This is a genomic window from Bacillus sp. AFS031507, from assembly GCF_002584635.1.
In the GTDB taxonomy this organism is placed as follows: Bacteria; Bacillota; Bacilli; order Bacillales; family Cytobacillaceae; genus Neobacillus.
In genome coordinates, this window is the sequence record NZ_NUOW01000031.1 from 1 (window position 1) to 57,671 (window position 57,671).

At 38.0% G+C, this 57,671-nt stretch carries 47 protein-coding genes and 10 pseudogenes (1 of these 57 running past the window's edge); 45 read left to right on the forward strand and 12 right to left on the reverse strand.

Annotated features, from left to right (window positions below):
* A partial coding sequence (locus tag COE25_RS24250) for a fructose-1,6-bisphosphatase (RefSeq protein ID WP_098934447.1) occupies window positions 1-1,634 on the reverse strand: 1,634 nt, incomplete at its 3' end.
* Window positions 1,635-2,163: 529 nt separating this feature from the next.
* Here COE25_RS24250 and COE25_RS24255 point away from each other — a divergent pair.
* The 4 genes and pseudogenes from COE25_RS24255 to COE25_RS24270 all read left to right on the forward strand — a co-directional run.
* Window positions 2,164-2,472: pseudogene (locus tag COE25_RS24255) on the forward strand (glutamate racemase); the annotation flags it as partial.
* Between the two features lie 23 nt (window positions 2,473-2,495).
* Window positions 2,496-2,627, forward strand: a pseudogene (locus COE25_RS24260) (glycine betaine ABC transporter substrate-binding protein); the annotation flags it as partial.
* Window positions 2,628-2,885: 258 nt separating this feature from the next.
* Window positions 2,886-3,071, forward strand: coding sequence for a hypothetical protein (locus tag COE25_RS24265; protein ID WP_098934449.1), 186 nt, complete (start codon window positions 2,886-2,888; stop codon window positions 3,069-3,071).
* On the forward strand, window positions 3,065-4,033 hold the full coding sequence (locus COE25_RS24270; RefSeq protein ID WP_098934450.1) for a cytochrome P450: 969 nt from the start codon (window positions 3,065-3,067) through the stop codon (window positions 4,031-4,033). The genes COE25_RS24265 and COE25_RS24270 overlap by 7 nt, the downstream gene beginning before the upstream one ends.
* Window positions 4,034-4,249: 216 nt before the next feature.
* On the opposite strand, the gene COE25_RS24275 is transcribed toward COE25_RS24270, so the two are convergent.
* The gene (locus tag COE25_RS24275) at window positions 4,250-4,840 is read right to left on the reverse strand and encodes a sensor histidine kinase (protein ID WP_098934451.1); all 591 of its coding nucleotides are present in this window, start codon (window positions 4,838-4,840) and stop codon (window positions 4,250-4,252) included.
* Between the two features lie 826 nt (window positions 4,841-5,666).
* On the opposite strand from COE25_RS24275, the pseudogene COE25_RS31840 reads away from it, so the two are divergent.
* From COE25_RS31840 to COE25_RS24335, 11 genes and pseudogenes are all read left to right on the forward strand, one after another.
* Window positions 5,667-6,415 (forward strand): annotated as a pseudogene (locus COE25_RS31840) (hypothetical protein); the annotation flags it as partial.
* 262 nt (window positions 6,416-6,677) lie between these two features.
* Window positions 6,678-7,769 carry a HupE/UreJ family protein gene (locus COE25_RS24290; RefSeq protein ID WP_098934452.1) on the forward strand — a complete coding sequence of 364 codons (1,092 nt, stop codon included), beginning with the start codon at window positions 6,678-6,680 and terminating at the stop codon, window positions 7,767-7,769.
* A 117-nt stretch (window positions 7,770-7,886) separates the two neighbouring features.
* Entirely contained in the window at window positions 7,887-10,451 is a 2,565-nt protein-coding gene (locus COE25_RS24295; RefSeq protein ID WP_098934453.1) for an outer membrane protein assembly factor BamB family protein, read from the forward strand.
* Between the two features lie 666 nt (window positions 10,452-11,117).
* Window positions 11,118-12,050, forward strand: a complete 933-nt coding sequence (locus COE25_RS24300) for a spore coat protein (protein WP_098934454.1) — start codon at window positions 11,118-11,120, stop codon at window positions 12,048-12,050.
* 676 nt (window positions 12,051-12,726) lie between these two features.
* Entirely contained in the window at window positions 12,727-12,861 is a 135-nt protein-coding gene (locus tag COE25_RS24305) for a BA3454 family stress response protein (protein ID WP_098934455.1), read from the forward strand.
* Window positions 12,862-12,913: 52 nt separating this feature from the next.
* The gene (gene rpiA, locus COE25_RS24310) at window positions 12,914-13,585 is read left to right on the forward strand and encodes a ribose-5-phosphate isomerase RpiA (protein ID WP_098934456.1); all 672 of its coding nucleotides are present in this window, start codon (window positions 12,914-12,916) and stop codon (window positions 13,583-13,585) included.
* 103 nt (window positions 13,586-13,688) lie between these two features.
* A complete protein-coding gene (gene zwf / locus COE25_RS24315) occupies window positions 13,689-15,227 on the forward strand; it encodes a glucose-6-phosphate dehydrogenase (protein WP_098934457.1) in 1,539 nt (512 codons plus the stop codon).
* A 3-nt stretch (window positions 15,228-15,230) separates the two neighbouring features.
* The gene (tkt, locus tag COE25_RS24320; protein ID WP_098934458.1) at window positions 15,231-17,228 is read left to right on the forward strand and encodes a transketolase; all 1,998 of its coding nucleotides are present in this window, start codon (window positions 15,231-15,233) and stop codon (window positions 17,226-17,228) included.
* Window positions 17,229-17,288: 60 nt separating this feature from the next.
* The gene (gene gnd, locus COE25_RS24325; protein WP_098934459.1) at window positions 17,289-18,185 is read left to right on the forward strand and encodes a phosphogluconate dehydrogenase (NAD(+)-dependent, decarboxylating); all 897 of its coding nucleotides are present in this window, start codon (window positions 17,289-17,291) and stop codon (window positions 18,183-18,185) included.
* Window positions 18,186-18,222: 37 nt separating this feature from the next.
* Complete coding sequence (gene fsa / locus COE25_RS24330; protein WP_098934460.1) at window positions 18,223-18,885, forward strand: fructose-6-phosphate aldolase; 663 nt, start codon at window positions 18,223-18,225, stop codon at window positions 18,883-18,885.
* A 97-nt stretch (window positions 18,886-18,982) separates the two neighbouring features.
* Complete coding sequence (locus tag COE25_RS24335) at window positions 18,983-20,320, forward strand: glucose-6-phosphate isomerase (RefSeq protein WP_098934461.1); 1,338 nt, start codon at window positions 18,983-18,985, stop codon at window positions 20,318-20,320.
* Between the two features lie 71 nt (window positions 20,321-20,391).
* On the opposite strand, the gene COE25_RS24340 is transcribed toward COE25_RS24335, so the two are convergent.
* The 3 genes from COE25_RS24340 to COE25_RS24350 all read right to left on the reverse strand — a co-directional run bounded on the left by COE25_RS24340 (window position 20,392) and on the right by COE25_RS24350 (window position 22,196).
* Complete coding sequence (locus COE25_RS24340) at window positions 20,392-21,027, reverse strand: FMN-dependent NADH-azoreductase (protein ID WP_098934497.1); 636 nt, start codon at window positions 21,025-21,027, stop codon at window positions 20,392-20,394.
* A 69-nt stretch (window positions 21,028-21,096) separates the two neighbouring features.
* The gene (locus COE25_RS24345) at window positions 21,097-21,420 is read right to left on the reverse strand and encodes a winged helix-turn-helix transcriptional regulator (protein ID WP_098934462.1); all 324 of its coding nucleotides are present in this window, start codon (window positions 21,418-21,420) and stop codon (window positions 21,097-21,099) included.
* Window positions 21,421-21,701: 281 nt separating this feature from the next.
* Window positions 21,702-22,196 (reverse strand): hypothetical protein, encoded by a 495-nt coding sequence (locus tag COE25_RS24350; RefSeq protein WP_098934463.1) that lies wholly within the window; start codon window positions 22,194-22,196, stop codon window positions 21,702-21,704.
* 255 nt (window positions 22,197-22,451) lie between these two features.
* On the opposite strand from COE25_RS24350, the pseudogene COE25_RS24355 reads away from it, so the two are divergent.
* The 16 genes and pseudogenes from COE25_RS24355 to COE25_RS24430 form a co-directional block, all read left to right on the forward strand.
* Window positions 22,452-22,669: pseudogene (locus COE25_RS24355) on the forward strand (FMN-dependent NADH-azoreductase); the annotation flags it as partial.
* 408 nt (window positions 22,670-23,077) lie between these two features.
* Window positions 23,078-23,653, forward strand: a pseudogene (locus COE25_RS24360) (VOC family protein); the annotation flags it as partial.
* A 22-nt stretch (window positions 23,654-23,675) separates the two neighbouring features.
* Window positions 23,676-24,284, forward strand: a complete 609-nt coding sequence (locus COE25_RS24365; protein ID WP_098934464.1) for a flavin reductase family protein — start codon at window positions 23,676-23,678, stop codon at window positions 24,282-24,284.
* Window positions 24,285-24,505: 221 nt separating this feature from the next.
* Window positions 24,506-24,736 (forward strand): annotated as a pseudogene (locus COE25_RS24370) (nitroreductase family protein); the annotation flags it as partial.
* Window positions 24,737-25,199: 463 nt separating this feature from the next.
* Window positions 25,200-25,823 (forward strand): NAD(P)H:quinone oxidoreductase, encoded by a 624-nt coding sequence (gene wrbA, locus COE25_RS24375; RefSeq protein WP_098934465.1) that lies wholly within the window; start codon window positions 25,200-25,202, stop codon window positions 25,821-25,823.
* Between the two features lie 367 nt (window positions 25,824-26,190).
* A complete protein-coding gene (locus COE25_RS30290) occupies window positions 26,191-26,409 on the forward strand; it encodes a hypothetical protein (RefSeq protein ID WP_142354504.1) in 219 nt (72 codons plus the stop codon).
* A gap of 37 nt (window positions 26,410-26,446) precedes the next feature.
* Complete coding sequence (cdaS, locus tag COE25_RS24385; protein WP_098934467.1) at window positions 26,447-27,073, forward strand: sporulation-specific diadenylate cyclase CdaS; 627 nt, start codon at window positions 26,447-26,449, stop codon at window positions 27,071-27,073.
* 80 nt (window positions 27,074-27,153) lie between these two features.
* A complete protein-coding gene (locus tag COE25_RS24390) occupies window positions 27,154-28,479 on the forward strand; it encodes a glycoside hydrolase family 18 protein (protein ID WP_098934468.1) in 1,326 nt (441 codons plus the stop codon).
* A gap of 255 nt (window positions 28,480-28,734) precedes the next feature.
* Window positions 28,735-29,151, forward strand: a complete 417-nt coding sequence (locus tag COE25_RS24395; RefSeq protein ID WP_098934469.1) for a nucleoside 2-deoxyribosyltransferase — start codon at window positions 28,735-28,737, stop codon at window positions 29,149-29,151.
* Window positions 29,152-29,401: 250 nt separating this feature from the next.
* Entirely contained in the window at window positions 29,402-29,797 is a 396-nt protein-coding gene (spxA, locus tag COE25_RS24400; protein WP_098934470.1) for a transcriptional regulator SpxA, read from the forward strand.
* A gap of 125 nt (window positions 29,798-29,922) precedes the next feature.
* Entirely contained in the window at window positions 29,923-30,351 is a 429-nt protein-coding gene (locus COE25_RS24405) for a MarR family winged helix-turn-helix transcriptional regulator (RefSeq protein WP_098934471.1), read from the forward strand.
* 187 nt (window positions 30,352-30,538) lie between these two features.
* A complete protein-coding gene (locus tag COE25_RS24410) occupies window positions 30,539-31,477 on the forward strand; it encodes a ring-cleaving dioxygenase (RefSeq protein WP_098934472.1) in 939 nt (312 codons plus the stop codon).
* 101 nt (window positions 31,478-31,578) lie between these two features.
* On the forward strand, window positions 31,579-32,523 hold the full coding sequence (locus COE25_RS24415) for a ring-cleaving dioxygenase (protein ID WP_098934473.1): 945 nt from the start codon (window positions 31,579-31,581) through the stop codon (window positions 32,521-32,523).
* Entirely contained in the window at window positions 32,523-33,131 is a 609-nt protein-coding gene (locus COE25_RS24420; protein ID WP_142354505.1) for an alpha/beta hydrolase, read from the forward strand. Before COE25_RS24415 ends, COE25_RS24420 begins: the two co-directional genes overlap by 1 nt.
* A 180-nt stretch (window positions 33,132-33,311) precedes the next feature.
* Window positions 33,312-33,923, forward strand: a complete 612-nt coding sequence (gene wrbA / locus COE25_RS24425; protein ID WP_257208945.1) for an NAD(P)H:quinone oxidoreductase — start codon at window positions 33,312-33,314, stop codon at window positions 33,921-33,923.
* Between the two features lie 136 nt (window positions 33,924-34,059).
* On the forward strand, window positions 34,060-34,488 hold the full coding sequence (locus COE25_RS24430; RefSeq protein WP_098934476.1) for an organic hydroperoxide resistance protein: 429 nt from the start codon (window positions 34,060-34,062) through the stop codon (window positions 34,486-34,488).
* Between the two features lie 206 nt (window positions 34,489-34,694).
* Here COE25_RS24430 and COE25_RS24435 read toward each other — a convergent pair.
* Window positions 34,695-35,679: pseudogene (locus COE25_RS24435) on the reverse strand (acrylyl-CoA reductase family protein).
* A 126-nt stretch (window positions 35,680-35,805) separates the two neighbouring features.
* A complete protein-coding gene (locus COE25_RS24440) occupies window positions 35,806-36,777 on the reverse strand; it encodes a 3-hydroxyacyl-CoA dehydrogenase NAD-binding domain-containing protein (protein ID WP_257208946.1) in 972 nt (323 codons plus the stop codon).
* Between the two features lie 617 nt (window positions 36,778-37,394).
* Here COE25_RS24440 and COE25_RS24445 point away from each other — a divergent pair.
* The 4 genes and pseudogenes from COE25_RS24445 to COE25_RS24460 all read left to right on the forward strand — a co-directional run bounded on the left by COE25_RS24445 (window position 37,395) and on the right by COE25_RS24460 (window position 40,059).
* Window positions 37,395-37,529 carry a BA3454 family stress response protein gene (locus tag COE25_RS24445; RefSeq protein WP_098934477.1) on the forward strand — a complete coding sequence of 45 codons (135 nt, stop codon included), beginning with the start codon at window positions 37,395-37,397 and terminating at the stop codon, window positions 37,527-37,529.
* A 27-nt stretch (window positions 37,530-37,556) separates the two neighbouring features.
* A pseudogene (locus COE25_RS24450) lies at window positions 37,557-37,670 on the forward strand (fructose-bisphosphatase class II); the annotation flags it as partial.
* Window positions 37,671-37,739: 69 nt separating this feature from the next.
* The gene (gene gnd / locus COE25_RS24455) at window positions 37,740-38,633 is read left to right on the forward strand and encodes a phosphogluconate dehydrogenase (NAD(+)-dependent, decarboxylating) (RefSeq protein WP_098934478.1); all 894 of its coding nucleotides are present in this window, start codon (window positions 37,740-37,742) and stop codon (window positions 38,631-38,633) included.
* Between the two features lie 100 nt (window positions 38,634-38,733).
* A complete protein-coding gene (locus COE25_RS24460) occupies window positions 38,734-40,059 on the forward strand; it encodes a GntP family permease (protein WP_098934479.1) in 1,326 nt (441 codons plus the stop codon).
* Window positions 40,060-40,272: 213 nt separating this feature from the next.
* On the opposite strand, the gene COE25_RS24465 is transcribed toward COE25_RS24460, so the two are convergent.
* Entirely contained in the window at window positions 40,273-40,713 is a 441-nt protein-coding gene (locus COE25_RS24465) for a PaaI family thioesterase (RefSeq protein ID WP_098934480.1), read from the reverse strand.
* A gap of 187 nt (window positions 40,714-40,900) precedes the next feature.
* Here COE25_RS24465 and COE25_RS24470 point away from each other — a divergent pair, with 187 nt between their 5' ends.
* The 7 genes and pseudogenes from COE25_RS24470 (at window position 40,901) to gntK (ending at window position 46,892) form a co-directional block, all read left to right on the forward strand.
* Window positions 40,901-41,506, forward strand: a complete 606-nt coding sequence (locus COE25_RS24470; RefSeq protein ID WP_098934481.1) for a TetR/AcrR family transcriptional regulator — start codon at window positions 40,901-40,903, stop codon at window positions 41,504-41,506.
* 250 nt (window positions 41,507-41,756) lie between these two features.
* Window positions 41,757-42,461 (forward strand): SDR family oxidoreductase, encoded by a 705-nt coding sequence (locus tag COE25_RS24475; RefSeq protein WP_098934482.1) that lies wholly within the window; start codon window positions 41,757-41,759, stop codon window positions 42,459-42,461.
* Window positions 42,462-42,695: 234 nt separating this feature from the next.
* Window positions 42,696-42,902 (forward strand): annotated as a pseudogene (locus tag COE25_RS24480) (GAF domain-containing protein); the annotation flags it as partial.
* A 17-nt stretch (window positions 42,903-42,919) separates the two neighbouring features.
* Window positions 42,920-43,438 (forward strand): peptide-methionine (S)-S-oxide reductase MsrA, encoded by a 519-nt coding sequence (gene msrA / locus COE25_RS24485; RefSeq protein WP_098934483.1) that lies wholly within the window; start codon window positions 42,920-42,922, stop codon window positions 43,436-43,438.
* 212 nt (window positions 43,439-43,650) lie between these two features.
* Window positions 43,651-44,886: a beta-ketoacyl-ACP synthase II gene (gene fabF, locus COE25_RS24490; RefSeq protein ID WP_098934484.1), complete on the forward strand. Its 1,236-nt coding sequence runs from the start codon at window positions 43,651-43,653 to the stop codon at window positions 44,884-44,886.
* A gap of 122 nt (window positions 44,887-45,008) precedes the next feature.
* Window positions 45,009-45,212, forward strand: a pseudogene (locus tag COE25_RS24495) (GntT/GntP/DsdX family permease); the annotation flags it as partial.
* Between the two features lie 156 nt (window positions 45,213-45,368).
* A complete protein-coding gene (gene gntK / locus COE25_RS24500; protein WP_142354506.1) occupies window positions 45,369-46,892 on the forward strand; it encodes a gluconokinase in 1,524 nt (507 codons plus the stop codon).
* Between the two features lie 84 nt (window positions 46,893-46,976).
* On the opposite strand, the gene COE25_RS24505 is transcribed toward gntK, so the two are convergent.
* On the reverse strand, window positions 46,977-47,297 hold the full coding sequence (locus tag COE25_RS24505) for a winged helix-turn-helix transcriptional regulator (protein WP_098934486.1): 321 nt from the start codon (window positions 47,295-47,297) through the stop codon (window positions 46,977-46,979).
* 744 nt (window positions 47,298-48,041) lie between these two features.
* Here COE25_RS24505 and COE25_RS24510 point away from each other — a divergent pair.
* From COE25_RS24510 to COE25_RS24520, 3 genes are all read left to right on the forward strand, one after another.
* Window positions 48,042-48,641, forward strand: coding sequence for a hydrolase (locus COE25_RS24510; RefSeq protein ID WP_256358513.1), 600 nt, complete (start codon window positions 48,042-48,044; stop codon window positions 48,639-48,641).
* A gap of 306 nt (window positions 48,642-48,947) precedes the next feature.
* Window positions 48,948-49,547 (forward strand): hydrolase, encoded by a 600-nt coding sequence (locus tag COE25_RS24515; protein WP_257208948.1) that lies wholly within the window; start codon window positions 48,948-48,950, stop codon window positions 49,545-49,547.
* Window positions 49,548-49,834: 287 nt separating this feature from the next.
* Window positions 49,835-50,761, forward strand: a complete 927-nt coding sequence (locus COE25_RS24520; protein ID WP_098934487.1) for a LysR family transcriptional regulator — start codon at window positions 49,835-49,837, stop codon at window positions 50,759-50,761.
* A gap of 88 nt (window positions 50,762-50,849) precedes the next feature.
* Here COE25_RS24520 and COE25_RS24525 read toward each other — a convergent pair whose 3' ends face one another.
* From COE25_RS24525 to COE25_RS24535, 3 genes are all read right to left on the reverse strand, one after another.
* Window positions 50,850-55,238, reverse strand: coding sequence for a S8 family serine peptidase (locus COE25_RS24525; protein ID WP_098934488.1), 4,389 nt, complete (start codon window positions 55,236-55,238; stop codon window positions 50,850-50,852).
* A 352-nt stretch (window positions 55,239-55,590) separates the two neighbouring features.
* Window positions 55,591-56,754, reverse strand: coding sequence for a Ger(x)C family spore germination protein (locus COE25_RS24530; protein WP_098934489.1), 1,164 nt, complete (start codon window positions 56,752-56,754; stop codon window positions 55,591-55,593).
* A protein-coding gene (locus tag COE25_RS24535; RefSeq protein ID WP_098934490.1) for a spore germination protein crosses the window boundary here: on the reverse strand, window positions 56,751-57,671 show its 3' portion. 510 nt of this gene lie beyond the right edge of the window; the window shows 921 of its 1,431 coding nt (coding positions 511-1,431); its start codon lies beyond the right edge, outside the window; the stop codon is at window positions 56,751-56,753. The genes COE25_RS24530 and COE25_RS24535 overlap by 4 nt, the downstream gene beginning before the upstream one ends.

A 57,671-nucleotide genomic window follows, 5' to 3' on the forward strand; every position in this document is an offset into this window, starting at 1 on the left:
ATTGGATTCTCTCCTTTAATTTCTCTAACGGGTGTGTGGCCATTTATGATATGACCTTCATCAGGATTAAGATTAAATTCTGCTAAAATTTTACGGCAGATTTCCTCTTTTTCACGTAAATGGAAGTATGGGTTCTTAATCTCCTCATGGGTTTCTTTGTCCTTAATGAAATACCTTTCAAAGGTCGTCATGGCTCTTTTCCCAAATAATGATGAATATTCTCCTGTCCATAAATACCAGACCATATCTGTTGCGAGATCATCTATCTCTTCAGGATGTGCAAAAGAATGTCGTAAATAATGTTCAAAAATATCAAGTAATTCACGACCTGAATAGGTATTATTTTCAATAACCATTTTTTCCATATTTCCGTTTTCATCAAGTGGAATGCAGCCATGTATTAATAAGTTCCCATTATATTTCAAATAAAGACTGCCTTTCTTCATAAGAAAATTCATATGTCTGGCCAACTTTTCCGAATGCTGGACAGAAAACAATAGTCTGTTCATAACTTGCTCTTCTTCATCCAATAATTCACCAGGTTGTTCCGGATTAATGGTTGCAAAGCAAGTATTTTCCAGTTGGTAAGTTTTCCCATTCAGTGTTATTTCGTTTTTGTCATAATCAATTTTCTCAAGTAAAAGTCTTTCTGACATTTTAAAATACGGGCGTCTCTTTATGATTGGCATTTCAAGCTTAAACTGAATCATTGCTATCGCTTGATGCATTTTTGTAATTTGTAATAGTTCTTGATCAGACTTTTTTTTATCTGAAAGGCTCTTGGGTCTAAATGCTGGATTGTCCTCATAGTTCTTTTCCGCAAGATTAAGAAGTGGTATAAGATTGATTCCATACACATCTTCAATAATACTTAAATTGTCGTACCTGGCACAGATACGAATAATATTAGCTAGACAAACCTTTGATCCAGCAAAGGCACCGATCCATAGAACATCATGATTTCCCCATTGAATATCAACAGAATGATAATGAATGAGTGTATCCATAATTTTATCAGGATCAGGTCCGCGATCATAAATATCTCCCACCACATGAAGATGGTCGACTACCAACCTCTGAGTCGTATAAGCCAGACCTGTAATGAGCTTATCTGCCTGACCAAGAGAAATAATTTGCTGAACAATTTTTGTATAATATTGTTTCTTATTTGTGGATTCATCCGTTTTGTATAGTAGCTCTTCTATAATATAAACAAACTGCTCAGGCAATGCTTTACGTAATTTTGTGCGTGTATATTTAGAAGAGGCATAGGAAATGAGCTTAATCATATGGTCAATGGTTTCTGTGTACCATTGGAGTAATTCTTGTTTATTGCCACACTTATCTCTAATTAACTTTAATTTTTCTTCAGGATAATAAACTAACGTCGCAAATTCATTAAGTTCTGTATCAGATAGTTCATCTTGAAAAAGGTCTTTAATTTTCTCTTTTACTCTACCCGAACCATTCCTTAGCACATGTTGAAAAGCATGATACTCCCCGTGTAAATCACTGACAAAATGCTCAGTCCCCTTTGGCAGATTGAGGATGGCTTCAAGATTAATAATCTCAGTTACCACTTTTTCTTCACTATCATAATTATGAGCCAGTAAATCTAAGAATTTTGTGTTCAACTTTATGGTATCTCCTTTATAATTTCTTCATTTATTTTTATCTTGAAGATTGCGTTTAATACTTACATGTTATAAGAAAACTCAATTGAAAAGAAATTATTTAACACAGGCCCTTTTTTTGATGGTTATTTACTATCAACGATACCCTAAGTAGCCCACTCATGAAATTATATTTAGGTTGTAGAGGTTAAAGTCAATAAAATCAGAGGCAGGGACATATTTGATATGTAAAATATGTCTCTGCCTTTTGTGGCTTTGAAAGAAAGTTGCACCGTGGTCGTTGGAGTCAGACTAACGGATGGGCTCTAACACACCATAGTCCATCGACCTTCCTCTCCAGCCGTAGAATCAGTATTGACGGTTTAAAAACATTTTCATTCTCTGTGGTGAAGAGCTGTTTTTAGCGAATCCTGGATGGCTAACGGGGCAGTTTGTTCAATAAGAAATAAGGATAACTAACAATAAAATTTTAAAAAATGGTATATTAATAAGTGGTTAATAGCATTAATTTAGGAAAAGAGTGAAAGTAGTGAGAATAGGTTTTTTTGATTCTGGAATAGGTGGAATGACTGTACTTCATCAAGCATTGAAGTTTTTACCGAATGAAGATTACATATTTTATGCAGATACCTTACACGTTCCATATGGTGAAAAACCAAAAGAAGAGGTAAGGGAATATATTTTTAATGCAGTTGACTTTATGGCTAATCAAGGAATTAAAGCATTAGTCCTTGCTTGTAATACTGCAACCAGTATCGCAGTGGATGACCTTCGCCAAAAGTATGATTTCCCTATTTTGGGTATTGAACCAGCCGTAAAACCTGCTGTTCAAAGCTGTGAGGGAAACGAATCAAAACAGCCTTAAATCAGCTTTCTGGAAAAATAACAGATGACCAAATGCGAGAAATGAACTATCAAGTAAATGTAAATGGCAACAGTGCCTTAGAAGTTGCCACGCAGTTCTTACAGATAGAAGGATTATTGGAAAAATAAAATATTACATCAGTCTGATAAAAATAAGAGCGAATGTTACAATCCATTTATTTGGAAGGTTACATTTTAGGTAAAATAGATAAGAGATGTTAGTGTCAGGCCCTTTCAGTTAATAGGATGGTGCCTGGCACTTTTTTCTCATAAGAAATATGTAAACCGCATAAATTGTATGGTTACCTAAACGATTCAGTAGTAGACCAACATTTTATTGACTGGATGAATGGACAGTAAGTTACAATAATATAGGAGGGAATCAAGATGGAGGAACAACAAAAGAGCTATGGACTGCTAGTGCGCCCAAGAGGGTGGGATGAAACAATCTCACCCTACGATTGGTATAAAAAGATGCGAAAAAACTCTCCGGTTTCTTTTGATCCAGAACGGAATTGCTGGGACGTATTTTGCTATGAGGATGTCCAAATGGTCTTGTTCCAACTTTGCTAGATTTGGATCCTCCAACCCACCGAAGATACCGCAATATTGTAAGTCAGGCATTTACCCCGAGAGCCATTCAAGAACTTGCACCGAGAATTACAGCTCTTACACACGAATTATTAGAATCGCTACAAGGAAAATGCAAGATAGATATTGTAGAGGATATCGCTTATCCCCTTCCGGTTATCGTGATTTCTGAAATGCTCGGAGTACCGAGCGAAGACCGAGACCTATTTAAAGAATGGTCTAATATTTTAGTATCGGGAACACAATCCCTATCACCTGATGAAATGAACAATTTATTTGCTAAGCAAGGAAAAGCAATGCATGACCTACAAACATACTTTCAGCAAATAGTTGCAAAACGGCGGCTTGACCCCAAAAACGATATAGTATCTACATTAATTACTGCAGAAGTAGATGGAGAAAAATTAAGTATTGAAGAATTATTAAGTTTCTGCCTTCTCCTACTTGTTGCAGGGAATGAAACCACTACAAATCTTATTACAAACACAATGCTTACTTTGTTTGAGCATTCAGATATACTTAAACAATTATATAAAGACAATTCCGTTATACCAGCAGCCATTGACGAAGCCCTGCGCTATCGTTCTCCTGTTCACAGCATGAATCGCTTTATCACTGAAGATATGAATTTAAAAGGGATGAATCTGAAAAAAGGGCAAGAAGTCATGGCCTGGATCGGTTCTGCAAATCGAGACGAAATCGTATTTAACAAACCAGATGTATTTGACATCAATCGCTCTCCAAACAATTATCTATCGTTTGGAACTGGTGTTCACTTTTGTCTGGGGTCACAGCTTGCAAAATTAGAAGCCAAAATATGCATTACAGAGATGCTAAAGGCGTTACCGGATATGAAATTGGAGACAACCAAAAAACTTCGTATTATACCTAGTACGTTTGTGTACGGATATAAAGAGCTTCCTGTCATTGTGGGATTAGAATAAAAAGTGAAATAATTGAGGAAAAAGCTGCATACATTATTAGACGTTTGTAGTCCGATGATTAAAAGAAGGTGTCTCAAAGAAACTTTTGGGACACCCTCTTCCTTTGCCACGAAATTGCTAGCTATTTCTATACCACGATTTGGTGGGGCGTAAAAATCACCTCCGTAATTAATTTCAAGACAAAAAATATATATGACCAAAGATTTTTTTTTTGAGTCATTTTTTGCCCTTTATTTTGTTAGGTAAAGTAACGACAAATGTATTTATATTATTTTCACTGGTAACATGAGTTCGACCCTTGTGCAATTCCACAAATCTCTTGACAACAGATAAGCCCAATCCAGTACCAACATAATCTTTTTGTTCAGCTTTTGCTCGATAAGAATGTTCAAAGATCTTATCAATTTCATCCTCTGGTATTTCCACACCTCTATTTCTTACAGTAATTTGAATACTTGTTTCATTTGAAGACAATCCAATATAAATTTTTTTTGGTTTAAACGAATACTTCACAGCATTTTCCATAAGGGAATCCAATATTTGAAGGATATTCTCATACGGAATAAATGTGAAGATACCCTCATGTATGTTTTGTTCAAAGATAATTTTTTCGTTATCCGTCCTTTTTCTAGCAATGTAATGATCCATATGACCAGACAAATCATAACTTTCCCCATTTTCTGTTTGTATTTCTTCTAACTTTGCCAATGTAATAATCTTATTTATCATAGAAGCGATTCGCTCAACTTGTGTTTCGATAATATCGAGCCGTTCTTCTCTCTTTTTTTCATTTTTAAATCCGAACATGCGGAAATAATCAACGGATTGCGTATTGACGTTAGAGGTGTTCGTATTTGATGTGTAATTTCACGTGCACTTTGCTGTTGAGATAGAACTCCTTTTTCCAGTGAACTTTTCCATCCCGGGGTAGGTTTACTTGTGTTACTCCTGATCGTAATACTGTCGGTGTACAAGCCGAGTGGAATGACCCGGTACGGTTGGCGTAAACAGCAAGAGCAGCGTAAGAGGTAGAAGTTGTAGACATGAAGCAATCCTCCAAGACTCTCCGGCGTAATCGAGTTGAAAAAATTACCATTAAGCGGGTAAAAAGCTTTGTCTCAGTTTGGTGTGAAAACAACCTTTTTATTTGAAAAACAGCCGCATTTAACGTAGAAATGCGGCCTCATTTTGTTCAATTGGAGTTAACACTTTATTTAGGGAATGAACAAAATGACAATAAATACTTCCGATATACAACGATAACAATAGGACTTCCAAATTGGGATGTCCTTTTTTTTATAAACATTTTCTAATAATTTTGCTGAACTAGACAATTTGCCCGTTATTAATGGAATCAACAAACCGAATTAATTGGCAAAAATGACCAAATCGTTTAGCTTATAATCTAGAATTTGCCACAACTGTCGGTCAATTTCCCGCTTACAATTTTTTAAAGTAGTATTCATGTAAATAGAGGGACGAAGCCTCCCAATTTTTATAATGCTTTTATGATATAGCTCTGCTATTTAAGGATTTGGTTAACTTTTAAAGATACTAGCCTTGGGATCGTGTCTTTCTTTGTGAGCAAATGATTATTTCAAAAAGTATAATCCTGGAGACTTATTGTTAAAAAAGAAGAAAGATGGATTTAGCCACTACTGGTCTTCCTTCTGGATATCCTGTCCTTGATGATGCCGAGGGACGGGGAAGGCTTAATCTCTTTGCCGCTGCGGATGGGTTTGGTACGTTTGTCAATGACGTTACAGTGAAAATGGATGCATCCAAAGGAGGTTTCATGCATTGGATCGCAGGCGCAACGATATGTCCGGTACCGGAATGTTGACCAAAAAGGGGACAGGTACCTTAAGCTAGAGGGTAACAATACCTACTCCGACGGTACATAGATGATCAAGGAACACTTAAGGGTAATTCGGAGACAGCTTTCGGGAGAGGCGATGTTACGAACTAGGGAGGCACCCTTAGTGAAAATGTTTCTGGAAAGCTGATGACCGGCAGAGATTACACACAATCTGCCAATGGCATACTTGAGCTCAACATTGGAAGCAAAGATGATTTGCTAGAAATTAAGGGCGACGCAATACTTAAAGGGAAATTGCGTCTGAATTTTACAGACAATTATGTACCGGCTTACGGCGTCACTCTCATAACCTATGATAAGCGTCAACGGAATGAAGTATTTTCTTCTATTGAGACCACGGGTTTACCAGGCAGTACAAAGTGAAGTTTATCTATAAGTCCGACAGTGTCCAGTTATTAATATTATTACAAGCTGTTGCTAACTGCTGCCAGCTTGTTTTCATTTCTACAGAAGCATATGTACTTCCAAAGGAAGTATCCAATTTTTACAGGGTCAATTTTTAATGAAAAATTTACAATTATTAAACTATTAAATAACAATCTTTATTTAAACTATTTGAGTAGCCTGTTATCTAAGCTGAAAAACTAGTACCGTAAATCGAAGCAGTAGTAAGCACTGTACATAGGTAACAAAAGGGAACAACTGAAAAAAAAACTATTTCCGCGGTTAAGATGCATAGACAGTGATTGAATTCACATTTGATAACTATTAAAAAATAATAGTTACTACTAGTATCTGAATATCATCCAGAAAAGGAGAAACAACATGAGATCATCCGTAACAACCTGGTTTTCTGCAATCTTTTTCATCATATTTAGCTTAAGCCAGATTCCAAGTACCGTTTATGCCCATACAGATAACAGTAATGGTAAGTCAAAAATAATGGCAGAGGCCGGAGTCCTTCACTATGAACTATCAGTAGACATTTTTGAATTGGGGAGGGTAGTAGACCTGGGGAATCTTCCGGAAATGAAGGAGGTTGAGCTGTCGGAAGCCCTAAGCAGGAACAAAACGTTAATCGAAGACTACTTGTCTCGGAATCTTGAAGTTTTTGCAGACGGAGTCAAAACATACGGGAAAATTTCTGATATTGGACTCAAAAAGGAAGGAGAGTTGAGCTACGCAAGGATTGGAATCGACTTTCCTATCCAGGATGTGTCCAAGAAAACAGTTGAAATTCATTACAATATTTTCTTCGATGACAATGATCGCTTGCACCGAAACATTGCTCATTATGATCTCGGAACTGAAACGGGCGAATTTATTTTTACAGCTAAGGAAAGGACATTCCAATTGGGTAACGGGACTCTTTGGGGACAAGTAAAAAGCTTTGTACAGCTGGGCTTCCACCATATACTTATCGGCTTAGACCATATCTTGTTTGTGATTGCATTGCTGTTATGTTCCAAAACGTTAAAAGATGTAATGAAAGTGGTTACCGTCTTTACCTTGTCACACAGTGTAAGTCTTGGGCTTAGTGCCTTGAATATAGTTTCGGTCTCTCCTGACATCGTGGAGCCTTTGATTGCTCTCAGTATTGTTTTCGTAGCCTTTGAATATCTATTTTTCCCTTCCGGTCGTTACAGGCTGTGGATTGTATTTGGCTTCGGACTCATTCATGGTTTGGGATTTTCAGGAGCACTGGAATTAACGGGAGAACTTTCACTTCAAACATTGTTATCGATCCTCTTTTTTAACCTGGGAGTAGAGGGTGGACAAGCAATGATTCTTCTAATCATGTTCCCTATCATTCTGCTGGTTCGCAGAAACAGGTGGGGCAGCATGATACAGGGTACGGCGTCGGGCGTTATCAGTTTAATTGGCTTTGTTTGGTACGTACAGCGTTTCCTTGGATGAGAACTTTGTGGACGAATTACTGAAAGGGGGAATGCATAAAGGCCAAACAGATTATAAGAGAAACCACCATACATAGGTGTAACTTATGAGAGAAAACAGATAAAGGAGAAATGAAAAATGCAACAGAAGCATTCGAAATTAAGAAAGAAATTGCAGCCGTTCGTCGCTGTTGGCATGGCTGGATTGGCTTTATCCGTATTCATGAAGCCCGCCTTAGCAGATAATGGATACGCCAACGTTACTGGAACGGTGTATGTGGACAAAAACGGCAATGGAGTTCAGGATCGAGAGGAAAAAGGGCTACCGAATGTTAGTGTTTCTGACGGGTCTCAAATAGTCAGGACAGATGAAAACGGAGATTATTCTTTGGACATCAATCCTGAAAGAAGGTTGTCCGATATCGTTTTCATCACTGTCCCAAGCGGGTACAAGGTTCCAACAGACGCTAACATGACACCAATGTTTTACAGGGACTTGAAAGACCTGAAAGCCGATGAAAAAAGGGTCCAGGATTTCAACTTAATCGCTTCCCCGGAAACGGGCAAAGAGAAATTCACCTTTGCCAACTTAGCCGATGTACATGTTAAAGACAGCACTATCAACAATCGCGAAAAATTTATGAATGAAGTGGCGCAACTGAACAAACTGAAAGGTTCCGCTGATTTCGTGCTGGTTAACGGTGATTTGACTTACTATGCAACCGATGAAGAATTTAAGGACTACACCGCTGCTACGGCCACTTCTGAATTGCCGTTTTATCCAGCGCCAGGGAACCATGACATCACGTCAGGCCCGGATTACAAATCACGCGTTGAACGGTATCGTCAATACATGGGACCTGAGTGGTATTCCTTTGATTATGGCAACAAGCATTTTATCATTCTGGAAAACCATCTGGGCTTCTCTCAGCCCGAGCAGCTGGAATGGCTAAAGCAGGATCTGGAGATGAATGCCAAAGAAAAACAAGTGGTAGCGGTAGCGCATATCCAACTAAATGCGCCTGATACTCCTATTGATGGAACGAAGGATTTCCTGGATGTTCTCGCCAAGTACAACACGAAGCTGTTGTTGAGCGGACATACGCATATCAACGACGTGTCCGGGGAAGTAATCCCTGGTGCCAAAAATATCGTCACCAGCTCCACCAATTCCAACACAAACGATTTTACACCATCGGGTTATCGTCTTATCCATATGAAGGAAGACAAAATCGATACGCAATTTAAAATGTTCGGGATTGAAGACTCCCTGGCAGTTATTCATCCAGCTCCAGGAAGCGAGATTCCGATGAGTAAGACAAAAGTACAGTTCAATATATTCAATTCAACAAGTGCGGTCGAAAAAGCGGAATTCCGAATTGATAACGGTCCATGGAAAAAGGCGAAGCAAAGCAGCGATTACACTTGGTCCTCCAATTGGGATGCCGCCAAAGAACAACCGGGTCAGCATCAAATGGAAGTTCGTGCCACAGACTCAAATGGTCATACATGGGAACAGAAGTCAACATTCAAGATTTCCGGGCAAAACACGCCTGTGATCCCTAAGGGCGGTGCTGATTGGTTCACGTTTAAAGGCAACGCAAAACATACTGGTGAGTCACCAGATGAACTTTCGCCAAATTTAAATCTGGCATGGAGCTATCAAACGCAAGGTTCGATTATCACCTCATCTCCGTCTATCGTGGGCGGCTCTGTGTATATAGGAACAAGGGATGAGAACGATGTGGAAGAGAACAGCATTTTGGCGATTGATCTGGCTACCGGTTCTAAACGTTGGCAGTTCAAGACAAATGCACAGGTTCAGGCTTCCCCTGCTGTCTCAAATGGTATTGTCTATGCTTCATCCGTAAGGGGAAACATCTATGCAGTAAATGACAAAACCGGAACACTATTATGGGAGAAAAAGATCGGAATGGAACAGGACGGCATTCAGCGTGGCCGCATGTACTCTTCCCCAACGGTTGCTGATGGTATTGTATACCAGGGATATAGCACTCGGAAAGGCAGTTTCATGCTTGCCCTGAATGGGGAAACAGGGGAAACGTTATGGGAAAAGCCGCTGGAAAACGACCAGTTCATTGCCGCTACGCCGGTTGTGGATAACGGGACCATCTATACGATTGCCGGCAGCAGTTATCTTTATGCGATGGATGCGAAAACAGGAAACCTCATCTGGAAAAAACGTCCGAGCTTGTCCAGCTGGTCTCACTCGGTGGTAGCATTGGACAATGGTAATATATATGTAGGGTTCAGAACAGGGATCCTGGCTTCCGTAAAGGCAATCAATGGTAGTACGAATTGGACATACCAAAGCCCTGATTCACTTGAAGGCGTCGGAAAATATATGCCTCGCCAGGTGACCCCTTCTTCACCAGCCCTTTCAAAAGGGGTTGTGTATATGGGATTCCCTGACGGTCAAGTCGCTGCATTCGACGCTAATACGGGCGAAAAGAAGTGGAAATTTGAAACACAAGGTGGAATCGTTTCTTCTGCTGCAGTAAGCGGGAATACGGTCTATATTGGTTCCAATGATGGTTTCATTTATGGTTTGAATCGGAATACCGGAGAAGCAACATGGAAATTTAAGATCGGCGCACCCGTGGCTTCCTCTCCGGCCATTTCGGGTAATACGCTCGTAGTGGGAGCGTTTGATGGAAATTTATATGCTTTTACTTCAAAATAAAAAAGATAATGAAATACATTAATCCCAGTAATAAGTGATAACTGACTAAACATTTCACTGGAATAGTGAAGGTGATATTTCTCATGGAAAACTCTTATTTACAAGAGTTTTCTTTTTTTTGCAAAAAATGATCTTGGTGATGTCGGTTCTGACCCATATACAATTTCAAGTAAAACGATTATCCCTGCTAACGGATACTTTGTCTGGGAAACAAGTAACTACTAAAATAAAACAGGAGATGAAATCCATTTTCTGCCTTTAGATACTTCAATGATGAGACCATTTTCGTCGCCAATCGTACTGAATGTTTCAGTAGGGGGATTTTCATATCGATTTCCTTTTCCTACATTTAAATCTTTATATTTTAAATATTATTATAAAAAGCAGGAGTAATCCCCCAGAATTTGATGTAATTTATTTCAGACATTAGGCTGACTTATGATAAGTTCAAATACAATTCTAATAGTTCAGTAATTAATGGAGGTTTAGTCTTTTATTAAAACATATTTCTAAAAATAGCAGGTAGCGGGCTGGAATTAGCTCAGTTACCTGCTTTTTTATATAAGTCATAGAATGAACCTATGGGACAGTAACCGTCCATGTAATGCCTCTGTGAATTCGTACATATAAATCTATATGGAGAATTATAAGACAGGTGGGATGCAGATGGACACGAATGATTTCAATAAAGCGCTCCATCACTATTACACAAAAATACGTGAAACGAATCATCCTTATTATTGGTATTGTCTGGCTGATACGCAGGCAAGATCCGGATTAACAAATGAAGCATTGCAAACGATTGATATGGCTTTGTCCTTTCCAAATCCTTATCCTTCAAAGCACAAACTTTTAGAAATACAGGCTGGACTGCAATCAGCTGATCCAAGAGAAATGCGCACCCACAGTCCCTCCGTAATAACGGTAAAGTGGGGCGATATCGACGGAGACGGGATAAAGGATAATGTTTTTCTAACTGCGTATAAAACCCCTGATAGTCCATTTTGGAAAGATATCACTTTGGTTGCCCAAAATGGGAGAACGCATCATTATGATCACATCACTTTTAAAAATAACGCTGGATACAACCCGACCCTTTTCCTTGGTGATTTCACAGGCAAAAAAGGCAATGATATTTTAGTGGTCATTGATACCGGAGGAAGCGCCGGTGCTATTTATGCGTATATTTTTTCTTCTATTAACGGTCAAATAAGGGGAATTTTTGATTCGGATACATTTAATGAATCATTTAAGTACGATGTGACCTATGAGAATCAATACAAAGCAGCAGTGATTAGTTATCATCTTAAAGAAAAGTATATTCTTGACCTAACGTATAAGGGAAAGGAATATCTATCGGAAATATATAACCCACAAGGTATTTTGAAGGCTTCAATTAATGGCTGGGTTAATCCTTTGGCAAGTTTATATCCGATTGATTTAAACAGGGACGGTATATATGAGCTAGCAGCGCATCAAAGGATAGCCGGCAGGTACAATGCTGACAATCTGGGAGATGTGCAAACCGTGTTGAAATGGAACGGTCAGGTGTTTGCTCCTGAAAGGCAGACAGTGGCCACCTTTGGCGGGGAAATGTAACAATTGGAAGAATGAATTTGAAAGAAAGTACGTCTTTATAAGTTTATAAAACAAAAGAACATCTGTATAAAGGATTTGTATTATAATAATTCCGAATATTTACAAAAGGAGGGAAAGCATGCAAATATCTAAGAAGTGGAAATTCAGAGAAAAGCAGGTACGTTGCTGATAATCGCTCCGTCACCTGCTTTTTTTATATTGCTATATCTTTCTAGGTCTTTTCAAAATTTCCCATTGGAATAAAAATCATAAAAATAGTGTTTCTTGGATTACTAATTAGTTAATTGAAGTTTTACGTGGTTAATAAATTCAACTTCAATCTTTGATAAAACGTTTGCGGTATTATGTATGCACCTACAATCAGCAGAATCACTATATTATAAACAGAAAAAATGGATGAAGTATATGCATGAAAAACGAAAAAAATAGGACATCATTCAGATAAGTTGAAGTCAACAGTATTTCTGTTGGCTTTTTTTTGTGATGAACTGGACAACATTGCAAAAAGAAAAAAAATAAAAATCTCGATTCTGAGATATTTTTGCTTGACGAAAATTATTCGAGGAAGTAATATGGTTACGTAAAGTAACTTAATGAATTAAAAATAACTTAAGAACTAAAAGTTATCTACTCTTATTTATTTAAATCACATTAAAGTTTGAAGGAAGTGAAAGATATGGTAGAAGTGACTGTTAAACTTCAATTGAAAGGTAAAAATTATCTGACGAATGTAATCGTTAAAAATGATACACCTGAAGAACAAATTTTGCGTATTGCACAGGAACAAATCGAGAAACAATGGTTAATTTAAAACAAATGAATTTCGAAATCATCTAGTCCTTAAATGAAAGGAGCAAAAGTCCTTGAATGAAAAAAAAGAAGTAGGTGAAAGAGCCGCAGAGTATGTGAAGGATGGAATGATAGTTGGACTGGGAACGGGGTCCACTGTATTTTTTACCATTTCTAAGCTTGGAGAATTAGTTCAACAAGGACTTTCTATTAAAGGAATCCCTACTTCCAAACAAACGGAAAAATTGGCAACACAAGTAGGAATCCCACTTGTTTCATTTAAAGAAATTGATCAAATTGATGTCGCCATAGATGGTGCCGATGAAGTAAATCGTGACTTATCTCTCATTAAAGGAGGCGGTGGTGCCCTTTTAAGAGAGAAAATAATCGCGAAGGTAGCAAATACTTTTATTGTAGTAGCGGACTCACACAAAATGGTGGATAAATTAGGAGGTTTCCCACTGCCAGTAGAAGTCGTTCCTTTTGGTCATGAAATGACAAAGAAATATATCCGAGAGCTTGGATGCAGTCCGCATTTACGGCAAAAAGATGGGATCCCATTTCGAACAGATAATGGTAATTATATTTTTGATTGCGGCTTCCCAGATATTACGCATCCTGGAGATCTTGAAAGAAACCTAAATATGATACCTGGCGTGGTTGAAAATGGACTGTTTGTTGGAATGGCGGATATCGTCATTACCTTGAATAGAAGTAAGGAAATTGTCATTAATTTACGAAAATAGATTGGGGCGGGAAGAGAAAAAATAAATTAGGTTGTCTCTATGGCATTCTCTTCTAAGTCTTTAGTTTCAATGAAGTATTTCACAATTATAAGGAGAAGTAATAATGGAATCAATGACCTTTGTCTTATTTGGAGCAACTGGGGATTTAGCTAAGAGGAAAATATTCCCTGCCCTTTACAATTTGTATATAGATAAAAAATTACCTCAACCAATATCGATAATTGGACTTGGAAGAGGCGAACAATCACATGTTGATTTTCAAGAAAAAGTAAAAGAATCGATTTTAACCTTTTCGCGCCGCCTCGAGCATGATGTGACGGAAATGGGGGAATTTGTTGAGGCTTTTCGATATAGCAGGTTTGATGCAAACAAAATAGAGGATTATCAAAAATTGCTGCAGTTGGTAAAGCAAAGAGAAGAGGAACTGCAAATTGCGGAAAATCGTCTGTTTTACCTTTCCGTTGCACCTGAATTTTTCGACCTCATAGCATTAAACATAAAAAATAGCGGACTTGGTGCAACAAGTGGATGGAAACGTTTAATCATCGAAAAACCATTTGGACATGACCTCCAATCCGCTCTTGAGCTTAATGCAAAACTTAGCCAAGCATTTGAAGAAGAGGAAATTTATCGAATTGACCATTACTTGGGTAAACCAATGGTTCAGAACCTTGAGGCTCTGGAATTTGCGAACCCGATTCTCCAATCCATTTGGAACAAAGATCATATTGCGAATATCCAAATCACCGCAAGTGAGACGGTTGGCGTTGAAAAAAGAGCCGGTTATTACGATCATGCAGGTGCGATACGTGATATGGTGCAAAATCATATGTTGCAATTGCTCATGATGACCGCCATGGATTTGCCTTATAAGATAAACGCGACTGAAATCCGAAATGAGAAACGGAAGGTAATGGAAGCCCTACGCCCTATAGAAAAAGAGGATATTCAAGCCCATATTGTTCGTGGCCAGTATATTTCCGGAGAGATGGATGGTAAGCCAGTGATCGGTTATAAAGAGGAACCGGGAGTAGATCCTTCTTCTCAAACTGACACATTTGTGGCAGCTCGTATATGGATTGATAATCCGTTTTGGAGCGGGGTCCCTTTCTATATCCGGACAGGAAAACGAATGAAGGATAAATCGACTCGGATCGTCATCGAATTTAAAAATACTTTAAAACTACTGTATAAACATAATCAGCAAAATGTGGAGCCTAATTTATTGATAATTGAAATCAGCCCGCAAGAAAATGTGTCTCTGCAATTAAATAGCAAAAATCCATTGAATAACGGGAAAATCGAACCTGTTAGAATTAATTTTTCTTGTGAAGATGTAGAAAACTTTAGCTCAGGAGTCCCAGAGGCCTATGAAAGGCTGATTTACGATGCTTTAATCGGAGATTCCACATTCTTTGCTCATTGGAAAGAAGTTGAATTGTCTTGGGAGTGGGTACAGCCAATTCTGAATGCTTTTGAGGAAAATATGTTACCGCTTCATGAATATCGTTCAGGATCATATGGGCCAGATGCCGCTGATACCCTATTATCAGAAAATGGCTTCAAATGGTGGCCGGATGAAAAAATTCAACAAAACAGAGAACCAGCACATTTGAAATCACAAATGTCCAGGAGGATATAGACTATGTCACAAAATATTGAGAACTTAGCAGTTACAGCAATTCGAACTTTATCAATCGATGCCATCAATGCGGCAAATTCCGGGCACCCAGGTCTCCCAATGGGGGCAGCACCAATGGCATATGCATTATGGGCGAACCATTTGAATCACAATCCTGAAAATCCAAAATGGTTTAACCGTGACCGATTTGTTTTATCTGCTGGACATGGGTCTAGTTTATTGTACAGCTTGCTTCATTTGTCCGGTTATAATGTCACAATGGATGATTTAAAGAATTTCAGAAAATTGAACAGCAGAACGCCAGGGCATCCTGAATTTGGCCACACATCAGGTGTTGAAGCGACAACAGGTCCCTTAGGCCAAGGTATTGCCAACGCAGTAGGGATGGCAATGGCGGAAGCTCATTTAGCGGCAAAGTTTAATAAAGAAGGGCACCCTGTTATTGATCACTATACGTATGCATTAGTCGGCGACGGTGACCTAATGGAAGGTATTTCTTATGAGGCGATGTCAATGGCCGGGCATATGAAACTTGATAAGTTGATTGTCTTGTACGATTCAAATGATATCTCCCTTGATGGGGAATTGAATGTTTCCTTTTCTGAAGATATCAAGAAAAGAGCGGAATCTGCACACTGGAACTATTTAAGAGTGGATGACGGTAATGACATTGAAGCCATTTCAAAGGCAATCGAAATGGCAAAACAAAATACCGGTCAACCTAGTCTGATTGAAATCAGAACGATTATCGGTTATGGAAGCCCTAAGGTTGCCGGAACAAATAAAGCACACGGTGCACCACTTGGAGCAGAAGAAGGAAAGGTAACAAAAAAGGCCTATAACTGGCTGTATGAAGAAGATTTCTATGTACCTGATGAAGTCAAAGCACATTTTGAACAATTAAAGGGTAAGGGAATCGATACTGAACAAAGCTGGAATAACTTATTCCAGTCTTATAAGCAAGCATATCCAGAATTAGCAGAGCAATTATCCCATGCCATTGATGGAAAAGTGCTGATCGATGCGAAAGATATCTTAACCTTTGATACAGGAAAGGCCGTGTCAACTCGTGTTGCCAGCGGGGAAGCAATCAACCATTTTGTAAATAAAGTTCCAGCTATTTTTGGCGGCAGTGCTGACCTATCCCATTCTACAATGACCGAAATTAAAGGAGAGCAAATTTACGCAGTTGAGTCTTATAGTGCTCGCAATGTTTACTTTGGTGTACGTGAACATGCGATGGGTGCTGCAGCAAACGGGATGGCTTATCATGGAGGATTAAAGCCTTTTGTAAGTACATTCTTTGTATTCAACGATTATCTTCGTCCGTCGATCCGTTTGGCAGCATTATCAAAGCTTCCTGTCATCTATGTATTTACACATGATTCGATTGCCGTAGGGGAAGATGGTCCTACGCATGAGCCAATTGAACAATTGGCAGCCTTACGCGCGATACCTGGATTAACTGTCATAAGACCGTCTGACGCAAATGAAACGGCAAGCGCCTGGGCATATGCACTTCAGCAAACAGAAGGCCCAGTGGCATTGATTTTAAGCCGCCAAAACCTGCCGGTATATAACAAAACAAAAGCGAATCTGGATAATATTTCTAAAGGAGCTTATATACTGACTGAAACAACTTCGACACCAAATGTAATATTATTGGCTACAGGTTCCGAAGTCTCATTGGCTGTAAACGCAAAAACGGAACTCGAAAAGGAAAATATATCTGTTCGGATTGTTGCAATTCCAAGCTGGGAATTGTTCAACCAACAATCCTCAGAATATAAAGAATTTGTACTGCCTTCTTCTATTACTAAACGCGTCGCCATTGAAATGGGAATCTCCCTAGGATGGGAACGCTTCGTTGGCTTCGAAGGAAAAATACTATCCATTGAAACCTTCGGTGCATCAGGAGAGGGTAATGCAGTTATGAAACAGTTTGGATTTACTACTGAAAATGTCGTTCAAATAACGAAAAGTGTTCTAAATCAATCGTAAGTAGCAATGGAAAGTGCAAAATAATCAATAAAATTGTTACCGTTATTGGAGGAAAATAATATGAAGGTTGGATTAATAGGGTTAGGTAAAATGGGTTTAAATTTAGGAAAAAATTTAATGGATCATCATCACGATGTCGTTGCATTCGATGTAAATTCTAAAGCTGTAGAAGAAATAAAAAGTTATGGAGCTGCAGGTGTATCAAGTTATGAGGAACTTATTCAATCATTAGAAAAACCAAGAATTCTTTGGATAATGGTTCCACATGGCGTGGTTGATTCTGTTATTGGTGAAATCAGGCCGTTCCTAGAAAAAGGGGATATTGTCATTGAAGCCGGTAACTCCCATTATAAAGAATCAATTCGCCGTCACAACGAATTGAAAGAACTAGGCATGAGCTTTATGGATGCAGGCACTTCAGGCGGAATGGAAGGCGCCCGTAATGGGGCATGTTATATGGTTGGCGGCGATCCTGAAGCATGGGAAGTCGTTGAACCGATCTTTCGGGACACAGCAGTTGAAAATGGGTACCTATATGCAGGCAAAGCAGGAAGCGGTCACTTCTTAAAGATGGTTCATAATGGAATTGAATATGGAATGATGGCTGCCATTGGTGAAGGATTTGAAGTGCTTGAAAAAAGTGAATTTGATTACGATTACGAAAAGGTAGCAAAAGTATGGAATAATGGCTCCGTCATTCGTTCTTGGCTGATGGAATTGACAGAAAATGCTTTTTCTAAGGATACAAAATTGGATGAAATTAAAGGAATCATGCATTCTTCCGGTGAAGGAAAATGGACTATCGAAGCTGCCCTGGATCTTCAAGCTGCCATTCCAGTCATTGCTATGTCTCTATTGATGCGATATCGGTCACAAGAAAATGATACCTTTACAGGAAAGGTCGTAGCTGCATTAAGAAATGAATTTGGCGGACATGCAGTTGAAAAAAATAAATAAGGAAACTTTATTCATTTAAATTGGAGGAAAAAACATCATGAAATTTTTTATTGATACTGCAAATTTAGACGATATCAAAAAAGCGTACAAAATCGGAGTTCTATCCGGTGTTACGACTAACCCATCACTAGTGGCAAAAGAAGGCGTAAAATTTGAAGACCGTATTGCAGAAATCTTAAATGCCGTTCCTGAAGTGGAATCCGTATCTGCCGAAGTGACTCCCAACGCTTTAACAGCTGAACAAATGATCGCAGAGGCAAATGAACTCATTAAAATTAATGGCGGGGATAAAAATATTACAATAAAACTTCCAATGACATTAGATGGATTGGAAGCATGCAGATATCTTACAAAAAAAGGTGTAAAAACGAATGTTACCCTTATATTCACCGTAAACCAGGCACTTTTGGCGGCACGCGCAGGAGCAACCTATGTTTCACCATTCTTGGGCCGGTTGGATGATATTAGTGAAGATGGTGTACAACTCGTAACACGGATTGCAGAATTGTTCCGTGTGCAAAATTTAGGTTCACAAATTATCGCCGCTTCTGTCCGCCACCCGGACCATGTAACGCGTGTGGCATTGGCTGGAGCACATATTTCAACGATACCATTCAACGTAATTGAGCAATTGTCTAAACACCCATTGACAGATCAAGGAATTGAAAAATTTGCAGCTGACTGGAAAAATGCACTATAAAAATTAGTGAGCCCAGAGAGCGTTAAAATTTTCAAAAATACATGATGAATTTTCTAACGCTCTTAAAATGACATTTAAGATAAGGGAGAAAAATAAAATGACGATTTCTTTTGATTATACCAACGCACTCTCATTTATGCAGCAGAATGAAGTCGACAACCTTAGCGAATTTGTAAAAACCGCCCATCATATGCTTCACGAGAAGAAAGGCCCCGGTTCTGATTTTCTAGGCTGGGTCAATCTGCCGAATGACTATGATAAAGAAGAATTTGCAAGAATTAAAACAGCAGCAGAGAGAATTCGCAGTAATTCTGATGCATTAATCGTTATCGGAATTGGCGGTTCTTATCTTGGGGCAAGAGCAGCAATTGAAGCCCTTTCCCATACCTTCCATAACCAAATGGGCAACACGACACAAATTTATTTTGCCGGTCAAAATATTAGTGCTACGTATATTTCCCATTTGCTAGATGTAATAAAAGACAAAGATATTTCCGTAAATGTGATCTCAAAATCAGGAACTACAACAGAGCCAGCGATTGCTTTCCGCATCTTCCGAGACTATATGGAGAAAAAGTATGGGAAAGAAGAGGCTCGAAAACGGATTTATGCAACAACCGATCGCTCAAAAGGGGCTTTAAAAACGCTTGCTGATGGAGAGGGATATGAATCTTTTGTCATTCCTGATGATGTAGGGGGAAGATACTCAGTATTAACCGCAGTGGGTCTACTACCTATAGCTGTGTCCGGTCTCAATATTGACAAAATGATGGAAGGGGCGGCTGCTGCTGCAGACAAGTATAATAATCCGGACTTGGCTACAAACCAAAGCTATCAATACGCGGCTGTGAGAAATGCACTATACCGGAAGGGAAAATCCATAGAACTTCTTGTAAACTTTGAACCATCCCTTCATTTTGTGTCTGAATGGTGGAAGCAGCTCTTCGGAGAAAGTGAAGGGAAGGATCAAAAAGGGCTCTATCCTGCTTCTGTCGATTTTACAACGGATCTTCATTCTATGGGGCAATATGTACAGGAAGGTCGTCGCGATTTAATTGAAACAGTTTTGTCGGTTCATAAGCCTAAAATCGATATAACCATTGAAGAAGAGGAATCTAACCTCGATGGATTGAATTATCTAACCGGAAAAACAATGGACTATGTCAACAAAAATGCTTCCCAAGGAACCGTATTGGCTCATGTGGATGGAGGAGTGCCAAACTTTTCTGTCGAGCTGGATGAATTAAACGAATTTACTTTTGGAGAAATGGTTTACTTCTTCGAAAAAGCATGTGGAATTAGTGGTTTATTAATGGGAGTAAACCCATTTGATCAACCAGGAGTGGAAGCATATAAAAAGAATATGTTTGCACTGCTTGGCAAACCGGGATATGAAGCAGAAAAAGAGAAATTGTTAAAAAGGATTTCTAAATAATTTCATCAAACAAACACCCTTATCTTACTGTTTTATCAGTCAAGTTAAGGGTGTGATTTCATTAAAGAGCACTAAAAAATATGTGCTGCTTCCTTTGCGGTAATAATGGCTTTATCTTTGATTTCTTGCGCTCTTTCTGGAAATCGAAGGTGTCCTTCTATGATAATTTTTTCCAAGTTTTGCACTCCAAAAAAATTCATCATGACTTCAAGATATCGATGCCCCATTTCCAATTCCGCTTCCAGCCCCTCAGAATATACATCTCCCCGAGCTTGAATATGTATAGCCTTCTTTCCAATTAATAGGCCCTTAGATCCTTGTTTGGAATATTTAAAAGTTTTACCTGATACTGCTACAGCATCAAGATAGGTCTTCATGATGGCTGGGACAGAAAAATTCCACATTGGGGTAACAAATACATATTTATCTGATAATATGAATTGTCCACCGAGTTCGGCTAATCGTCCAACCTTAGACCTTTCCATGGATGATAATTGCTCAAATGATTTACCAGTTTGAAGTTTTTCCCAGCCATTAAATACATCTGTATCAAGATAGGGGATGTCAGCTTTATATAAATCAAGGTGGACAATTTCATCCTGAGGATGAAACTCCTTATAAGAATCGATAAATGCGTTTCCAACTGTTAAGCTAAATGACCGTTCGGGGTCAAGAGGATGTGCAGTAATATAAAGAACATTTGCCAAAAATCTCATCCTGCCTTTCCTAAATTAACCGGTAATCGTTATGTGAGTAAATAACCTTATGAAATCTTATTAGTTATTTTCTTTCATCCAGTTCGTTGCCCACTGACTAATAGGGCCAAGAATTTTCCCTAACTCGTGTCCTTTTTTTGTTAATAAATACTCTGTTCTTACAGGGCGCTCAGGTATAACATGACGTAATACAATTCCATGCTCTTCTAGTTCTTTCATTCTTTCTGTCAACACTCGTTTACTTAAGTCAGGTATAATGGAGTGAATTTCACTAAATCGCTTTGGGCCGCTTGATAATACATATATAATTAACCCTGTCCATCTTTTTCCTATTAATTCAAAGGATTTTTCAACCTCTGGTTGAAGGTTTTCCTGTTCTTCCACTAAATATTTTACCCTCCTTAATGAATACACATATTTTATTTCTTATGAACTTATTGTAACCAATTAAGGTTGATTAAAAAGCTTATTAATCGAATTTTTGTAATGTTAATAAGGGAAGTTTACATAATATCAAAGATTTTAGTATAGAAGATGAGGAAAATCTAAAGGAAATTTATAATGAAGTTAAGAGGAATAATCAATGGGGAAAAGCACTTTTATTATTTTAGCTTTTCCCCAAACTAATCTTTATTAAATAATAAATGATTTAACTCAAGATAAACTCAAGCTATTATTTTCCTTTGTATTGCAAATTTAACATCTTCATAAGTGACTTTTAATAATTTTTCTAGTATTGCTTCTTTTTCTTTTAATTTACTTATTTCTTTTTCAAAAATTCCATTTTCCGTTTTGAGATTACGGATCATTGTCATAACTAACTGTTTAAAGTTAAGCGATTCAATTAATAAATAATTAATTAATTCTTTTGCAGCATCCTTTTCCTCATCATTTTTAGAGGCAAAAATACTTTGTTGATCGGGTCCAAATATGATCATTGATTGTAAATTCTCTGTAATTCGTATACCAAAGTATGCTTTTTTAGTTCCATAATATTCATTAGCCCTTATCCGAATTAATTCTAAGCCAACCATAAATTCATAATAAGGATAGGTTTTATCAGGATATTGGATACCGCTTATTTCAATGTTTGTATTTTGATCGATGTATATTTCTTTTTCTGACTTAGTTTGGATAACTTTGGATTCTAATAAGTTCACTTTAATTACCTCACTTTTTATCTTTATTATATAACATAGCAAATAACTAAAAATAACATGTGTATAAAAAGTAACTTAGTTACATTTATATTGTAGTTGAATTGGGTCATAAAATCAATATGTAAATTTTAGAGTCATAATTATCATAATCTGCCAACAAGCAATAGGATGATATGAAAAAATTCTTTTTAAACATAAACAAAATTGTTGAATTAACTTCTAAATTATATTATTATTTCGAATTAAAATTATCTAAAAGCGCTACATATTCAAGCTCGTGGCGGTTTTTATTGAGAAGGTCCTGCGGCTCAAATGGAAATGGGACATCGTATCCTATTGTCATGATGCAATTCTTCGGAGTTCCTTCTTTTGAAGGTTTATTTGTTGAAGGACTTAACGCAATGCCAGATAAAGCACAAGAAATTAAAGAAAATGCAATTGCAAGAGCAAAAGATTTAGCTCATAATTTTTAATTGTTTGGCAAATTATTAGCATAGCAAATTTATTAAAGAGTCAACAAAATTGTTGACTCTTATTTTTTTGATTGAATATTAAGATAGGGCTTAATTATGGCATTAGCTAAAGTGTGTGAAATTTATTTTCAGTCCGATTCAAAAATTGACTGGATAAAAGGACTATCGAGTTAATCTTAACCGGTACCTATTAGCTAACTGTGCCTAACATAAGGTTGCAAGTCCGCGTTCTCTTAATTCTCCTCGGTACCAAAAATATAACGTAGATGATGTAGTAGTAATAGTCCCATTAGGTCAAGCTAAATAGCAAAATGGAATAATACATAACCTGAATAGATAAAGTGACATTCAGATGAGAAAGGAAGAAGTGATAAAGCAATTTACAACTCCTTTGGATGCAGGGGCGTTCATGGACTTCACTTAGAAATTGTGGAAAGAGAAGAAGGGGAACTCAATACATGGACTTTCGGAGGGGTAACTCCTGAAGTTGCTATCAAAGGGTTCGGCGGCGCAACTCTTTTATCTGCACAACCTAACAAAACCTGGGAATTTTTAGAAAAAGTAATGGGACTTGATTTTATCGGAAAAGAAGAAGATTTCGCTCGTTATCGTTCCTCAGCTGATATCGGAAATATTATTGACCTAAAATTAACCCCTATTGGACGCGGTCAAATGGGTGTAGGAACCGTACACCACATTGCATGGCGGGCTAAAGATGACCAGGATCAAATGGATTGGAAGAGATTTGTAGAGAGAAATGGATATGGAGTAACCCCGGTAAGGGACAGAAACTACTTTAATGCGATTTACTTTAGAGAACATGGGGAAATTCTATTTGAAATTGTAACTGATCCACCAGGGTTCGCTCATGATGAAACACACGCAACAATGGGAGAAAAATTGATGTTGCTTTCACAATATGAACCTCATAGAGGACAAATTGAGCGCGCATTGTTTCCGTTTGAAGTGAGAGAATTAAACTAATTCACGAAAAGGAATGATCGCTATGCTTTCCATAGACCCAGCCGCAAATACCGAAAGAGAAAATTATAAATTTTTAATAGGAAGCATTATACCTAGACCGATCGCTTTCGTCACAACGATTTCGAATGATGGTATTTTGAATGGTGCACCATTCAGTTATTTTAATATTGTTACAGCTAATCCGCCAATGATATCATTAGCGATTCAACGGCCAGAAGGAAGACAGAAGGATACAGCGAGAAACATCATCGAGGTCAAGGAATTTGTTGTCCATATTGTGGATGAACAAAATGTTAAAAAAGTAAATAAAACAGCGGCAATCCTGCCTCCAGATCAGAGTGAGATTGAGTTAGCAAATTTAACTCCCATTGAAAGCATAAAGATTTCTGTTCCAGGAGTAGAGGAAGCAAAAATCCGAATGGAATGTGTTTTAGAACATTCCGTAGAATTAGGAGGTTTGGAATCACCTGGCTGTGATCTAATTATCGGAAAAGTGGTTCAATTTCATATTGATAATGAAATTTATGAAAAGGGAAGAATTAGCCCTAGGGGCTTATCTGCTGTAAGCCGATTAGCTGGTAATAATTATGCAAAAATTGGAGAGATTTTTGAAATAGAAAGACCTAAATAGCTTCTTGTAAATCCTTTTCTTCTGCAAGATGTGGGATATCATCCGACAGAAACTCTTGACCGCACCTGCTTTAAAGCTTTATTTTCATGAGGGTTTTTCCGTTGATGAACCTGTCGCTGAACTTGTAACAAAAGAATTAAATGAATTTGTACGAAGCATAACAAAAAAATGTTTCTGACGGAAATAACACCGCAGTAGAGGGTCGACGTACCTTTTATGGAATTAGTAGTGAACCAGTTGTATCTGATGAAAGAATTCAAGAAGTAATAAATCATGCTGTAAAGCATACCCCATCAGAATTTAACACTCAAGCCCAAAGAGTAGTTCTTTTATTATGAGAACATCACACTAACTTGTGGAATATTACAACTGAAACGTTGAGGAAAATCGTTCCAGCTGAAAAGTTTGCTCCTACTGAAGTAAAAATGAATGCCTTTGGCAGTGGATATGGACCATTTGGTAAGCCGACTGCATCACCTAAAGAGAAGCAGTTCCTGCCAATTGAAGAACGTGTTAAAGTATTTAAATAAAATTAAGGCTCTTTTAAAATTGCCTGTTGATTGGTGAGAAAGAAGTTCACATGTGGGGTGCAATGAAATAACTAATCGGATACCATTCCGATTAGTTTTTTTTTTTTTTATTTGTCGTAATTTATTTTGGCATGGGTGGGACAAATTACCAACCATCAAAATAACTTGTAGAAGCGCATCAGCAAAATGTCCAGTAACAGTTGCTGAATGCTCAAAAAAGCAAATAGAAAACAACATAACGAATCGTAAAATCATTCGATTATTTTATTTGTGGTAAAAAATATGAGGAAAGGTGTAAAACTTAGGATTGAAATTAAAAGCAAGGGCAACTTTCTAATAAAGTTCTAATTTTATTATTTTCTAAATGAAAAGGGAGATTGGCAATATGTCTAATGTAAATCTTGCAATCATCATATATAGTTCAACAGGCACAAATTATCAGTTAGCACAATGGGCTGCTGAGGGGGCGAAGGAAGCTGGTGCAGAGGTTAAAATATTAACAGTTCCAGAATTAGCTCCTCAATCCATAATTGATGCTAACCCTGCATGGAAGAACTACCATGAGGAAGTTGCAATATGCATTCCAAAAGTATCACTTAGTGATTTAGAATGGGCAGAAGCAATTATTTTCAGTGTTCCAACTCGTTTTGGTAATATGCCATCACAGATGAAACAGTTTTTAGACACAACAGGTGGTTTATGGTTTAATGGGAAACTGGTTAATAAAGTGGTAAGTGCGATGACATCCGCACAAAACCGACATGGCGGACAAGAGGCAACCATATTATCGCTGTATACAACGATGCATCATTGGGGAGCGATTATTGCAACTCCAGGATATACTGATCAAATGATATTTGGAGCTGGAGAAAACCCATATGGAACAAGTGTTACTGTTGATCAGAATGGGAAAATGGTTGAGGAGTATTCTGCCGTTCAAGCTGCCGTTAAGCATCAGGCAAAACGTACAGTGACAATTGCAGAATGGATAAAAAAAGCTAATCAATAATTAATTACCGGGTTACTTCAGTGGAGAAAAATCAAAATTACAGATGCTAATAAGTAAGGATAAGGTCGATTATAACCAGTTTGGACCTAAAAGGATCTCTAGAAAGTGTTCGATCATTTTTTATTGATTATCACCAGTATTATCTAACTATATGTTTTTATTTTTACATACTGTCATTTAAGGGTACCATTTCGAGACTTTTTAATTGAATTAAGCAAATAAGTAATAATTAAGCAAGTAATAAATAAGGAGCCTATCAGTATGGGATCCTTTTTTTATATTTCTATTATGAATTGGTTTGGAGTATTTTACCATTTTATATTAACAGAACAACTTACTAATACTATAATGGATCAGTTTATAAATCATGAAAGTCAAATTTATTATGATGAAATGGCAGCATCTCCCTGGTTTAGATATCTTGATAAAAATGGAACTAGACATGAAGTTTGAAGACCCCCGCAGTCTTCTTGCGAAATTCCGGCTAGTTAAGGAATATGGATTAGGAGTGTTAGGGTGCTGGCATTTAGGTTCCTCTATGCCACAAACAGAAGAGATATTACTAAGGGAATTTAATGTTCATTAGTGCTACAGGATAAAAATGTAAATGGAGGGATCCATGCATGGACAGTAATAATTGTGACTTTTCACCTATGAAACAACATTTACAAGATGGTATTCAACACTTGATTCTTCTGCTGCAATCAAATTTAGACGTACTTGGTAACGAAAATTATTGTTTACTGGGAAGTCTCGAGGACGTTAAACAACATCTAATTGAAATTGAATCAATGGCCGCCTCTTTTTACTTAAATTGTTATTTATCATCTTTTACTGACACTTATGAAGATTTATCCACTTCTGTGCAGAATCTTTCGAGACATAGACATGGTGCCTTGATTGTAGTTCAACGTGTTGATTCAGTTGAGACAATGATTCAAAAAGGAACGACAATAGGAGCATCAGTAACACCTAAATTATTGGAATCCATCTTTTACCCAGGGAACCCATTGCATGATGGGGCGGTTTTAATCAGGGGAAACAAAGTGGTTTCTGCATCAAATGTCCTTCCTTTAACAACAAAGAATATAGAGGGTATAAAACTGGGGACACGTCACAGAGCAGCTCTTGGAATATCAGAAAGAAGCGACGCACTTACATTAGTGGTTTCCGAAGAAACGGGCAAAATTTCATTTGCCTTAGACGGAAAACTATATCCTATTAATACTAAACAGCCCATTGTTTTTTAAGGTCATAAACTAAAGAACATCCTGTTTCAAAACAATATGAGCTATTACAATAATAGAAAATTTATTCTTGGAGGATTCCTATGATAAAGAAACTTTTGTTTTTCTTCATTTCAGTTTGTATGGTTTTAATGACTCCCATTTTCGCTTGTGCTCAAGTCATCCATGAAGTGAAACCTGGTGATAGCCTAACCAAAATTTCAAATCAATACAAAATAGACAAAGAGGACCTAGCTAAGCTAAACGGTTTAGCTAAGAATACTCAACTAGTCCTTGGACAGGCAATGATGATACCTGGTTCGACTTATATTGTTCAGCAAGGTGAAAGTATTTGGGAGATCGCTAACCGTCACGCAATTAGTGAATTAACATTAATGAGACAAAATCATTTAAAGAGTCGGGTAATTGTCCCTGGTCAGAAATTAAGTATTCCTAGGCCGCCAAAAATGAATATTTGGACTGGAACTTATTTCGTTCCAAAAGATAAGAATTCAAATGCTTGGATGCTGAATAACTATAAAAAGACTCTTACTAGTATTTTCGTTTTTGAGTATCGGTCCGATGAACAAGGAAATATCATTGAAACACCAGAAAACCAGGCGCATAAGATTGCTTGGAAAGAAAATCTTCCACCTTTTGCCACACTTACAAATTTAAGTGAAAAGGGGTTTGATCCTAACCTTACTCATCGATTAATAAGTACGCCATGGTTACGACAAAAATTAATCAATAATATATATTCCCTTTTAGATAGTCACGATTACAAAGGAGTAGTAATTGACTTTGAACAGGTAAAAACAAAAGATCGGGCTAACCTTAACCAGTTTATTAAGGAATTAGCTTCAAAAATTCATCCAGCAGGAATGGAAGTTATGATGGCTGTTCCACCAAAAGAAGGTGATCAAATGCCCTCTTATTCAGCAGGTTATGATTATCGAACGCTTGGAAAATACCTGGATAAAATGTTTTTGATGACTTATGATTGGCATTGGCCTGGAGGTCCTTCTGGTCCAATTGCACCGATAGACAGAGTAAAAGCTACACTTAATTATTCAGTTTCTGTTGTGGATAAATCAAAGTTAATGCTTGGAATTCCTCAATATGCTTACGATTGGGTTATAGGAACTAATAAGCGTTCGGGCTCTGCTTATTCCACTCAACATGCCATTGATTTATACACTGGATATCAAAGTCCGATTCACTATAATGAGAGTGCTGCTGCACCTTGGTTCCGTTATGTTGACAATAAAGGAAACCTACACGAAGTGTGGTTTGAAGACCCCCGCAGCTTACTGGTTAAGTTCCGTCTAGTTCGACAATATGGACTAGCTGGAATGGGGTGCTGGCATTTAGGTCTAACCATGCCTCAAACAGAAAAAATGTTACTTGAGGAATTCAATGTGCATTAATATTGTTACACCTTAATATCATTCTGTTCCAGGGGACTTAAAATTGCTATTGACTGGTTTTCAAGAGTGTACCAATAAATTGTAAAAAAACCTGTTATTCGTGCAGAACGGTCTCCTGGTGTTTTTATTAGCAATCCTTTGTAAGATCAGTAAATGATTTGACATGTTTGAAACTTAAAAAAATTTTTACTTTGTGATTTCTAATTTCATAAACCTCCTAATATTTATTTTTTATAACCATTTGGAGGGCAATAAATGAACGTATATTTGGCTGGACCATTTTTTAACCCAGAGCAAATTGCACTGTTAGAAAAATTAGAAATAATTTTATTTAACAAAGGATTAAATGTATTTTCTCCACGAAAATACAAAAGCAAGTTTCCTTTGGGGTCTTATCAATGGCAAAATCAAAACTTTGTTACTGATGTAAATGCAATACAGTTTAGCGATATTATTTTCGCAGTATATAACGATCAGGATCCTGGAACAATGTGGGAAGTTGGATATGCATGGTCGCTTAAAAAACCTATCATTATTTTTAATACTAAAGAAAAAGTGGTAAACCTTATGATTGCACAATCTTTACATGCCTATTTAGATAGCTTTGATAAAGTAATTCAGTATGATTTTAAAAAATTACCTCGAATACTTTATCATGGAGCTGTAACTTAAAATTTATAAAAACAACGGATATGATACACCGCTAGTTTCCCATTATGTAAAATTGATAAAGGGATCTTTATTATGAGTTTAGGTAATAAATGTAATTTTTTTCCATTTTTTATTCATTTGAGATTTATTAATATAAAAAATAGATTGTTGACAAATTGATAAAATTATTTATAATTAAGTTATCTTGAATTTGAGATAATTAGATTTGAGATAAATTTATTAAAAGTATTAAATGGAAGGTCTTGTTAAAATGGTAACTTTATATGTAACACCTAGTTGTGTATATTGCCGTAAAGCTAAAGCTTGGCTTGAGGACCACCAAATCGCTTATAAAGAAAGAAACATTTTATCTGAACCGATTACGATCGATGAGATTAAAGAAATTCTTCGACTAACAGAATATGGTACAGATGAAATCATTTCAACACATTCGAAAGCATTTCAAAAATTGAATGGTAACATTGAATCTCTATCACTTCAAGAATTGTACAAGTTCATTAAAGATAACCCAGAATTATTACGAAGACCTTTAATCATTGATGAAAAAAAGTTACAAGTCGGATATAACGAAGAGGAAATTCGTAGATTTATGCCGCGTGAAAATCGTACTATCCAACTTCGTGAAGCTCAACGGATGATTAATTAGATATAAAGTTTAAAAACAAATAAAAAAGATATTGACTAAAATAACACCGTATAATATTATTCTTATCAATATCTCGAATTCGAGATATACTAAAATGAGATATTTCATTAAAGGAGGTGGTTAAAATGAATAGAGAATGCACCAACCAACCATTTCTAGAATTGATGCATACATCTAAAGTAATTCAGGAGCGAATAAGGGATGAAATGTCCAAAAATAACCTAAGTATTACAGAATTTTCGGTTTTAGAAGTGCTTTACCATAATGAAAAACAAACGATTCAGCAGATTGGTAATAGCATACTGATATCCAGTGGTTCGATGACGTATGTTATTGACAAATTAGAACAAAAAGGTTTATTAAATCGACTTCCATGTCCTGATGACAGGCGTGTCATACATGTCACATTAACTGATGCTGGAATTGATTTGATGGAGAAAATCATGCCAAAACATCAAGAATTGGTGGATGATATTTTTGGTTTTTTAAATAATGATGAGGCTCAGATAATAGTAAATCTTTTGAAGAAAATTAATAATAGAGTGAAAAAATAAATTTTAAAATAAAATATCTCGAATTAGAGATTTTCAAATTAAATATAGTTTGTTTTATAAGAGTTTAATCGCATCAATTGTACAAAATAATTATTGTGGATTAGATTAATACAATTTAAATGTTTTTCTAAGGATCAAACAATTGAACATGTTTTGTAAAAAAACTTTAGAAAATGGAGTGACAAAAATGACTCAGAAAACTATGGGTATTCACCATATAACAGCTATCGTAGGACATCCACAGGAAAATGTAGATTTCTACGCTGGCGTTTTAGGGTTACGATTAGTGAAACAAACGGTAAATTTTGATGATCCTGGTACTTATCATCTTTATTTCGGTAATGAAGTTGGAAAACCGGGTACGATTATCACCTTTTTCCCATGGGCTGGTGCTCGTCAAGGAATCATTGGTGACGGTCAAGTTGGGGTCACTTCTTATGTTGTTCCGAAGGGCGCTATGGAATTTTGGGAAAATAGATTGGAAAAATTCAACGTTTCATTCACTAAAATAGAACGCTTTGGAGAGCAATATTTAGAATTTGATGATCCGCATGGACTTCACTTGGAAATTGTGGAAAGAGAAGAAGGGGAAGTCAATACATTCACTTTCGGTGGGGTAACTCCTGAAGTTGCTATCAAAGGGTTTGGCGGCGCAACTCTTTTATCTGCACAACCTAACAAAACCGGGGAATTGTTAGAGAAAGTAATGGGACTTGAATTTATCGGAAAAGAAGGAGATTTCGCTCGTTATCGTTCTTCTGCAGATATCGGAAATATTATCGACCTAAAATTAACTTCTATTGGACGCGGTCAAATGGGTGTAGGAACAGTACACCACATTGCATGGCGGGCTAAAGATGACCAGGATCAATTGGATTGGAAGAAGTATGTTGAGTCGAACGGTTATGGTGTTACACCAGTTCAGGATCGAAACTACTTTAATGCCATTTACTTTAGAGAACATGGGGAAATTCTATTTGAAATTGCAACAGATCCACCAGGATTCGCTCATGATGAATCATTAGCGACGATGGGAGAAAAATTGATGCTGCCTTCACAATACGAACCTCATAGAGGACAAATTGAGCAAGAATTGCTTCCGATTGAAGTAAGAGAATTAGATTAATTCACGAAAGAGAAAAATTGCTTTGCTTTTGATAGACCCAGCCGCGAATACCGAAAGAGAAGGTTACACCCAATCCCATTGGTGAAATGGAGTAGATAAAGATGCAAAAAACAGAAGGTATCCATCATATAAGCGCGATGGTTAACGATCCACAAAGGAATATTGATTTTTATGCTGGTGTACTGGGGTTAAGGCTCGTTAAAAAAACGATAAATTTTGATCGCCCAGAAGTATATCATCTTTATTTTGGGAATGAAATGGGCCAACCTGGAACTGTTATCACTTGTTTTCCATGGCCTAAACAGCTCAAAGGTCGAATTGGAACAGGACAGGTGGGTGTAACAAGTTATATTATTCCAAAAGGCTCGATTCAATTTTGGAAGAAACGTTTGCAAAAATTCAATATTGAATTTATTTCATCCGTTCGTTTTGGGGAAAGTTATTTGAAATTTAACGATCCAGATGGACTTCAACTTGAACTAATTGAACGAGATGAAGGACCAATGAATAATTGGAACTTTGGGGGAATTCAAGCAGAGAATGCTATTAAAGGGTTTGGCGGCGCTGTTCTTTTATCTGCTCAGCCGCATAAGACCACGGACATGCTAGAAAATATTTTGGGATTAGAATGCATTGGACAAGAAGACGAATTTCTAAGATTTAAATCTGAAGGACAACTTGGAAATACCATTGATATCACGCTAAATCCCTCAGTCCGAGGGCTAATGGGGGCAGGAACGGTTCACCATATAGCATGGAGAGCAAAGAATGACGAAGATCATAGCAGATGGAGAATGCTTCTCAAAGATAAGGGGTATCATCCGACAGAAATACTTGATCGGAACTACTTTAAAGCTCTTTATTTTCATGAAGAAGGAGGAATCCTCTTCGAAATAGCGACCGACCCGCCAGGCTTTTCGTTTGATGAACCTGTTGCTGAACTTGGAAAAAAACTCATGTTACCTTCATGGTTAGAGTCAAAGCGTGAAGAATTAGAAGAAACCTTACCCCCAGTGGAGGTTCGCGTTCTGGAAGGAGATAAATGATGAAACATATATTTAATAAGGGGACTGATTCATCAAAACCAACTTTACTGTTGCTACACGGTACAGGTGGAAATGAATTAGACCTGCTGCCTCTTGCGGGAAGAATTGATGATGAGGCTTCAGTATTAAGTGTACGAGGAAATATATTGGAAAATGGAATGCCTCGATTTTTCCGAAGATTAGCTGAAGGAGTTTTTGATGAAGAAGATTTAATATTCCGAACAAAAGAATTAAATGAGTTTCTTGACGAAGCATCAAAGAAATATGAATTTGACCGAAATAATATTATTGCTATTGGGTATTCTAATGGTGCAAATATTGCGGCTAGTTTATTATTCCACTATCAAAATGCATTGAAGGGTGCCATTCTTCATCATCCAATGGTGCCGAGAAAAGGAATTGATCTTCCAGATTTGTCAGGGAAATCAGTATTTATTGCAGCTGGAACAAATGACCCAATCTGCTCACCGATGGAATCGGCGGAACTACAATCGTTACTTGAGGACGCAAACGCAGAGGTTGAACTTCATTGGGAGAATAGAGGCCATCAGTTAACCTACGAAGAAGTAGAAGCCGCAGCTCAATGGTATCATAAATTATTTATTTAAAAAATTTTAGGACAGACTATGTAATGAATGTTTATCAACTGGTTTTTAAAAAGTGAATCAAAAAGTTAAAATGCTTATTTATGAATAATAATTAAAAAAGATTGAGAAAATAGGTGGTGTATTAAAATGGGTTTTTTATCTAAACTATTTGGAAATTCATCAGAAAAGGAGATCGAAACAATGACAAATGTAAAATTAGCAGTCATTTATTACAGCATGGGTGGAACAAACTATCAACTAGCAAAATGGGCTGAAGAAGGAGCGAAAGAAGCAGGTGCTGAAGTAAAAGTATTAAAAGTGCCGGAACTCGCTCCACAATCAGTTATTGAAGGAAATCCAGGTTGGAAAGCACATGTTGAAGCAACGAAGGCAGTACCTGAAGTAACCTTAAATGAATTGGAATGGGCAGATGCCATTATTTTCAGTGTACCTACTCGATTTGGTAACATGCCAGCACAGATGAAGCAGTTTTTGGATACAACAGGAGGGTTATGGTTTAACGGGAAGCTTGTAAACAAAGTAGTTAGTGCAATGACGTCTGCGCAAAATCCTCATGGCGGTCAAGAGGCAACAATTTTATCACTTTATACAACCATGTATCATTGGGGTGCAATTGTGGCGGCTCCAGGTTATACAGATCCAGTCACCTTCGGAGCAGGTGGTAACCCTTATGGAACAAGTGTTACTGTTGGACAAGATGGAAAAATGATTGAAGACGTACAGGCAGCTGTTAAACATCAAGCTAAACGTACCGTTACAGTTGCGGAGTGGGTCAAAAAAGCGAATCAATAACATTTTGACCGATAAGAAAAGCTAGTGGGAAATTTCCGATTAGCTTTTCAAATTGTTAGGTTTTGAATTAAGGGTAATAAGCTCTCTCTTTGTGAACATTAAGGCAAGACATTATTCTCAAAAAAGGAGAAAATCGATGACTACAAAACCATTATTCACATCATCTGCAACAGCTCGTGGAGGAAGACAAGGCAGAGTTGAATCATCTGATGGCAAGATAAAAGTGGATTTAGCAATGCCCGGCTCCCCAAGAGCGAAAGAATTACCAAACGCGACAAACCCTGAACAGTTGTTCGCTTGCGGTTACTCTGCTTGTTTCGATGGAGCTTTACAGCACATCGCAAGGCAGGAACATGTCAAATTCGAATCACAAGTAACGGCAAATGTAGATTTCTTAAAAGATGAGGCTGATCAAGGATTCAAAATTGCAGTAACGCTGCAAGTAAAAGGAACTGGTGTAGAAAAGGAAAAATTGGAAGAGCTTGTACATAAGGCCCACGAATTCTGTCCATACTCAAAAGCCACAAGAGGGAATATTGATGTCACTCTCCAGGTTGTTGAATAAATCGTTGCTTAGTGCTAATTTATTTAAAAGCATAAAAGCCTTATCGAGGACAGTGTTCTGCAATGTAGGTTTGTCTTACATTTTTATTTCCAAAAATTAATACTGAGAATCATATTAAAACGCCTCAGAACTAATTCTGAGGCGTTTTAGACATAAATGCTCAAATCATAATTGATGTATATTTGTTGTGATTTGAACTAAGCATATTATAGTTTAACAATCGTTCTTCCACGTATTTTTCCGTCTAAAATATCCCTTAATACTCCTGGAAGCTCTTTAAAGGAGATTTCATTTGCTACGTAATCATTTAACGTTGTTGGTTTAAGATCATCACCGAGACGATCCCAAACCTTTAATCGCTTATTCATTTGACATTGAACTGAGTCAATACCGAGCCAATTGACGCCCCTTAAAATATGCGGAAGAACTGTTGTAGAAACTTCTCTCCCACCTGTAAAACCAGAGGTAGCTACCGACCCTCCATATTTCAAAGTACTCAATATGTACTGAAGTGTTTTTCCACCAACAGGATCTATAGCACCAGCCCATTTTTCTTCACGAATTGGTGTTTGATCTGTATCTACTATCATTGCGATTAATAATTTGTTTAGCCCCTAATCTTTTTAAATATCCTTCTTGGTTAGATTTACCTGTACTGGCTACAACTTCAAAACCTATTTTAGCTAAGATATTTACGGCAATACTCCCTACACCACCTGTAGAACCTGCTACCAAAACGGGTCCTTGGTTAGGTTCCAATCCATTATCTTCAAGCCTTTGAACAGATAATGCTGCGGTAAACCCAGCTGTTCCTAGGATCATGGCTTCTTTTAAAGACAATCCTTTTGGAAGAGGAACAACCCACTCTGCAGGTACACGTGCCATTTCACTAAATCCGCCAAAATGTCCTGTTCCTAGTTGATAGCCTGTCACAATTACTTCATCTCCTGTTTTAAATCGCTCATCCGTTGTTTCCTTAATCGTTCCAGATAAATCTATCCCTGGCACTAATGGATAGGACTTTACAAGTCTATCTTGGAAAGCTACGATACCGTCTTTAAAGTTCACACTAGAATATGCAACACGAATAGTTACTTCCCCTTCAGGTAAATCTTCCATATGTAATTGTTTAATTTCTAACTTTGTTTGATCTCCAAGTTTATCTAGCACCATTGCTTGAATAGTATTCATTTTCTTAATCAAATCCTCTCTTCATGATATAAAACATCCTGTTCAGCTGTAGCGTAAAAAACCATGTTCCTATTGGGAAAGAACATGGAAAGCCGATCCTTTTTAACTTAGTGTGAATAGGTGTCTTTACTTTTTCTCATTAAGTGCATGGAGCACGGATAATTGTCGACGATCACGCTCTTCTTCAAGCTGCTTTTCTGAAATGTTGCCATAAGAAGAGATAGCCTGTTCGGATAATGTTTGAATCGTAGGTTCATCAAGTCGTGGCCTACCAAGATTATCCCAAAGTGCCTCCATTCCAGGTCCTAGATGTTTGAGAAAGGCAGGGAATCCTCCTTTTCCACCTCCCAGGTGGAAAGTCAAGAATGGACCACCTGCTGCCCATCGAAGACCAATCGAGCTTGTTACAATTTCATCAAGGTCCTTGATCGAAACAACTCCTTCTAATACCAAATGAATGGCCTCGCGGAATAATGCTGATTGTAGACGATTCGCTACAAATCCGGGTATTTCTTTCTTCAACACAAGTGGGTGCTTACCTAACCCTTCATAAAAAGCCACAGCTTTTTCAACCGCACTAGAAGCCGTATTTTTTCCAGGCACAATCTCGACCAATGGGACAAGATGTGGTGGATTAAAAGGATGGCCGATTAACATATGTTCTGGATTTTCCATATTCTCTGCTATATCGCTTGCTTTTAAACCCGAGGAGGATGACAACAATAATGTTTCTCTATTCACAAATTGTTCGATTTGACTGTATAACTCCTGTTTAAAACCTATACGTTCAGGGCCGTTTTCTTGTACAACAGCGGCACCGTCAAGCGCACGTTCCAGGTTTTGCTCAATAATTAGTCGATCTGTAAGGCCTTCAGTGGGAAGTTCAAGATCACGTAAAGTTGGGATAATCTGTTTTATACCTTCATGCACAACTTCCTCTAGGTCAGAACGGACATCGTTTACTCGAACCTCTAAACCTTTTGCTAGAAATAAGGCTGTCCACGAAATCCCAATAACACCGGCTCCAATAACTGTAACAGGGTTGAACCTACGTAGATCTTCGGGTAAATGGGGACTGTTAGTTTGTTTATTCATCATAGCTTATATTTTTCCTTTCAAGAATTTTTTTGACAGAAGTCAATGATATTTTTACCCATAGAGAATCCTTTATTCTACAAATCGTTCACATACCACCTAACAACATTAAAATGATTCCACTAATAATTGAATGTATTAAAAATAACTAATACATTTATAGTGGCAGAAATAAATGAATATAAAACCTTTAGAAATTTTATTAAATATTTATCTTAAAAGTAGATTTTACCTTGATTATAATAGAATTAATGAGGTTTTATTAGGCTTAGAAACTTTTAAAAATTTTAATTGACATTGAATGTCGATAGAGTTATTATGGTTACGAAAGATAACCTTATATAAAAAAAGTTACCAAAATAAAAGGCGATCTTTCAAGGGTAGTGTATCTTTTGGATCTGTTTCAAAACTTATGAATGCAGAAAAGATATTGCATAAACACTGACTCTCGCTATGATTCTTAGTTCTTTATCCGGAAACGGCTGATATAGATTTTCACCAGATGGAATATCCTTTTCCGCTGAATTCTATTTGTCATAATTGTTATTTTGACAATCGAAAATGAATTTTAGGTTATGGGAGCCTCCACTTTTTTTACATTGTAGAAAGGAGAGATAATTATGATGGAAATAACTGTTACAGTCAGATTTCAAGGAAAAAATTATTTAACAAATGTTATTGCTCATAAAGAGGTTTCAGAAGAAGTAATCTTACGTTTGGCTGAAGAACAAGTTAGAAATCAATGGGCGAAATAATAATAATTCACATTCTTACTATTCCATTTGTTTAAAGGGGTTCAATATAAAGGAAGTTTCGCTACAACTCATTCGGTTGTCATGTGTGCTAAAACAGGCACGGTTCGGTTTATAGAAGGTCAACATAGTTTGAAAAAATGATGTCGATTTAGACATGGTTAGGGAAGAATCATCCTTTTTTATGAAAATAATTTTGAGGAGGAACTTAGTATGCAAGTTGGATTAATCGGATTAGGGAAAATGGGGTTAAATTTAGGACAAAATCTATTGGATCACAACTACGAAGTTGTAGCCTTTGATTTAAATGCTGACTCAGTCAAAGAAATGACAAAATACGGAGCTAAAGGCACTTCCAACTTAAAGGAACTTGTTCAATCTTTGGATACACCAAGAGTCCTTTGGATTATGGTTCCACACTCCGTAGTTGATTCGGTAATTGATGAGATAACACCCTTTTTAACAAAAGGTGACATAGTGATTGAAGCTGGTAACTCCCATTATAAAGAGTCGGTTCTTCGTTACAACCAGTTGAGAGAAATTGGAGTGCACTTTATGGATGCGGGAACATCTGGCGGGATGGAGGGAGCTCGAAATGGAGCGTCCTACATGGTTGGCGGAGATCAAGAAGCATGGAATATTGTGGAACCTATTTTCCGTGACACTGCTGTGGAAAATGGATATTTGTATGCAGGGAAGGCTGGTAGTGGTCACTTCTTGAAAATGGTTCATAACGGAATTGAGTATGGAATGATGGCTGCGATCGGTGAAGGATTGGAGCTATTAGATAAGAGCGAGTTTGACTACGACTATGAAAAAGTAGCAAGAGTGTGGAATCATGGTTCCGTCATTCGCTCATGGCTCATGGAATTAACAGAAAATGCATTTTCTAAAGATGCGCATTTGGATGAAATCAAAGGGGTCATGCAATCTTCCGGTGAAGGGAAATGGACAGTTGAAACAGCTTTGGATCTTCAAGCCTCTACTCCTGTTATAGCAATGTCATTATTGATGCGCTATCGTTCACTAGAGAACGATACATTTACAGGGAAAGTCGTGGCAGCCTTGCGCAATGAGTTTGGTGGACATGCAGTGGTAAAAAAATAATAGTAAATCGTGTATTTCTTTTTAATTACTCAAACACACTATCATTTATACAACAAAATGAAGTAGATAATCTAAGTAAATTGGAAAGGTGGAATTAAGTATGGATACGTATTTACTGCTCGTAACATTAGCAGCAATTGTGATCGTCGTTTTGGGAGTCTCTTGGTGGAAATGGCATGCGTTTATTAGTTTAACCGTTGCGGGTTTGTTTTTAGCCATTATGGCTGGTTTATCAATGGATAAAATCGTGAGTGCCTATGAAACTGGGGTTGGGAATGTTCTAGGTCACTTAGTAGGAATTTTGGCGTTAGGTACGATTTTAGGAAAGATGATGGCAGAATCAGGTGCTGGAATGCAAGTAGCGAATTTCTTCGTTCGTTCCTTTGGTGTCAAGAATTTACCATGGGCTATGCTACTTTCTGGTTTTATTATCGGAATTCCGGTGTTCTTTGAAGTTGGCATATTGATTTTATTACCTTTAGTGATCTCAATTCATAAAACAACGAAACAAAATATTTTATTAATCGCATTACCTGCCATCACTGGACTATCCGTCGTACATGGTCTAGTACCGCCGCACCCAGGGGCAATGGCGGCAATAGGAATCTATAAGGCTAATCTTGGGAAAGTGCTACTCTACTCACTAATCATTGCGTTGCCTGCAGCCATCATCGCAGGTCCATTATTTGCAAAGTGGGTTCATAAACACGTGATTCCTGAGGGAGAACCAGAGTTGATTCGTATTAATACAGAGGCGAAAAAATTACCTGGAACAGGGATTTCATTCTTTGTTATTTTATTACCAGTATTATTAATGATCTTATCAGCTATTGCACCATATATGTCACTACCTGCCGGCCTGCTGAAATTCTTAACATTAATTGGCAGTCCTGTCATTGCGCTTTTGATTGCTAATTTTACGGCATTTTTCTTTCTCGGATTTCGTCAAGGCATGGATAAAAAAGCCATTAAAAAATTTACAGAAGAAAGCTTGCTGCCAGTTGGTTCAATCCTTGCAATCATAGGGGCCGGCGGTGGATTTAAGCAAATTCTTATCGATAGTGGTGTAGGTACAACCATTGCTCAAATGTCCGAACATTTATCACTATCTCCGCTTGTTTTGGCATTTTTGATTGCTGGATTAATTCGCATTGCGACAGGTTCAGCAACGGTTGCCTTAACAACAGCAGCTGGTATCGTTTCACCAGTTGTCCAACACATGTCAGGTGTGAATCTAGAATTGCTTGTTATCGCGACAGGTGCAGGATCATTGATGTTCTCACATGTAAACGATGCTGGATTCTGGATGGTAAAAGAATACCTTGGATTATCCGTGAAAGAAACCTTTAAAACGTGGACAGTGTTAGAGACAATCCTTTCATTTATTGCTTTTGGGGGTGTATTATTGCTTAATTTGTTTGTTTAAAAACAATACTACTAATATAAACTATAGAGGAAGTTTAAAGAGCCACATCTATAAATAATTTACGTGAAGGAGAGAAGCTTATTTTGAGCTTCTCTCCTTCATTAGGTATCAATCATTTGTATAATTTACGAGTATGTGTTATTGAATTTTGTTACTGTCACCGCTTTTTAAAGCAGTCTTTTCTCCATTAATTTATAAGCTAAAATTGTGCTCCTATCTTCCTGCTGATTTTTCTCCTCGAAGAATCATACATGTGCTTAAAGCATGGGCGACTAAGGAACCTCCTTCATCAAAAACATCACACTTAATCAACCCTATAGTGTTTCCTCTTTTCATAACCTCTCCTTTTGCTATAATTTTTTCGTTCCAAACGGGTTTTATATAGTTAATTTTAAGTTCAACGGTTGTAAAGGTTTCATTAGTTTCTAATGTACTCGAAAAGGCTACACCCATCGCCATATCGGCAATATCGCATAGAATTCCACCGTGGATCGTCCCCATAGGATTTGCATGTTTTTCTGTATTACATTGTAATTCAAAAACTGCTTTTCCTTCTTCAACATATACCAGCTCCGCCCCAATTAACCTTGCAATGGGTGGTGGTGGAACCTCACCATTAATAATTTTTTGCATATCAAGAACTTTTTTACTCATTTTAACATCCCTCCATTATAAAAAAATACAAAACGGTCTGTTTTTATTATATACTTTAGTAGGTTTTATTTGTCAATATAATTGCAATGTTCAGATAAAAATAATGTGATTATGAAGACTTATAGAGTTATACTAATTTTAACAGACCAATCAGTTTGAAAAATCAGTTAGAAAAGAGGACAAAAATATGCGCAAGGGTGAACGAACTAAGCAGATGATTATTGAAAAAGCCTCTGGACTATTAAATACAGAAGGTTATATGAGTACTTCTATTACTACTATCATGGAAAAAATCGGGATGGAAAAAGGAGGAATATATAATCACTTTAAAAGTAAAGCAGAACTTTCATTGGATGCATTTTCTTACTCAATTAATACCATGTTCATGACTTTTCAAAAAGCTATTGAAAACCAAAATAATACTATTGAAAAGCTGAATGCTATACTTGATGTTTTTTTGTTATTAGTAGAAGGGAAGCCCATTCCTGGAGGTTGTCCGATCTTAAATGCCGCGATAGAGTCAGATGATGCACATCCCGATTTACGGGAGGCGACAGTAAGGGCTATGAATGATTTATATTCCATGATCGTTCGAATAGTTCGAAATGGGATAAAAAACGGAGAAATCATTCCTACAATAGATTCTGAAACTTTTACAACTATATTTATATCCACAATTGAGGGATCTCTAATGATGACAAAGCTATATTATGACACTATTTATATAAACCGCTCTATTGGCTTCTTAAGAGATTACCTAACTAAACTTGAAACGACGAATAATATAGATTGAGAATTGAATTTTTCACACTATATAAAGAATCAATAACTGATAAAAGTGGGGGAACTTCTAGTCCTTCAATACCAAATCAAGGAGCGTAAATATGTTATGTATTAACGAATGTAAAGTGGGAATTCAAACCAACACTAAATCATTTTTTGTAAATTTAAGAATGATTATTCTTAAACGAATAAATCAATTTAATGATACAAATTATTAAGACAGTATGCTTAAAAAAATACAAAATGAGGTGTATACGTATATGGAAATTTCAAAACAAATAGCACTAATTACAGGAGCAAATCGGGGCCTTGGTCGTCATCTTGCACAGGAACTTCTCGCTAGAGGTGCTAAGGTTTATGCAGGAGTCAGAAAACCGGAATTGATTGATCTTCCTGGAGTCATCCCACTACAGCTAGACATAACAGACGAAAAGTCGATTGCTGCAGCAGCCGAGATTGCTAGGGATGTAACTTTACTGATCAATAATGCTGGATCGAGTACCGGAGCTGCGCTGCTAGATGGTGATGTGGATAAAATTCGTTTGGAGATGGACACTCATTTTTTCGGCACTCTCTCGATGATACGCGCTTTTGCTCCTATTATTGAGAAAAATGGCGGAGGAACAATCCTGAATATTCTCTCTGTTCTATCCTGGTTGAGCTTGAACGGAGGGGGGGCATATCCAGCAGCGAAGTCGGCAGAATGGAGTTTGACGAATACGTTCCGCTTGGTCCTAGCTCCTAAAAATATTCATGTTTCTGGGTTGCATGTAGCGTTTATGGACACAGACATGACAGCAAATATTAAAGCACCGAAAGCTAACCCTGCTGACATTGCAAAGATTGCTATCGATGGTATAGAAGCCGATAGCTATGAAATTGTAGCAAACGATTTGAGCCGAAAGGTACAGCAAGATTTCTCTGGCGGGGTAAAAGCGATATACCCACAATTGTTTCACCAATAACTAAAGAGTTAATTTAATTGGCAACTGTATTATTCGTAACTGCTCATTCTTTCAGAGAGGGCACTTTTAGCTTGTCGGTTGAATATGAGATTCATTGTGAATTTGAAAATTACGGAAAAGTTATTGAGAACAATAAAAGAGTATGTAAATTCTATATATAAGTAAAAACTACTCGAGATGCTATGCGTCAAGATAAAACTTAAATATTAGTAAGTTAATAAATGAAGGAGATGGGAGACAGTTCGAGTCAAGGATGTCCACTTGCTCCCAGGCCATATTGCATGCGATGCGGCCACACAGTCGGAAATCGTTATTCCGATCGTAAAAAACAATCGGCTAATTGGCGTACTGGATATCGAAAGTCCGATCAAAAATAGATTTGATGCAATCGATCAAGAAAGCTTAGAACAATTGGTTTGGGCTCTAGTGCAATACATCTAAGGAAGGGGACATAGAACATGCAAAAAGCAACCTTTGCCGGAGGGTGTTTCTGGTGTATGGTTACACCGTTTGAAGAACTGCCCGGAATCGAAGGTATCGTGTCAGGCTATACCGGCGGTACCAAGGAAAACCCTACGTATGAAGATGTTAAATCGGGGAAGACGGGACATGTCGAAGCCGTACAAATCACATTTGATCCCGAGCTTTTTCCATATGAAAGGTTACTAGAACTTTATTGGCTGCAAATTGATCCGACAGATGCATTCGGACAATTCCAGGATCGTGGAACGCAATATACAACCGCAATATTTTACCATAATGAACAGCAACGACAGTTGGCACTTCAATCCAAGCAAGATTTGGAATTAAGCGGTCGATTTGCAAAACCTATTGTAACGAAAATTTTGACGGCCGAGCCTTTCTATGCAGCCGAAGATTATCATCAAGATTACCATATGAAGAATCCAAAACATTATAAGGAAGATCGGGAAAAGTCCGGCCGTGATCAGTTTATTAAAGAGAACTGGACCAAATAATTGAAAAATTATTAAACTATTGGAGAAAAGAGCTGAATAATTTCAAAATACTGACGATCTGTAAGCATTAGCAGTTTTTCTCATTTCTAGTATTAAAGGCCGATTCAATGTAAACTTGTATTCAGAGATGGTTTTTTGTCTAAAATATTGGAACAACTTAAAGATCTTTTGAAGTAGTTATGCAATAAAGGAATGACAGGAGAGTGTTGGTGATGGCACGAAGGGTTGTAGTGACAGGATATGGAGTCGTTTCACCGTTAGGAAATACAATTGAAGCGTTCTGGAAGAACATTAAAGAAGGTAATTCAGGCATCAAAAGAATTGAATCTGATGACTATAGCAATATTAACACCCAAATTGCAGGTTATATTACCGACTTTGTCGCAGAGCAATATATGGATAAAAAAGAACAGGAAAAATATGACTTATTCATACAGTATGCTGTTGCTGCTGCTCAACAAGCTTTAGAACAAGCGAATCTAGATTTACAAAATGTTAATAAGGAGCGATTAGGGGTTTATATTGGTTCCGGTATTGGAGGAGTTAATACTACATTAGAAAATCATAAAGCTTTGCTTGAAAGGGGACCAAGAAAAGTTTCACCATTTATGGTTCCAATGATGATCAGTAATATGGCGTCAGGAATAATATCTATAAAAACGGGTTTTAAAGGGCCTAGCTTTTCACCTGTTTCTGCTTGTGCAACAGGGAATCAAGCAATTGGGGAGGCTTTTTTAAATATTAGACATGGTTATGCTGATGGCATATTAGCAGGAGGCGCTGAAGCTCCTATTAATCCACTAGCTTTTGCTGGATTCTCAAGAATGAGAGCAATGTCTACTCTTAATGATTTTCCAGAAAAGGCAAGTCGCCCATTTGACAGAGGGCGTGATGGCTTTGTCATGTCTGAAGGAGCGGGTGTTTTATTCCTGGAAGAATATGAGCATGCAAAGGAAAGAGGAGCGACAATTTTAGGAGAAATCGTAGGTTATGGTTCCACAACAGATGCATACCATATTACTTCACCTGATTACAATGGGGCCGCAAATGCCATGAAATTAGCTTTAGAAATGGGAAATATTCGATTGACGGATGTGGATTATATAAATGCACATGGTACAAGTACCCCTGAAGGAGATAAATCAGAGACCAAAGCGATTAAAAGTGTTTTCGGTGCTCATGCTTATAACTTAAAGGTAAGTTCCACTAAATCAATGACTGGGCACCTTTTTGGAGCAGCAGGTGGGATTGAGGCTGTTATAACCCTCAAAAGTATCATGGAAGATATAGCTCCTCCAACTATTAATTATGATGTACCAGATGAAGAGTGTGATTTAGATTATGTTCCAAACCATGCAGTTAACCAGAAAATAAACTATGCTATTTCTAATGGTTTTGGTTTTGGAGGACATAATGCAGTGTTGGCATTTAAGAAATTTTCGATATAGATAGAGCTGAAGAAAAGGAATAATCGATAGGTGATCCTGGTGCGAATATAATTCTTCGGAAACATAGAAGTTGATTTACTCGCTATTTTTTATTAATGCATTACCTGCAATTACTGGACTAGTCAGGTGTAAATCAGGCATTGCTTGTTATCGCGACAGGTGCAGGATCCTTGATGTTCTCACATGTAAACGATGCTGGATTCTGGATGGTAAAAGAATACCTGGGATTATCCGTGAAAGAAACCTTTAAAACGTGGACAGTGTTAGAGACAATCCTTTCATTTGTTGCTTTTGGCGGTGTATTATTGCTTAATTTGTTTGTTTAAAAACAATACTACTAATATAAACTATAGAGGAAGTTTAAAGTGTCACATCTATAAATGATTTACGTGAAGGAGAGAAGCTTATTTTTAGCTTCTCTCCTTGATTAGGAAGCAGTAAAAATCCTTTGTAAGGAGGAAGAAATCGTGAGTACAAAATATATGATAGGTGTAGACATCGGCACAACTAGTACAAAATCTGTTCTATTTACAATCGACGGCACTGTTATATCAAGCCATGGAATTGAATATCCTTTGCATTCTCCTACACCGGAAACGGCGGAACAAGACCCTGAAGAGATCTTTCAGGCCGTGATCACCACCATTAAGAAGGTTGTACAAGCAAACCATGTCCAGCCTAATGATGTTCTTTTTGTTTCCTTTAGTTCAGCGATGCATAGTGTGATTGCTGTTAATAAAGAGGGAATGCCGTTAACCAAATGTATCACTTGGGCGGACAATAGAAGCGCAGAGTGGGCTGAAAAAATTAAGAATGAAATGAACGGGCATGAAATCTATCTTCGCACCGGGACGCCAATTCATCCCATGTCACCTTTATCAAAGCTGACTTGGCTTCGAAATGAGCATTCAGAATTATTTTCAAGTACATATAAGTTCATTTCCATTAAGGAATATGTATTCTATAAGCTATTTAAGGAATTTGTCATCGATTACTCCATTGCATCAGCAACAGGAATGTTTCATTTGAGAAATTTGGATTGGGATGAAGAAGCTCTTCATGTTGCAGGGGTATCAGCACAACAACTTTCCAAACCAGTTCCTACAACATATTGTTTAAAAGGGTTGGACGAAACATTTGCAAAAGAGATGAACTTGCTTCCATCCACTCCATTTGTCGTTGGCGCTAGTGATGGAGTGTTATCCAACTTAGGTGTGAACGCGATTGAACCTGGAGTAGTTGCCGTTACAATCGGGACAAGCGGCGCTATTCGGACTGTGACAAATCAGCCTGTGACAGACCCTAAAGGTAGGATTTTTTGTTATGCCTTAACCGAAGATCATTGGGTGATTGGAGGTCCGATCAATAACGGAGGCATGATTTTCAGATGGGCCCGTGACCAGCTGGGTTCTTCAGAGATTGAAACCGCGAAACGTTTAGGAAAGGACCCGTATGAAGTACTGACGGAAATTGCAGCAAAAGTGAATCCTGGATCTGATGGCTTATTATTCCACCCATACTTAGCAGGTGAAAGAGCTCCCTTATGGGATGCAAATGCAAGGGGATCCTTCTTCGGATTGGGCTTACATCATAAAAAAGAACATCTTATCCGCGCTGTTTTGGAAGGGATTATCTTTAATTTATACACGGTTCTTCTTGCCTTAAAAGAATTGATAGGCGAGCCGAAAAAAATTCAAGCAACCGGAGGTTTTGCAAGATCACCGCTTTGGAGACAAATGATGGCGGATATTTTCCATCAAGAGGTGCATGTACCTGAAAGTTTTGAAAGTTCTTGCTTGGGAGCGGCGATTCTGGGTTTATATAGTCTTGGTGAAATTAATACGTTACATGTAGTTTCGGAAATGGTAGGTGCTACTCATTATCATGAACCGCATATAGAAAATGTGGAAATATATAAAGAATTAGCTCCAATCTATATTCGCCTTTCTCGACTTTTGAAAGAAGAGTACGAAAGTATTTCTGCTTTTCAAAAGAAAAGGAGTTAAAAGCACAGCCATTAAGTTAATTTGACTGCCAAACCACCTCTTTAAAGAAGTGGCTTGGCAGTCTTTTTTAATTGAAGTTTAACTTTATAGCCATTTATCAGCCCAATCCTCTACTGTCTTTAGGGCTCTTCCTAATTCCGTCCCTTTCTTTGTAAGTGAATACTCTGTTCGTACTGGGCGATCTGTAATTACATTTCTTAGAACGATTCCGCAATCCTCAAGTTCCTTCATTCGTTCGTTAAGCATTCTCTTACTTAAATCAGGAATATAAGCATGGATTTCACTAAACCGTTTTGGTTCTTCCATTAGAGTATGGATAATTAAACCCATCCATTTTTTTCCGATAATATTGTACGATTCTTCAACCTTTGAACATACTTTATCCTGTGTTTCCTTCTCACTCAAGATAAACACCTCCAATTTGCAATAATTGTGTACTAAAAGTAACAAGGTATTTCTTTAATATAAATGATTATATCGTAAATACACTAATAAATAAAGATTTAAACGATTAAGTTTAAAAGGAAATTTGTATTAAAAAGTAACCATAAAATAAAATAATTTTTAAATTTAAGGTTGACAATTCAATTAAATTATTTATAATAAAATTATCTCGAAATTAAAATGTTTTGTTTCAAGATTGTTTTGTTTGAAATATATTATTCGAGAAAAATTAAATAAAAGGAGGAGAAGAGTAGGGGGGTTCCTAGACAATTCCTACATATAAATTAGGGGCGGTGTAATGAAGAAGAAATCCCTAATTTTAAAATTAGCATTTGTTAAGGAACATGGCTGAAGATATCAAGTAAAGGAAAGCAAAAGAAATGTTAAATTCTAATGAAGGTAAATAGGATTAATTTTTTTACCTAAATATCTCAAATTCGAGATATTTGAATTCAAAGTAGTTTGCGACCTTAGATTGAACATGTTTTGAAAAATTACTACAAATATAAAAAGGGAGAGGTTTAGAATATGAAATCTTTATTTAAAAAATTAGCAGCAGTAGGAATGGCTTTATCAGTTGCCGTAGGAGCAGTAGGGGCAGTAGAATTAACACATAGTTCAGTGACAAAAGCATCAACAAATGAAAATCAACCAATAAAGGTAGATGACCAATCTACTTCAAAATTATTAACACCAACCAATCATATGTTATTAATGATTGACCACCAGCCTCAGATGGCTTTTGGGACTAAGTCAATCGATGTGGCAACACTACGTAATAATGTAGCAGGATTGGCTGAAGCAGCTAAGACGTTTAAGGTACCAACTGTACTAACAACAGTCGCTTCTAAGTCTTTCAGTGGTTCAATCTTCCCGGAGATTAAAAAAGTGTTCCCAGATCAAAAAATTTATGATCGTACATCTATGAATGCTTGGGATGATAAAAACGTGGTCCAAGCCATTAAAGATACTGGAAAGAAAAAAATCGTTGTTGCTGGTCTTTGGACTGAAGTTTGTGTCGTGATGCCAGTTTTAGAAGCACTCAATGATGGTTATGAAGTTTACGTGGTAACGGACGCTTCAGGCGGTGTTACCGATCAAGCCCACAATATGGCAGTTGAACGTATGGTTCAAGCTGGTGCTACACCAATCACATGGATGCAATATATGCTGGAATTACAACGTGACTGGGCAAATCAAGCAACTTATGATCAAGTACTATCCATTGCTAAAGAACACGGTGGTGCATATGGTTTAGGTATCCAATACGCAAAAGAAATGTTCGACACTGGTGAAGGCAAATAATTACTTCATTTTACCCAAATATCTTCAAATAGAGATAAATGAATTCGAAATAGTTTGTGGGCCTTAGATTAAACGTGTTTTGAAAAATTACTACAAATATATAAATATATAAAGGGAGAGGTTCAGAAGATGAAATCCGTAATTAAAAAATTAGCAGCAGTAGGAATGGCTTTAACTGTGGCCTTAGGTGCAGTAGGGGCAGTAGAATTAACACATAGTTCAGTGACAAAAGCATCAACAAATGAAAATCAACCAGTAAAGGTAGATGACCAATCTACTTCTAAATTATTAACACCAACCAATCATATGTTATTAATGATTGACCACCAGCCTCAGATGGCTTTTGGGACTAAGTCAATCGATGTGGCAACACTACGTAATAATGTAGCAGGATTGGCTGAAGCAGCTAAGACGTTTAAGGTACCAACTGTATTAACAACAGTCGCTTCTAAGTCTTTCAGTGGTTCAATCTTCCCAGAGATTAAAAAAGTCTTCCCAGATCAAAAAATTTATGATCGTACATCCATGAATGCTTGGGATGATAAAAACGTGGTCCAAGCCATTAAAGATACTGGAAAGAAAAAAATCGTCGTTGCCGGTCTTTGGACTGAAGTTTGTGTCGTGATGCCAGTTTTAGAAGCCCTTAATGATGGTTATGAAGTTTACGTAGTAACTGACGCTTCAGGCGGTGTTACAGATCAAGCACACAATATGGCAGTTGAACGTATGGTACAAGCTGGTGCTACACCAATTACATGGATGCAATACATGCTGGAATTACAACGTGACTGGGCAAACCAAGCTACGTATGATCAAGTACTATCCATTGCTAAAGAACACGGCGGTGCATATGGTTTAGGTATCCAATACGCAAAAGAAATGTTCAACACTGGTGAAGGCAAATAATTAAAACAAAAATTACCTTCCTATCAATGATAGGGAGGTTTTTCCATTCATTAGAGAGTTATTTTTCCAAATGGGTACAATAAATCGCCAAATGAACCAGGGTTTCAATTCTAGATAAGGTATTGGAAAAATTTGCGAAGAATTATTACATTGAGGTTATATACCTAGTGTTCTACAATAAATAAGAAGTAAATAAAGACAATAATTTGAAAACGTTGCCTTTTGCTTTTTTGATTTTTACCAACTGCGAATGAGCGTTGAACTAGGCGATAGAGAGAAGGGGAGTTATGGAATTAAGGGAATTGGAATACTTTATGGCTATATGTGAGGAATTACATTTCACAAGGGCAGCAGAAAAATTAGGAATTTCACAACCTGCTTTAAGCCGTCAAATGAGAACCCTTGAAGATAAATTAGGAGTCCGTTTATTTGATCGTTTAGGAAAAAAAATCGCCATCACAGAAGCTGGTGAAATTCTACGAGAACAATCTGGAAATATATTCTCCAATATAAATAGTGTTTATGAACAAATGGAAGAACTTCAAAATATAAAAAAAGGAAAACTAATCATTGGGGCAATGTCGGAAGAGTTAAGTCAGCTTGCATCCGTCGTTTTCTTAGAACTTCATCGCAAGTGGCCCCATGTGCAAACAAAGATTTTTATGTCAGATAACATTGAAGAAAAGGTTTTAAGAAATGAAATTGATATAGCTTTGACACTCATGCCTATAGAGAATGAACAGTTAACGAGTATCCCTTTATATATTGAAGAATATTTTTTGGCGGTTTCAGATGACCATCCATTGGCAGATAGGGATATAGTGGAGTTGGAAGAGGTAAGGGACCTATCACTTGTATTATGTCCAATAAACCACACGTGCCGAAAGTTAATTGATGCTGCCTTTGCCTCTGGGGGATTTGCCATTCAGCCAATCATCGAATTAACTGAGGTAAAATCTATATTGAGTTTAGTGAAAGCAGGTATTGGAGCAACCATTCTTCCCAGAACACTTCTCGATTCGGAGAATGATGGAACCCTAAAGGTAATTAAAATAGAAAACCCAGCTATTTGTAAGGAAATTGCCATTGTACATCATAAAGAAAAGTATATTGGATATGCTGCAAGAAGTTTTATAGACTTGATGGTTGCTTATGTGGAAAAGACAAAACTGAATGAGAGAGTGTATCCTGAAAATACTTTACTTACTTTCTGAAGAATTTTCCCTTTTTAAAAAACCCTCCCCATTCCATCAAGCGGAATGGGGAAGGGAGTAGAGTAGATTTTGGTCAAAATAATAATCTTTAACGTTGTTTATTAGGCAATTTCATTCGATGGACACTGCCGCCCTGTGTGCCGACAAACAAATATTCTTCGTCTGGTGATAGTTCAAGGGCAGTCGCATTTCTGTTATCGAGGCCCTCGGATATATTAGTCCATGTTTCCCCGCCGTCCTCACTCATTAACACACCGCGACCTTGCTTACGGAGATCCTTTTTATTAAAGGAACCAGTGGCTGCATAGACGACTTTAGGGTTACTAGGGGAAACGATGATATCATTGACATATATTTCGAGCTCATCAGCACCCTTTGCTGTTTCTAATGTTTTCCCGCCATCTGTGCTGACATACAAATGGTTTCCTCCGACCACTAAATGGTCCGGATTGTGTGAGTCGATCGTAATCCTGCTTACAGGAACGGTTTGAATTTTTTGGAATGATTGTCCCATGTCTTTGGACAGAAATAGTCCGTCATTTCCGCCTGCCCAAATCCGGTTAGGATCGTTAGGATCACCGGCTAAAGCTATAAACTGGTGCTCTTGCTTAATTGTTTTCCAATTCTCCCCACCATCTTGGCTGATTAACATACCTTTTTCATATACGTTTTTATATGTGATCATGATTTGATTTGAGTTGGCTGGGTGAACCTGCATGGCAAGGGCGGTTCCCCCACCTTCAAACTTCAAATCCCAGTTTTCCCCACCATCTTTGCTTCGGTACACATACATACTCTGAGTCCAAGAACTATAGCGTAGCTTGTAAGCAACATTTGGTTCTGTTGGGGACGTTGCAATATGATACACTTGTTCTCCATCTTTTCCTTCACCTTCAGCCGCGCCCCACTCGAGTGTTGCGGAATCAACCTTGTTTTGAACGGGTAACGCTGTTCGGTACATTTCGGATTCAGTCCCGGCAAGTAACCCGTATCCTTTGGAATTCCGGGAAATAGCCAAGTCATAAACCGTTGCTCCAGGAATACCGATCCGTTTATATGATTCACCTTTATCCTGTGTTCCATATATCCCTGCCTGAATAGAAGAAACATAAACTGGGCGCATCTCTTTAGGAGAAGATTTTGGTCCTAAGGCGAAATCGAGTTCATAGGAGGCAGACCCAGGAAGCGGTTTTTTCCAGGTTTCCCATGTTGTTCCGTTATCGTGACTCACCATTATTCCATCATACCCAGTCCCGACATAAATATCCCCCTCCAGAATCTCTATGTGAGATACATTATTAAATGGTATTTGAGAGTGCGTAAGTTCTTTCCAATCTTTACCTTTGTTATAGGAAGCGTACAATCCGCCACCAAATGTACTGGCAATTAGTATATCTTGATTGCCTACTACATCCTTTGTACTACTAAAAGGCGGCTGAAACAATTTCTCAGATGTAGGCGAACCAGAGAATACATCTTTCAAAACGTATAAACCTTTGTAGCCTGTTGAAAGGTAAAGGTCGTTATTCAAAAGATGTGCGTCAGTAAGATATGGCCACCATCCAGACAGCTTCTCCCAGTTCATTCCTCTGTCCAAGCTGACATAGACTTCGTTCCTCGTAAGAGCAACTAGTTTTTGCCCACTTTCATCAATTTGTAAGTCAGTAACCTCTACATTCGGAAAAGGTAGAGTGTTCCATGTTTTTCCGCCATCTTTGCTGGCTAATATCTTACCTTGATAAGTTGGATCAAAATAGGACCCATTAATAGGCACATATATATTTTTTTCATTAGTGGGATCGACCACTAGAGCTATTGGCATTCCTCCTGCAACAGGAAAATTTTCAAACTGATGCCAAGTTTTTGTCCCATCTTCCGTCCGGAAAATAGAAGGAGTTCCCTGAGATAATGCCCCTGCAGGTAATACCGTCATGCCATTAGGATTTTTCAGGTCAAAATTCATCAAGCCTGTATTAGAGTAAGGCCCAACGGCTTTCCAGGATGAAGCGTGTTCCTTAACGGCTGGTAATTTTTCCAGAAAACTAGAACCTATTATTGCCGCTTCCTCAGTAGAAGAATTTTTGACTGTGGAAATGGCATCAATCCGATATATTCCCACTTCGCTTGTCTGAACGGGCACACGCCACCAATGATCATGATCTAAGACAGAAGTCACTTGATTTGTTTTTCCACTTGGAGTTCGTACTGTCACTTTTGGAGCTTGTGACAAATCAATCGGACTGAAAATGAAGGCTTCCGTTTCACTTACTGATGATGGTACTGGATCGGGAGATGCAGTAATTTGGAGATGCCGTAAAGTCAACTGGTAGGGCTCGCGCAAATGCTGCGATTCATTTGCGGATTGGATATTTCCTTCTATCCATCCGGAAATAACCGTATCCTGATCCGGCCGATTCATGTTGATGTTCACATCAACATTGACCTGTTGACCTGGTTCTATATGAATATGGGAAGGATTCACTGTAACAGTTGCCCCGGATTTTGTAGCGTCTTTTACGGTGAAATCCATATCAACTGGTTTTTCACCGTGATTGTTCAAAGATAATGAAGCGCTTCTATGAATCTCAGAATCTTTTAAATCAGCAAATCCAAAATTTAATCCATTAGGTGAGGCGACGACATTGGTTTCCGCCGCAGCCTTTACATCCAGTCTTCCTGCACCTTGTGTAAGCACATCATATGATGCCAGCGGCTTCGCGGATTCTTTTAAAATACTGGCAATCTCGCTAGCTTTCCAGGAAGGGTGGAGTTGTTTTATGAGGGCAGCTGCACCTGCCACATGAGGGGCCGCCATGCTTGTCCCGCTCATTCTTGTGTAACCGGAATCATCTTCTTGTTTCTTGATGTAGGTCGAATTGATTTCAACACCCGGAGCGACTAAATCAGGCTTTGCTCGTAAGTCGGAATTACCACGTGAACTAAAGTTAGCAATTTGATCCGTTGCGTCTTTTCCCGCAATCGTGATTTTAACGGGTCCCTTGGCCAAGTAGGACTTTAATTCCCCAGCTTTTGTTCCGGTAATTAGCATTGCGGCCAACGTATCCAACCGACCGTCCCAGGATGAATCTGTCTGGAATTGATCTTGAGCTTGTAACTTTTCAGATGAATTGGATGTATATTGTGATGGTATAGTATCTCCTAATTTAAAAACAGGGCCAGGTTGGTCAGGCAGGTAAAAGAGCGCAGCATCGGCCCCTTTTTCTTGAGCTGTAACCGCTTCTGAAAAAGCTTGCTGTACACTTGCACCTTGAGGCAATTGAATTAGGGCAATCTTTCCTTTTACATCTACTCCCTCGTAGTTTTCCAGTCCACCTTCTCCAACATCTACCAGCTCGCGGGTGGTGGCTGCTTCAGGAGGGTTTGCTGTAAACCCAAGGCGGGTAACGGACAAATTCTCTTCAACCGGGGCAACCATCTTCGCGACAGGCACTTTGATACCACTTGTACTTGCGCCGACAGCAAGTACTCCCTCTGCCATAGCAGGAGCACCAATTGTTCCATATCCAGGGCCTGAATTCCCGGCTGCCGCTACAACAACTACACCGGCTTCAACCGCATTTTGGGCGGCTTGGGAGATGGGATCACTGCCATCTCCTGGACCACTAAGGCTCATATTAATGACATCTGCCGGGTATGGATTGTCTGGAGAAATAGAGGCTTCTATTCCGGCAAGGATATCGGATGTATCTCCTGATCCGTTATTGTCCATGACTTTATAGGCTGTTATCGAAGCGTCAGGTGCCACCCCGGTCACTTTACCATGAGCCCCAATGATTCCGGCAACATGGGTTCCATGGCCGTAGTCGTCCATTGGGTCGTTATCATGATTGACAAAATCATACCCCCCGAGTACTTTGTGCCCTGGTCCGATCGCCCCGCCAAGGTCAGGGTGATTATAGTCCACGCCCGTGTCAATCACAGCGACCGTCACTCCTTTCCCGGTCACTCCTTGATTTTCTTGGTCGTGCATGGACCAAACGTCAGGAGCACCAATCAAAGGAACGCTTTCGGCCAAGTCTGTGTGATATTCCTGATCCGGATACACCGCTTTTACGCCTGGAAGGGAACGCAGTTCATCCACTTTGTTTTTGGGAACTTGTAATGCCATCCCGTTAAGGGTAAACGTATACTCATGAGACTTGTTGAATGGAATCCTTTTTTCATTTAATGATTGTAACATTTTGCCGTGTACCTGTTTCAAGCTCTCGGTTTGTTCTTTCAACTTATTTACCGTTGATTTGGAAGCGGCTCCTATCTTTTCTGACTTCGGCAGGGCACGAATCACAGGTGCGCCGTCCATTTCGACAATAACACGTGTCATTGCTTCATTGGCATTGATTCCCTGTGCCAAACCGGTTGGAGCTACAAAAGGAAATTTAGCACTGGAGAATACTAGGGTTGAAGTGAAAAGCCAAGTTGCTGTTCTCCCATTAAACCACTGATTTCTTTTTTTCATCTTATGTATCACCCTCTAATATGAATTGCATTTTAGGATAGTAAAATTAAACTATTATTAACATTGGTAAAATTAAGACTACTCTAAATGCTAAGGTTATTATATGGCGATATTTTTTTTTGGTAAATGACATCCTTGTTATGATAATGATTCATTTTAGTTATCGATAAAGAGTAGAAGGGGAGATATAATCAATTATGGATTAATTTGATCCTATGGAAGGTTGGACGAAGGGAAATAGAATGATGGCAGAAAATATGCAACAAAACCCATCCTATTTCTATAAGGATGGGTTTTTTGATAAAAATTCGAATAAAACAATGATGTCAAATTAAAAAACGTTCCGTCACCTTTAAGTCTTTAACTTTGACATCCCTGTATTCGTAATCTCAACTTCCACTTGAATGTCTCTTAGTGAATTCTGTGTGAAGGGGAATGACTTTCTGCTTGTCAACCGCTTCCAATCTGCATATCGATGGCGGAACATGGTTTCCTCCAAATGGTAGACGTCTACATTATTTTTCAAACCTGCGGTATACGTTGAGCGAATTTCAGCCTTGATTCTTGCTTCGGCTTCTGCTTTCAACTTTTTAGTTGTCATTGGGACGTTCAACTGGTTTAATTCACCGTGAACTTTGATGTGCAGGTTGTAGACGGGCTCTCCATTCGCCGAAAACTTAGATTTCACGCTTACCTTAGGCTTCTCAAAGTACAGGACTGCTTTAATGTCCCCTTTGTCATCATTCAAAGCAAGTGGTGTATGAGTGGTATTCTCTTCCAACCACCGCACCCCCAGTAAATCATCCTTGGACATCCAGCGCGGCTTCTTCTTTGTATGGTAAATAATCGCTCCGTTAATTGTCATCTCAGGCATTTTTTTCTTTTTTTGTTTCCAATTATTCTTGTCGATTGAAAGTGTCGGCACAATAATTGAGGTACTTGGTTCCGAATAAAGTGCTACAAATTCCAAAAACTTCAGCGGCCGGATCATGGAATGCTGCTTGTAATTGTTTTCTGGGGAGTTCAGTTTCGTAAAAAGCGGAGACGAAGGAAACATTGGTGTGATGGAGAAAAGATCATCCATCGGTTCCTCTGTTGTAAAAATCCAAGGCGTTAACCTTGCCTCAGAACGTTCAAACATATCTATTGTTTGATTCAGATGCATTTGCATCGCTTTCTGTGTGAACACCACCGACAATACTTGCCCAATATGAACTTTTTGCTGTATGCTATTGTACAAATTATTCCACGCTAACAAAAATGTGGAGCCAGTGGCCTTGCCCACCCATATGTTGGAGGAAGCTTCCTCACTGCTGGCACCTTCCACTTTACCTACAGAAGCAAAGTCGACCATCTGGGTGTACACGACAAACTGATTATCTACGTAATCAATGCCAACTGCTGAGACGTATGACATGTCTTTCAACACCTTGTAATCCCAGCACCCAGTCAAACTAGGCACCACGAATAGCAAAATCAGCAAGAGCAATAGGTGGCGATACTTTTCACGCTTCATTCTGAATCATCCCCTTGCTTATGCGTTTTTTTCGTCCGCAGAAACTTCGGTGGCGTTCGTTGAAAAGGTTTCGGAAATTGAATGAGCGATTTGATCGAGTCAGCGTCGAGTGGATCGATCAATTCAGAAAAGAAAGGCATACCAAACGATTTTAACGTCGACATGTACAGTATGATAGAATAATTAGCTATTAAAAACCCAAAAAGGCCGAGAACGCTCGACAACAGCAGCACGAATTGCCGCATAAAAATGATCGACGATGAATATGATTGGTTGACTAGTATTAACTGCGCCATAAACGATATCGCTACGATTACAATAATGTTAGGAGAAGTAAGTCCTGCACGTATAACTGCATCGCCGACGATTAATCCTCCGACAACCGAGACGGTTTGTCCTACCTGCTTTGGCAAAAGTTTACCAGCCTCACCAAACAGTTCATACAAAAAGAGCATAGCAAATAGTTCAAAAGGTGGAGAAGTCGGGATACCAGAGCTATTTAACGATATTGTTGCCATTATAGGAAATGGAAGATGCTCCGTATGATATGATACTAGCGAGATGTACAATCCCGGTAGCATCACAGTTATGAAATAGGCGAGATATCTCATCAACCGCTCAAACGTAACAAAAAAATACGGCATGTACATATCTTCAGCCGATTTTACCAAATACTGAAAATTGATTGGGGCGACCAAAGCGGCAGGTGCCCCATCAATCAAAATGCAGAACCGCCCTCGCTGTAACGATTCCACCACATAGTCGGGCCTCGTACTGTAGGAAATTAACGGCAGAAACGAAAAAGGCGAGTCGGCAAGCAAATCCTCTAGCGGGGAGATGCCGTTGACAATGTCCACGTCAAGGGAATTTAGCCGCTTTCTTGCCTCTTTCAACACTTCCTCGTTCAGTACATCGGA

What these genes read in the sequence shown, in the direction of transcription:
- COE25_RS24265 (WP_098934449.1), top strand. Translation starts at nt 2,886, where the DNA reads ATGGAGGAACAACAAAAGAGCTATGGACTGCTAGTGCGCCCAAGAGGG.
- COE25_RS24275 (WP_098934451.1), bottom strand. Translation starts at nt 4,840, where the DNA reads ATGTTCGGATTTAAAAATGAAAAAAAGAGAGAAGAACGGCTCGATATT.
- COE25_RS24290 (WP_098934452.1), top strand. Translation starts at nt 6,678, where the DNA reads ATGAGATCATCCGTAACAACCTGGTTTTCTGCAATCTTTTTCATCATA.
- COE25_RS24295 (WP_098934453.1), top strand. Translation starts at nt 7,887, where the DNA reads ATGCAACAGAAGCATTCGAAATTAAGAAAGAAATTGCAGCCGTTCGTC.
- COE25_RS24300 (WP_098934454.1), top strand. Translation starts at nt 11,118, where the DNA reads ATGGACACGAATGATTTCAATAAAGCGCTCCATCACTATTACACAAAA.
- COE25_RS24305 (WP_098934455.1), top strand. Translation starts at nt 12,727, where the DNA reads ATGGTAGAAGTGACTGTTAAACTTCAATTGAAAGGTAAAAATTATCTG.
- zwf (WP_098934457.1), top strand. Translation starts at nt 13,689, where the DNA reads ATGGAATCAATGACCTTTGTCTTATTTGGAGCAACTGGGGATTTAGCT.
- tkt (WP_098934458.1), top strand. Translation starts at nt 15,231, where the DNA reads ATGTCACAAAATATTGAGAACTTAGCAGTTACAGCAATTCGAACTTTA.
- gnd (WP_098934459.1), top strand. Translation starts at nt 17,289, where the DNA reads ATGAAGGTTGGATTAATAGGGTTAGGTAAAATGGGTTTAAATTTAGGA.
- fsa (WP_098934460.1), top strand. Translation starts at nt 18,223, where the DNA reads ATGAAATTTTTTATTGATACTGCAAATTTAGACGATATCAAAAAAGCG.
- COE25_RS24335 (WP_098934461.1), top strand. Translation starts at nt 18,983, where the DNA reads ATGACGATTTCTTTTGATTATACCAACGCACTCTCATTTATGCAGCAG.
- COE25_RS24365 (WP_098934464.1), top strand. Translation starts at nt 23,676, where the DNA reads ATGCTTTCCATAGACCCAGCCGCAAATACCGAAAGAGAAAATTATAAA.
- wrbA (WP_098934465.1), top strand. Translation starts at nt 25,200, where the DNA reads ATGTCTAATGTAAATCTTGCAATCATCATATATAGTTCAACAGGCACA.
- COE25_RS30290 (WP_142354504.1), top strand. Translation starts at nt 26,191, where the DNA reads ATGAAAGTCAAATTTATTATGATGAAATGGCAGCATCTCCCTGGTTTA.
- cdaS (WP_098934467.1), top strand. Translation starts at nt 26,447, where the DNA reads ATGGACAGTAATAATTGTGACTTTTCACCTATGAAACAACATTTACAA.
- COE25_RS24390 (WP_098934468.1), top strand. Translation starts at nt 27,154, where the DNA reads ATGATAAAGAAACTTTTGTTTTTCTTCATTTCAGTTTGTATGGTTTTA.
- COE25_RS24395 (WP_098934469.1), top strand. Translation starts at nt 28,735, where the DNA reads ATGAACGTATATTTGGCTGGACCATTTTTTAACCCAGAGCAAATTGCA.
- spxA (WP_098934470.1), top strand. Translation starts at nt 29,402, where the DNA reads ATGGTAACTTTATATGTAACACCTAGTTGTGTATATTGCCGTAAAGCT.
- COE25_RS24405 (WP_098934471.1), top strand. Translation starts at nt 29,923, where the DNA reads ATGAATAGAGAATGCACCAACCAACCATTTCTAGAATTGATGCATACA.
- COE25_RS24410 (WP_098934472.1), top strand. Translation starts at nt 30,539, where the DNA reads ATGACTCAGAAAACTATGGGTATTCACCATATAACAGCTATCGTAGGA.
- COE25_RS24415 (WP_098934473.1), top strand. Translation starts at nt 31,579, where the DNA reads ATGCAAAAAACAGAAGGTATCCATCATATAAGCGCGATGGTTAACGAT.
- COE25_RS24420 (WP_142354505.1), top strand. Translation starts at nt 32,523, where the DNA reads ATGAAACATATATTTAATAAGGGGACTGATTCATCAAAACCAACTTTA.
- wrbA (WP_257208945.1), top strand. Translation starts at nt 33,312, where the DNA reads ATGACAAATGTAAAATTAGCAGTCATTTATTACAGCATGGGTGGAACA.
- COE25_RS24430 (WP_098934476.1), top strand. Translation starts at nt 34,060, where the DNA reads ATGACTACAAAACCATTATTCACATCATCTGCAACAGCTCGTGGAGGA.
- COE25_RS24440 (WP_257208946.1), bottom strand. Translation starts at nt 36,777, where the DNA reads ATGATGAATAAACAAACTAACAGTCCCCATTTACCCGAAGATCTACGT.
- COE25_RS24445 (WP_098934477.1), top strand. Translation starts at nt 37,395, where the DNA reads ATGATGGAAATAACTGTTACAGTCAGATTTCAAGGAAAAAATTATTTA.
- gnd (WP_098934478.1), top strand. Translation starts at nt 37,740, where the DNA reads ATGCAAGTTGGATTAATCGGATTAGGGAAAATGGGGTTAAATTTAGGA.
- COE25_RS24460 (WP_098934479.1), top strand. Translation starts at nt 38,734, where the DNA reads ATGGATACGTATTTACTGCTCGTAACATTAGCAGCAATTGTGATCGTC.
- COE25_RS24465 (WP_098934480.1), bottom strand. Translation starts at nt 40,713, where the DNA reads ATGAGTAAAAAAGTTCTTGATATGCAAAAAATTATTAATGGTGAGGTT.
- COE25_RS24470 (WP_098934481.1), top strand. Translation starts at nt 40,901, where the DNA reads ATGCGCAAGGGTGAACGAACTAAGCAGATGATTATTGAAAAAGCCTCT.
- COE25_RS24475 (WP_098934482.1), top strand. Translation starts at nt 41,757, where the DNA reads ATGGAAATTTCAAAACAAATAGCACTAATTACAGGAGCAAATCGGGGC.
- msrA (WP_098934483.1), top strand. Translation starts at nt 42,920, where the DNA reads ATGCAAAAAGCAACCTTTGCCGGAGGGTGTTTCTGGTGTATGGTTACA.
- fabF (WP_098934484.1), top strand. Translation starts at nt 43,651, where the DNA reads ATGGCACGAAGGGTTGTAGTGACAGGATATGGAGTCGTTTCACCGTTA.
- gntK (WP_142354506.1), top strand. Translation starts at nt 45,369, where the DNA reads ATGATAGGTGTAGACATCGGCACAACTAGTACAAAATCTGTTCTATTT.
- COE25_RS24510 (WP_256358513.1), top strand. Translation starts at nt 48,042, where the DNA reads ATGTTATTAATGATTGACCACCAGCCTCAGATGGCTTTTGGGACTAAG.
- COE25_RS24515 (WP_257208948.1), top strand. Translation starts at nt 48,948, where the DNA reads ATGTTATTAATGATTGACCACCAGCCTCAGATGGCTTTTGGGACTAAG.
- COE25_RS24520 (WP_098934487.1), top strand. Translation starts at nt 49,835, where the DNA reads ATGGAATTAAGGGAATTGGAATACTTTATGGCTATATGTGAGGAATTA.
- COE25_RS24525 (WP_098934488.1), bottom strand. Translation starts at nt 55,238, where the DNA reads ATGAAAAAAAGAAATCAGTGGTTTAATGGGAGAACAGCAACTTGGCTT.
- COE25_RS24530 (WP_098934489.1), bottom strand. Translation starts at nt 56,754, where the DNA reads ATGAAGCGTGAAAAGTATCGCCACCTATTGCTCTTGCTGATTTTGCTA.